Here is a 56255-nt window from a genome sequence, read left to right on the forward strand (position 1 = left end):
TCGCACGAGGCTATCTACCGGACCCTCTACATCAGCTCGCGCCTGTCGCTCCCCTTGAAGCGCCCTGGGTCTGATGGAGACTCGCGCTAATTGATTCCGACCAGCAGAGTGCGGTCGTTGGGGACAGCATAGAACGTGTTCTCGAACTCGGTCGGCGGGACGTAGCCGAGGTAGCCGTGGAGGCGCTCGGTGTTGCGCCAGTGCACCCAGCCGAGCGTCGCGGGTTCGAGGTCCTCGACCGTCTTCCACGGCCACGAGCGGGCAGGCCCGCGGACGAGTTCGGCCTTGTAGTAGCCGTTCACGGTCTCGGCGAGGGCGTTGTCACAGCTGTCACCGAGGGTCCCGATCGACGGTGTGGCGCCGATCTCCGCGAATCGTTCGCCGTAGCGAACCGACGTGAATTGACTGCCCGCGTCGCGGTGAACTCCCGCCTGACCAGATCCGGGTGCCGCGCCGACGTCGGATCCGGCCTGGTCGTCTTGACCCGCTTCGACCGACTCGCGCCCTCAATCCCTGCCGCCCGCATCAGCCTCGCGACCTGATCTCGGCTGATCATGATCCCGGTGCGGCGCGCAGCTTTCCAGAGCTTGCGGACCCCATAGACGCAGCAGTTGCTTTCCCAGAGCGCGATCAACTGCGGGATCAGCTCCTCATCCCGCCGGGCGCGGGCAGACGGAGCAGGGGTCTTGGCGGCGTAGTAGCTGCTCGGAGCCACCTGCAGCATCCTGCAGATGAGCTCGACTCCGAGCCGGCGACCGTCCACGACGTCGTCGTTGTTCGCGTCGATGAACGCGGCTACTTCCGGTAGTGGCGGTCGAGCTCCGCCCCGAAGAAAGACGCGGCCCGCTTGAGCACTTCAGTTCGCGCGACGAAGCTCACGGTTCTCCTGCTCGAGCTCTCGCACCCGCTGCGCTTCGGTGGTACTCACACCGCGGCGGCCTTCTCCTCGCTTGAGTAGCGATACGGCGTCTGCTTCCCCGACGCCAATTCCTTCGGCATAACTCCATCCTCGTTTCCAAGATCAGGAGCCTCTAAAAACTCAGGGCGATTCAAGCTGCCTTGGTTATGCCCGGGATCAGTTCGCACGCTTAGCCTGGGCTTAGATACCTATCCATTCAGGAGGTGCTTGGCCACGCCTCTCCAGCGATAACGCTCGAGACCTACACTGACCTGTTCGACGCCGAACTAGAGGCTGTTGACACTCCCTGAATCACGCTCAAAGCGCCCCCAGTAGGATTCGAACCTACGACCTTCTGCTCCGGAGGCAGACGCTCTATCCCCTGAGCTATGGGGGCTCGGGGTGGCTTTTACGCCGGACTCACTATAGCCGACGTGAGCCGACCAGCATGAGCCGGGCCAGTTCTGCCAGGCTCACGGTTGGCTGTTCATCCCCCAGCTCGACGCCAATGGCCGCTGCCTGCGACCGCTGCTGCTCAAGCTGCGTGCTGCCGAGCAACAGCAGCGCACACGCCTCGACCACTGCCTCTCGCTGTGTTTCCGGCACTTCGCCGGCGGCCCGCCGAAGACGGTCTCGCAGGCCGTGCCCACCCATCCCAAGCGCGATCGACGACGCGACCAGCTCGGCGCCGTCGCGTCTGGCCAGCAGTGCAAGCCTCAGGCTGTCGACCTGTCCAACGACGGATACGCGCTGGGGGCAGTCGGCAAGAATGCGGTCGGCAACGAGTCCGAGCAGGTGCTGCTTGCTGGCGACATGCCAGTAGAGGGCGCTCGGCTGCACTTCGAGTGCGGCGGCCACCTGTCGCATCGACAAATCGGGAAGGCCGAGACGGTCAAGTTGGGCGATCGCCGCGTCGACCACCTGCTCAATGTGCATGAGCCCATGCTAGGTCAAGTACGCTGAACAGTGTTCAATGAACACCGTTCAATGAACGCCCACCGACGATCTTCAGCCTAGAGAGGCCTTACGTGAACACACGAACAGCAGGAATCGCGCACATTGCGCTCTTTGCCGCCCTCATCGCAGTCCTGGCGCTGCCACCGGCACTTCCCCTGGGCCCCGTGCCGATCACCGCTCAGACACTCGGCGTGATGCTGGCAGGAGCAGTGCTCGGACCCTGGCGCGGCGGTGCTGCCGTGCTGCTGTTCGAAGTGATGGTCGCGGCCGGACTCCCGCTGCTGACCGGCGGCCGCGGCGGCATCGGCGCATTCTTCGGCCCCAGCGGCGGCTACCTGCTCGGCTGGATCGCAGGAGCAGTCGTCATCGGCCTCATCGTGCACACGGGGGCGAATCGTCCGACATGGCTGCGAGTCATCGTGGGGCTCATCGGCGGCGGAGTCCTGGTCGTGTATCTCTTCGGCATCCCAGTGCAGGCACTCGTGACGGGCACCACGGTCACGGAGGCTGCAGTGGCAAGCCTGGTGTTCCTGCCCGGTGACGCGCTGAAGATCGCCATCGCGACCCTCGTCACACTCGCCCTCTGGAAGGCGTACCCGCGCGCCTTCGGTCAGTTGGCGAGAACACGCGCCCCACAGAAGACTTCCGCAGAGACGCCCGCTGCATGATCCGTGTGCAGGGCGCATCCGTCTTCGCTCCGTCGCCTGACGGGCGCGGGTCTGTGACGATCCTCGATGACGCGACCTGCACCCTGGCCGCACGCCGCACCGCGGTCGTCGGCGAGAACGGCTCGGGCAAGTCGACGCTCGCACGCGTCATCGGCGGGCTCATCAAATCAGAAGGGTCAGTCGACGCCCCCGAGCGAATCGGCTTTCTCTTCTCGAACCCGGGCGCCCAGCCGGTCATGCCGACGGTGCAGGAAGACGTGGCGCTCAGTTTTCGCGGCCGCGGCCTGAGCCGAGCAGAGATTCGCGAGCGCACCGCATCCGCACTGCAGGAGCACAGGCTGACCGACCTCGCCGAGCACTCCTGCCATTCGCTCTCGAGCGGGCAGCAGCAGCGTCTGGCCCTCTGCGCGATCCTCGCAGGCGAGCCCGAGCTTGTGATTGCCGATGAGCCCACGAGCTTCCTCGACGGCCGCCACCGTCGCATCGTGCGAGACCGACTGTTCGCAGACAATGCACCCGACCTGCTGCTGGTGACCCACGATCTCGAGCTCGCGTCTCGCTGCGACGAGGCGATCCTGGTCGAAGCTGGCCGCATCACGATGCAGGGGCCAGCGGATGCGGTAGTCGCGACATACGAGAAGAGCCTCGAGTGATCAGCGCGTTCGTGACAGGCGCAGGTCCACTGCACCGACTGCCGGCGACGCTGAAGCTGCTCGCCTTCGCCGCGATCTCGCTGGCACTCGTGCTGCTGCCAGCTGGCGCCTGGAGCTTCGCAGTCGGCCTCACGGTCGCTGCGAGCGCGATCGTCGCCGCGTGGCTGCCACCGCGCATCCTGCTGGTCGACACGCTGAGAGTGCTGCCGTTCGTGCTGTTCATCGCAGCTGCCGTGTGGTGGTTTCAGGGCATCGAGCAGGGCATGACCACGGGATCGCGAGTGCTGGCGATCTTCGTGCTCGCGAGCGTTCTGACTCGCACCACTCGCGTCGAAGACGTGCTGCAGGCATGGCCGCTGCGTCTCTCCGAACGCCTTGGCCTCGCCGTCGCCCTCACACTGACCATGATTCCGGTGCTGTCAGACCTCGGCCGTCAAGTCTGGCTGGCGCAGCGCTCGCGGGGCCTTCGCCCGTCGCTTCGTCGGTGGCTCATGCCGTTCATCGTGCTGTCACTCAAGCACGCTGATGACGTTGACGATGCGCTTCGGGCGCGCGTCCGGCCACGAGAATGAGAGCAGCAGCAGACCCGATGAGCGACACGGTCGCGTTCACGACGTCGAGTCCGAACACCATGATCAGCACCGGTCCCGGAACGAACGCGGCAACGGCGAGCAGCGCGACCGGCAGTCCCGGGAACCTCGGATGCGCGAGTCCGGCAGGTGCCGCCTCGAGTCGGCCCAGCACGAGCGAGAGCAGGTAGACCGCTCCGAGTACGAGCAGGTACAGCGGAATGCGCTCAAACCACCATCTCCCGCTGCCCGGCTCTGAGAGCCAGTCGGGCACCAGAAGTTGCACGCCGATGATCGCCATGATGACCGGAAGGTGCCACAGGTAGATCGTCATGAGGCGAGTGCCAGCGACGAAGACCACGCCCTGCGCCAGGCGTGTGCGCATGAGCGCCGTGAGCGGGCGCTTGCAGAGCGCCAGCAGCGCCCCCTGTGAGAGCGCCAGCACCATGAGCGGAAGCGTCGGCGGAAACTGGTTCGCCAGCATGTTCCAGGAGTACATCGGAACAGCCGCAACTGCCCCGATCGCGAGCGCATACGAGATCATGACGAGTCCTATGAGTGCGAGCGGCGAACGCCGCTGGAACCAGCCGTCGCGGTACCAGAAGCCCAGCTGCTGAGCGAAGACCCAGACGAATGCTGTGTTGGGCAGCCCCAGCAGCGTCACGCCTGAAGCGATTCGGAGCGCGTCGGTGGCAACAGCAAGCAGAGCGATTGCGGCAAGGGTCAGCAGGGGCTTCGCCCTGTGCGCTCGGATCATCCACGGGGCCGCCGTCTGCGCGATCATGTACGCGGCGAGGAACCACATGGGTGAGCCGACGCCGCTGGCGACGGCGTCGACGAGCTCTGACGGCGCCCCGATGAATCGGGCGACAAGCAGAGCGACCGTGAAGATTGCCATGACTGCGATCGCGGGCCGTGCCAGCCGCGCGATCCGTACGCGCACGAACGCACTGGCGCTCTCGCGAAACGATTGCCCCGGATTCCTGCGGACGAGCGAGTCCCAGCCGGTCATTGCCGCGAATCCGCCCACGAGAAAGAATGCGGGCATGATCTGGAAGACGAAGCTGACCACATTGAACCAGCTCTGCTCTTCGAGCGTCTTCTCGATCCGCACGCCGTCGTCGCCCAGCGAGACTCCGGCCAGCAGCAGATGCACGACGACGACCAGCAGAACGCAGACGACTCTGACAAGGTCGAGGGTGAGGTCGCGGTCAGCTGTCGTGGCGGTGCGAACCGGCTGCTGTCGGGTCATAGACGATTATTCTCGCCCGAACTGCTGGAAATCCTGCACGACACACTTGCCCCGGCATACCCCCTAGGGGTATAGTCGCGGGAAGAAGGAGAGCACATGCACGGTTACAGCGAAGACAAGGATGCCCTGCTGAAGCGACTGCGTCGCGTCGAGGGGCAGGTGCGCGGCATCGCGCGCATGGTCGACGAAGACACATACTGCATCGACGTGCTCACGCAGGTCTCGGCAACCAAGCGTGCGCTCGAGAATGTAGCGGTCATGCTCGTCGACGACCACCTTCGCCACTGTGTCGCAGAGGCCGCGACAGAAGGCGGCACCGTTGCCGATGCGAAGCTCGAAGAGGCCTCAGCAGCGATCTCGCGGCTGCTGAAATCCTGACACGACCCAACGAACCGAGAGGAATCCCATGAAGCAGAACATCGAGATCACGACGCCCGAGCTGATAGACGACACCCAGGCAAGCGGATGCTGCGGCGGCTCGTGCTGCGGCGGCGGTGGCGAGGCATCGGCAGATGCGCGTCAGGTCACCGAACTCACCGTTGAAGGCATGACGTGCAGCCACTGCGTCGACAGCATCATCACTGAGGTCGGCGGCGTCGAAGGCGTCGGCAACGTCACCGTCTCGCTCGTTCCCGGTGGCCAGTCGACCGTCTTCGTGCAGTCCGATGCCCCCGTCGACGGCGCAGCACTCGAGGCCGCAGTCGTCGAGGCCGGCTACCGCACCGTCCTGAAGTAGGCTGCCGTGTCGCAAGTTGATCTCGACGTGCAGGGCATGACCTGCGCGTCCTGTGCCTCCAGAATCGAGCGGAAGCTCAACAAGGTCGACGGCATCAGCGCCGAGGTCAACTACGCGACCGAGTCTGCCACGCTCACCCTTGCCGACAGCCTGACTGCCGAAGACGCCATCTCGGTAATCGAGTCGACAGGCTATTCTGCCGCGCCGGCTGGGTCAGACAGACCTCCACGCAGCCGCCTGCCGTTCATCCGACTCATCGTCGCCGCATCGCTCGCAGTGCCGGTGATGGTGCTGTCGATGGTGCCGACGCTGCAGTTTCCGGCGTGGCAGTGGATCGTGTTCGCCATGACGCTTCCAGTCGTCGCATGGTGCGCCTTCCCGTTCCACAAGGCTGCGTTCGTCAGCGCCCGCCACGGCGCGACGACGATGGACACGCTGATCTCGCTCGGCACACTGAGCGCGATGCTGTGGTCAACTTGGGCGCTGCTGTTCGGCGGCGCGGGTGAGATCGGCATGAAGATGCAGATGTCGCTGTTCGGCTCCGGACACCACGAGCTGTATTTCGAGGTCGCCGCGGCCGTCACCGCATTCCTGCTGCTCGGCCGCTGGATCGAATCGCGCGCGAAGGACTCCCAGCTCGACGCACTCGACGCACTCGCTCGACTCGGCGCCAAAGAGGCCACACGGCTGACCGCAGGCGGCGACGAGCGCGTGCCTGTCGAACTGCTCGAGGTCGACGACGTAATCCGCGTCGTTCCCGGCGAGAAGATCGCGGCAGACGGCGTGGTCGCCTCTGGCGCCTCTACCATCGACGCATCCCTCGTCACGGGCGAATCCATGCCTCTCGAAGCCGTCGTCGGCAGCGAAGTCATCGGCGGCACCATCAATGGCGACGGCATGCTCACCGTCAGAGCGACTCGAGTCGGGTCAGACACCGAACTCGCGCAGATCGCTGGCATGCTGCGCACCGCTCAGAGCGGCAAGACCGGTGCCCAGAGACTCGCCGACCGCATCTCGTCATTCTTCGTGCCGGCGGTGCTGGTCATCTCGCTGCTCACACTGATCGGCTGGGTGCTCTTCACCGGCGACTGGGGCTCGGCGCTGTCGGCCGCGGTCGCGACCCTGATCATCGCCTGCCCCTGCGCGCTCGGCCTCGCGACACCGACCGCGATTCTCGTCGGCACGACCCGCGGCAGCGAGCTCGGCCTGCTGCTGCGCGATGCGACTGTGCTCGAGACAGCCCGCCGCGTCGACGTCGCGATCCTCGACAAGACCGGCACCCTGACAGCCGGGCGGATGCGCGTGGTGAGCTGGTTCGTCGAAGACTACGTCGACCGGCGCGACGTGCTGCGCATCGCCGGAGCCCTCGAATCAGGTAGCGAGCACCCGATTTCGAGGGCGATCCTCGACGCCGCAGAGCAGGCCGGTGTGCCGGTAGTCGCTGGCGATGACGTGAAGAACGTCTCGGGCAAGGGACTCACCGGAATGCTCGACGGCCACACGGTGCGCGTCGGCAAGCCCGACTGGATCGGTGTCACAGACGGCCTGGCGGCAACCGGCACCCTCGTCGCAGTCGAGTACGACGGCGCCTACCTCGGCACCCTCATGCTCGACGACCAGGTGCGACCCGAGTCGAAGCAGACAGTGGAGCGTCTTCGCGGACTCGGCATCGAGCCGATCATGATCACCGGCGACCACGCTGGCGCTGCCGACCGCATCGCCCAGGCCGTCGGCATCACCGAAGTGCACGCTGGCGCGCTGCCCGGCGACAAGCTCGAGCACGTGCGCCAGCTGCAGGCGCAGGGCCGACGAGTCGCGATGATCGGCGACGGCGTCAACGACGCGGCGGCACTCGCGGCCTCCGACCTCGGAATCGCCATGGGCTCCGGAACCGACGTTGCCCGCGCATCCGCCTCCATCACGCTCGTCTCAGGAGGTCTCGAACAGGCGACCACCGGCATCGAGCTGGCTCGCGCGACGCTGCGGGTCATTCGCCAGAACCTGTTCTGGGCGTTCGCCTACAACACGCTCGCAATCCCGCTCGCCGCCTTCGGCCTGCTATCACCGCTCATTGCGGGATTGGCGATGGCGCTCTCGAGCGTCATGGTCGTCGTGAACAGCCTGCGCCTCAACCGCTTCGGCAGGTAGCGCTCAGCGCGCCTCGTCGTGCGTGTGCCGCTCGAGGAACTCGTAGAGCTCGACGTCGTCGACCCCCGGAAAGCGGCCGCGGGGCAAGGGCGAGAGCACGTGCTGGTGCATGCGGGCGGATGCCCAGGCTGAGCCGTCCCAGCGTCCGGCGAGGTCTCGCTCGGGGCGCGTGCAGCACTTCTCGTCGGGGCACGTCGATTTGCGGCGGAACGTCGTGTTCGAGCCGCGGAAGTACTTGGCCGACTCGAACGGCACGCCGACGGTGATCGAGAACTCGCCGTCGGTTCCGGTGCCGGTCTGCGTCGAGCACCAGAACGTGCCCTCGGGAGTGTCGGTGTACTGGTAGAACTCGGTCGCCTTCGTCGTCATGTCGAAGGCGAGGCGCGCGGCGAAGTTGCGGCACACGAACTGCCCCTCGATCGCCCCGTACGCGTCGGCAGGCAGCTCGAGGCCGTCGTTGACGTAGGCCCGCACGATCGATCCGTCTTCGCTGACGCGCAGGAAGTGCAGCGTCAGGTCGAGCTCGGTTGTCGCGAGGTTCGTCAGACGCATCGCCGCGGTCTCGTGCGTCACGCCGAACGCATCGCGGAAGTCCTCGACCGCGATGTTGCGGTCGCGCTTTGCTCGCCGCAGGTAGTCGCTCGCGGCGCGCTTGGGCATGAGCGTGGCTGCTGCGAAGTAGTTGATCTCGAGCCGCTGCCTGAGGAACTCGCTGTACGTCGCCGGGTTCGTGTGCCCGAGCAGGCGGTGTGCGATCGCCTGCAGCGCCATGGAGCGCAAGCCGTGACCACCGGGGATCGACGCGGGTGGGAGGTAGATCTTGCCGTTCTCGAGGTCGGTCACCGATCTGGTCGAATGCGGGAGGTCGTTCACGTAGACCAGCTCGAAGCCGAGCCTGTTGGCCATCTGCGTGACGCCGCGGTGGGTGAGGCTGCCGTTCTCGTGCCCGATTGATTGCAGCTGCTCCTGCGCGAGGTCATCGATATGGGGCAGGGAATTGTTCGCGGCCTGCATGTCGAGGCGTTGCGTCGTCGCGTCGCGCCTGGCTTGCTCGGGCGTCGCCACCGTCTCGCGGGCTCTGCGGTCGAGCTCGCGATGCAGCCCGACGAGCGACTCGAGCACGCGGTCGTCTACGGATTTGCCTGCGCGCACACTCGGCAGTCCGAGGCGCTGGTACACCGGACCATCCTGCAGCCGGCCAAGTTCGAGCTCGAGCGAGGCCCGCTCGCTGGGCGCCTCGCGCACCAGCAGATCGCTCGACGAGATGCCGAGCGCCGCTGCGATCGAGTCGAGCTGCGACAGGCGCGGCTCTCGCCGTCCGTTCTCGAAGAGCGAGAGCTGGCTGCCAGCGAGCCCCACCTGCGACGCGACGTCGTCGAGGGTGAGTTTTGCCTTCGTTCGGAAGTGGCGGATGCGCTGGCCCAGCAGCGGAAGATCGGTCATATCCTCATTCTATGAAAGAAATGCGCTTCTTGCACACACAATTGCCACCCATTGCCGCGAAACCATGACCAGACTAGTAACCATGACCAGACTAGTAACCATGACAGATTTTGCAGCCACAGAAGTACTCGCAGCAGCCGACGTTCGCACCTGGGTCGACGAAGTCGCCGCGAAGACGAAGCCGGCCTCGGTCCGCTACCTCACGGGCAGCGACGCTGAGTACCAGGAGCTCGTCGATGTGATGCTCGAAGCCGGCACGATCGTTCCCGTTCCCAAGCGTCCGGGCAGCTACCTCGCCCGCTCGACGAAAGACGACGTGGCCCGCATGGAGGACCGCACGTTCATCTGCTCCGAGCAGGAGATCGACGCGGGCCCCACGAACAACTGGCGCGACCCCGCTGAGATGCGCGAGACCCTGGACGAGCTCTTCGAGGGCGCGATGGCAAGGCGCACCATGTACGTCATCCCGTTCTCGATGGGCGTCGTCGGCGGCCCCATCTCGCAGCTGGGCGTCGAGATCACCGACTCCCCCTACGTCGCGGCCAGCATGATGTACATGACGCGCGTCACCGACGAGGTGCACACCGCGATCGAGTCGGGCGACTTCTGGGTCAAGGCCCTGCACTCGATCGGCGTGCCGCTCGCCGAGGGCGAGGCTGACGTCGCATGGCCGAGCAACCCCAACCGCTACATCACGCAGTTCCCCGAGACGCGCGAGATCATCTCCTTCGGCTCGGCATACGGCGGCAACGCGCTGCTGGCCAAGAAGTGCTTCGCCCTGCGCATCGCGAGCGCCATGGCGCGCGACGAGGGGTGGATGGCAGAGCACATGCTCATCCTGCGCATGCGCCACGAGTCCGGTCGAACCCTGCACATCACCGGCGCCTTCCCGTCAGCATGCGGCAAGACCAACCTGGCGATGCTGCAGTCGTCGATGCCCGAGTGGACGATCGAGACCATCGGCGACGACATCGCGTGGCTGCGCCCCGGCAAGGACGGCCGCCTCTACGCGATCAACCCCGAGTACGGCTTCTTCGGCGTCGCACCCGGCACGAGCGTCAAGACGAACTCGGTCGCCATGGAGATGATGGAGCGCGACACCATCTTCACCAACGTCGCACTGACAGAAGACGGCGACGTCTGGTGGGAGGGCATGACCAAGGAGGTTCCCGAGAACCTCACCAACTGGCTCGGCGAACCGCACGACCCGTCCGGCGATGCCCCTGCCGCGCATCCGAATGCCCGCTTCACGGTGCGCGCCATGCAGTGCCCGTCGATCGCACCCGACTACGACGACCCGGCCGGCGTGCCGATCGACGCGATCATCTTCGGCGGCCGTCGCCCCAGCCTCGTGCCGCTCGTGATGCAGTCGCGCTCGTGGCAGCACGGCGTCTTCGTCGGCTCGACAGTCTCGTCGCAGCAGACCGCTGCCGCCGAGGGCCCCGTCGGCCAGATCCGCCGCGACCCGTTCGCGATGCTGCCGTTCGCCGGCTACAACATGGGCGACTACTTCGCCCACTGGCTGCGCATGGGCGAGTCGCTCGGCGACAAGGCGCCGAAGATCTTCAACGTCAACTGGTTCCGTCGCGACGAAGAGGGCGGATTCCCGTGGCCGGGATTCAGCGAGAACGCTCGCGTGCTCGACTGGGTCGCCAAGCGGGTCTCAGGCGAGGTCACGGGCGTCGAGACGCCGATCGGCATCCTGCCGGCGGCTGACGAGCTGAACCTCGACGGCCTCGAGATCGACCGCGACGTGCTCGACGAGCTCATCTCGTGCGATGTCGAGGGCTGGCGCGACGAGATGCTCGGAGTCAGCGAGTTCTACGAGATCTTCGGCCAGCGCCTTCCGGGCGAGCTCGGTCGCGAGCTGACCGACGTGAAGCGTCGCCTCAAGGAGGCGGCAGAAGCGAACTGACGCTCCACGCCGAAAGCGAAATCTGACAGCGAACGGCAACGTTCTGGCGGTAACCTCTGACTGACTGCAGGAGGTCACATGAGCCACAACGTTGCCGTTCGCCGCGTCCGACGCCGATCGCTGATCCTCACAGCCGCGCTGGCTGTGCTGCTGGTGCCGTTCGGAGCACAGGCCGCGACAGCTGCCGAGCCCGAGTCTCTCGACGGCCAGACGGTGGTCGACACGACTGGCCTCCTCGACGACGTGGCCGCGGTCGAGACCGAGGTTCGCAACGCAAGCGCCGAAGGCCCCGACAACGTCTATGTGATGATCATCGACTCGTTCGAGGGCGCAGACTCGATCACCTTCGCCAACACGGTCGCGCAGGAGTCGGGCGTCGCCTTCAACAGCATCATCGCGGTCGTCGCGACTGACGACGACGGCCGCTACGGCGTCGCCGTCGGCAGCGACGTCGAGAACTCGGACTCGACGATCCAGTCAGCCGTAGAGGACGACCTGGTGCCGGGCATCCTGAGCGGCAACTCGGGCCAGGCAGGCGACGCCATCGTCGCGTTCGCCGACCGGCTCGCAACGGCACCTGGCGAGAGCGCCCAGCAGGGCGGCATGACGATCCTCATCGCACTCATCGTGATCATCGTCATCGTGATCGTGATCGTGGTCGTCGTGAAGGTGCGCAAGCGCAACCGTGCTCGCAAGGCGCAGCAGGCCCTCGAGGCCGAGCTCGAAGAGCTGAAGAAGCGCGCCGACATCGCCCTCGTGCACCTCGACGAGACGGTCAGGCAGTCCGACCAGGAGCTGCAGTTCGCTCTGGCACAGTTCGGCCAGGAGCCCGTCGCCAAATTTCAGGAAGCACTCAATCGGGCCAAGAAGGGCACGCAGGAGGCATTCACGCTGCAGCAGCAGCTCGATGACGCCTTCCCCGACACCGAGCAGGAGCAGCGCGACTGGAATGCGCGCATCCTCGAGATCGCCGAGACCTCGCAGGCTGAGCTCGGCGAGCACGCCGACGACTTCGAGCGGCTTCGCGACCTCGAGAAGAACGCACCGCAGGTGATCGAGGGGCTGAAGAAGCGCCGCGCCAGCCTGCCGGCGATGATCGAGTCGGCGAAGGTCACGCTCGACCGCGAAGACGACACCCACTCGGGCAAGTCGATCGCCCCGATCAAAGAGAACATCGTGCACGCCGAGCGCGCGCTGCCCGAGCTCGACCGTGCGCTCAGCACTGCAGACGAGGCAGTCTCTGCCGGTCGCATGTCAGACGCACCGCTGCCGGTGTTCGCAGCCGAGACCGCGCTGGCAGAGATCGAAGAGCTGCTGGGCGAGGTCACCGCGCACGCCAAGCGCCTGTCAGAGCTCGACGCGCAATACCAGGACGAGCTCGAAGAGGCCAAGAGCCTCATCGTCAAGCTCGAGGCGGCGCAGAACCTCACGGTCAACAAGGCCCCGCTGGTCGGCATGCTGCAAGAGCACCTGAGCCGCGCATCCGCTGTTCCTCGTGACACCGTCACTGTGCTCGAGAGCATCAACCGCGCCACCGACCAGGTCGAAGGCGCACTGAAGTCGGGCCGCGAACGCGAGCAGCTGGTGCGCCAGGCCGAGATGCGCGTCGAGTTCGCACGCTCGCAGATCGACACTGCCGAGAAGTTCGTCAACACGCGCCGCTACCAGATGAGCCGCCAGCCGAGGCAGCTGCTGTCGCAGGCGAAGTCGTCGCTCGCAGAGGCGATGCGGTCGAACGATCCTCGTGAGCGCATCCGTCTGGCCAGTGCCGCGACCTCGCAGGCCCAGCAGGCCCAGTCGGCCGCGCAGAACGACACCGACGACTGGGGCAACTGGGGCGGAGGCGGTCGTCGACGCACCAGCGGCGGCGACGTCGGCGGCGTGGTCGCCGGCATGGTGCTCGGCGCGATCTTCTCTGGCGGCCGGGGCGGCGGAGGCGGCTTCTCTGGCGGAGGCGGCGGGTTCTCCGGCGGCGGAGGAGGCTTCTCAGGCTTCGGCGGAGGAGGCGGAGGCGGGTTCTCCGGCTTCGGGCGCTGATTCTCATCTGTTCAACATCGACCACAAGTCAATACACTTGAAACATCCTTCCAACGAAAGGGACCCCAATGGCTAAGCAGTCAATCTTCGGCCGCATCTCTCAGCTGGTTCGCGCGAATGTCAACTCGCTCATCGACCAGGCAGAAGACCCCGAGAAGATGCTCGACCAGCTCGTTCGCGACTACACCAACTCGATTGCTGACGCAGAGTCAGCGATCTCGCAGACGATCGGCAACCTGCGCATGCAGGAGCAGGACTACCGCGAAGACGTTCGCGCGGCAGAGGACTGGGGCCGCAAGGCCCTCGCAGCCAGCCAGCGCGCTGACCAGCTGCGCGACACGAACGCCGGCGAGGCCGACAAGTTCGACAACCTCGCGAAGGTCGCGCTCGGCAAGCAGCTCGCGTCGGAGAACGACGCCAAGTCGGCTCAGCCCTCGATCCAGTCGCAGAACGAGGTCGTCGAGAAGCTCAAGACCGGCCTCGAGCAGATGAAGGTCAAGCTCGACGAGCTGAAGACCAAGCGCTCGCAGCTCATCGCCCGCCAGAAGACCGCGAGCGCTCAGCAGCAGGTGCACGACGCCGTCAAGTCGATCGACATCATGGACCCGACGAGCGAGATCGGCCGCTTCGAAGAGAAGATCCGTCGCGAAGAGGCGAAGGTGCTCGGCCAGCAGGAGCTCGCATCGTCGAGCCTCGACGCACAGTTCGAGTCGCTCGAGAACGTCGGCGAGACGATCGAGATCGAGGCACGCCTCGCTGCCCTCAAGGGCAACGGCGGCGCACCGCAGCAGATCACCGACGGTGAAGAGACGACCGCGTAGGAAACCTCCAATCCCCTTCGCTGATGTGCCCGTCAGCGGTAGGTTGCCAGTGTGAGTAACAACAGTGTGAGCAATTACCTGACAATCGACCGTGACGGGCACATTCTGCTGATCGGGCTCAACCGCCCTGACAAGCGCAATGCGATGAACGAGGCGATGCTGCAAGAGCTCGCAGCCGCCTACCGCCAGCTGCATGACGACGCTGAGCTTCGTGTCGGCGTCGTGTACGCGCACGGCGACCACTTCTCGGCCGGGCTCGACCTGGCCGACATCGCGCCGAAGCTCGCCGCGGGGTCGCTCGACACCGTCGCAGGCGGGCTCGACCCGTGGGGCGTGCAGACCGAGCAGACCGCCAAACCGGTGGTGCTCGCGCTGCAGGGCTATGCATACACGCTGGCCATCGAGCTCGCGCTGGCATCAGACGTGGTCGTTGCGGCCGAGTCGACGCAGTTCGCCCAGCTTGAGGTCGCCCGCGGCATCATGCCCTTCGGCGGGGCGACGCTGCGATTCTCGCGGCTCGGGTGGGGCAATGCGATGCAGCACATCCTCACTGGCGACACCTTCGACGCACGCGAGGCGCACCGCATCGGCCTCGTGCAGCAGGTTGCTGCCGACGGCGAGCAGCTCGCGACCGCGATCGAGGTGGCAGCGCAGATCGCGCGCAATGCTCCGCTGGCGGTGCAGGCGTCGCTCGCCTCAGCTCGTGCTGCACTGACCGACTACGAGGGCGCTCGGGCTCAGCTCGCGCCGACAGCCGCTGGCCTCGCAGCCACCAAGGATGCCGCTCGCGCCGCCGAGTCGTATCTGCGCGGCGAGCCGATTCCGTTCGAGGGCAACTGATGAGCCTCGGGCTGTCGATCGGGCGGGCTGCACGCGATGCTGTGCGAGTGCAGGCTGGCGCTGGCTTCGCCGTTGCGACGGCAGGTGCGAAGCTGTGGGGGCGGATGCTCGGCGGCAGTTTTCGAAAGCACGGCGAGCTGACGGTGGTCAGCGATCTGCCGAAGTGGGCTTTCGGCCGCGGCGGCACCTGCGTCGGCGGGGTCGTGCTGTCGAATCGCGAGCTGAACGACACCGTGCTCGAGCACGAAGACGTGCATCGTAAGCAGTGGCGACGCTACGGGCTGCTGTTCATTCCGATGTATTTCGCGGCTGGCATCGACCCGCTGCAGAACCGCTTCGAGATCGAGGCCGATCTCGTCAAGGGCGGCTACGTCAAGGCGCGGTGAGCGTCTGCCGAAGTGCTTGCTTTCAGGTGGATTCAGCGGAAATGCTTGCCCACAGCAAGCATTTGGGCAGATCCAAGCATTTCGGCAGACCGCAGAAGCTGTCAGCGACTGATCACGCCGCGAACGCCGCCTCGACCCTCTCCCGCCACGGGATGCGCCGCTCGAGCTGGCGGCCGAGCGCCAGAATGCCAGCCTCGTCGCCCGGGCGTCCGATCAGCTGCACACTCATCGAGATGCCTTCGTCGAGAGCCAGCACCGGAACCGACAGCGCAGGCAGCCCCACGACATTCACGAACGACGTGTGAGGGGTGTACTGACACTGCCGCTCGAAGTTCACCTTCGGGTCATCCGTGTGCCAGCCGACGGGCCTCGGCGTCAACGCCGTGGTCGGCGTGAGCACCGCGTCGTACGGCGCGAATGCGCGCACGACCGTCTGCTCGTAGCCGGCGAAGGCCTGCACCGCCTGCACGACCCGGCGAGGGCCGATCGCGCGGCCGGAACGGACGAACTCCTGGGTCAGCGGCTCGAGCAGCTCGAACTGTTCGTCGGTCACCGGCAGGGCTGCCGCGTTGAAGTGCCAGAGGGCTACGAACTCGTCGGCGTAACCAGGCAGAGCAGGCATCTCGAGCTCTTCGATCTCGTGGCCCGCAGCACTGAGCCCCTCGACGGCTCGCGCAAGAGCCTCCTTGGCCTCTGGGCTGATGGGTGTGTCGACGAAATCCTGCCAGGGGGTCTCGCCCGTCAGCACCGCAATGCGAGCGCGCTTGCGTCCATCGGCGAGCTCGCCCCTGATGGCCGATGCCAGCAGCGAGCCGTCATCGAGCTCGGGGCTTCGCAGCACCGTCGCATAGTCGGTGCTGCCGTGCTCGCGCGGAATCATGCCGTCTGTCAGAAGGGCGACGTCTGCCACGGAGCGGCCAAGCGCACCGGCGACTGCCAGCTGCCCGATGCTTCCCTGCCCGCCGAGTGCGGGAATCCGCCCCCTCGACGGCTTGAGCCCCACGATGCCGCACGCCGCGGCTGGGATGCGCACCGAGCCGCCAGCATCGCTTCCCGGAGCGAAGGGCAAGAGTCCGGCAGCGACAGCAGCGGCTGCTCCCCCGCTGGAGCCGCCAGCACCGAGCTCGGGGTGCCCCGGGATCGTCGTGTGCCCGTGCGCGAGCGACGAGGTGTAGCCGGCGAACCCGAATTCAGGCGAAGCGGTCTTCCCGAGCGAGACGACACCGGCACTGTCGAGTTGCGTCGTGAGCGCATCCGTCTCTTCTGGCACATAGCCTGCGAACGCCCTCGACCCGAACGTTGTCGGAACACCCGCGCGAAGGTGCAGGTCTTTGTCAGCCATCGGCAGCCCGAACAGCACAGCTGACCGGTCGCTCGCGGCATCAAGCCGGGCGGCCCGATCGCTGGCGAGCTCTGGACTCTTGGCAACGAACGCGCCGTGTGTGTCGAGCCTGTCGATGCGGTCGCTGAAGTGCTCGGTGACCTGGCTGACGGTCACATCGCCGTCGCGGATCAGCTGCCACAGCTCAAGCGCGGTGGCACGTGTCAGCTCTGTATCGGTCGCGGCGTCAGGCACTGTAGCGGCCCGCCCTTCTGCGCAGTCTCGCGCGTTCGGCTCGCTCGCGCATGTCGTCGCGCGAGGCGTAGTTGGTCAGCTGTCTGAACGGGTCGCGGCCCTGCAGCTTCGGTGTCTCGGCGAGGATCGCGGCGACGGCCTTCTCGAGCTCCCAGTACTCCCCGATCAGCACGCCCTGCCCCGGGTTGAAATGTCGCAGGCGTGCGCTGTAGCGCTGCTCGCCGTGCACCTCGAGCTGCGTGATGGTGCCGCGGTTGGTGCCGGCGACCGAGACGAGCCACATGCCCAGGCCCAGGTCGGTCAGCGTCGCGTCGCCTGACCCTGTCGCTGCTGCCGCGGCCTGCGCATCGGCATCGGTGCGCCGCCGCTGCTCTTGCCAATCGTCGAACGTGGTCATGCATCCATCATGCCCGGTACCCCCGACACCCGCATTTGTTGCGAAAAACGCACCGGTTTGACCGTCAAACCCGTGCGTTTTTCGCAACTACCAGCGGATTGGGGCGGCACCCTGCTCGGCCAGCAGCGCGTTCACGCGCGAGAACGGTCTCGAGCCGAAGAATCCGCGCGAGGCAGACAGCGGCGACGGATGCGCGCTCTCGACCCGAGGCACGTCACCGAGTCGAGGCGCAAGCGAGCGAGCCTGCGCTCCCCACAGCACAGCCACCAGCGGCCCGCCACGAGCCACGAGCGCATCGATCGCACGCTCGGTCACCTGCTCCCAGCCGCAGCCCTTGTGCGACGCGGGCTCACCCGGCGCAACCGTCAGCACGCGGTTCAGCAGCAGCACACCCTGCTCACTCCAGTGCGAGAGGTCGCCGTGCTCAGCAGGCTGGGCACCGACGTCGTCGCGCAGCTCACGTCGGATGTTCTGCAACGACCGAGGCAGCGGCCGCACAGCTCGGTCGACTGCGAATGACAGACCGATCGCATGCCCGGGCGTCGGGTACGGATCCTGTCCGACGATCAACACCCGCACATCCGCCATCGGCTCCTGAAACGCGCGCAGCACGCGCGAGCCGTCCGGAAGATACGGTGCGCCCTCGTCGCGAAGTCGCTTTCCGATCGAGCGGATGACCGGCTCGACCGGGCGCAGGGCCTCAGCCCAGTCCGGGGCCACCAGATGCGGCAGGGGCTCGATCATGTCGGCCGTCAGCGGTCGGCGGCGAGCACCGTGACGTTCACGCCCTGCTCGCCCGGCTGCACGGCCCAGACGCTGCCGAGGCCCGCCACTTCGACGCCCGCGGGCGAGACGATGAGCGACGTGTTCTCGTCGACCGCGACGACGCGCTCGGCAAGCCCTGCGTCAACCAGCGCGATGGCACGCGAGACAGTGCCCTCCTGCGCCGCGTGCACGTCGACGACGAGGTCGACCAGCCCGAGGCCGGCATCGAGCGTGACGTCTTCGAGCCCTTCGCTGAACGCCTCGCGCGACACCTCGACGCCGCCGATTCGATAGCCGCCCACGAGTGCCTGGTCACCGGCGATCATGGCGCCGGCAGACACGCCCGCGTACGGCACGCCAGATGCCACGAGCCCGCGCACCGTGTCGGCCGCAGGCATCATCGCGCGGTGGTATCCCGGGGTGAGTCCGCCGCCGACGAAGATGCCGTCGGCATTGCCGAGGTCGGTCGGCTCGAGCTGGCGGTCTGAGGTGAGCTGCACGATCGAGACCGTGCCCGCTCCGCTCGACATCAGGTCGCGCTCGTAGTCAGCGTGCCAGGCGCGCCCCTCCTCAGCAGTCGGGGCCCAGAGCACGCACACGATGTTCGGAGCCGTGCCCGCACGCTCGCGCGCCTCGTCGATGAACCGTCCGGTCCAGGTGGTCTCGTCTTCGGCCCAGCCGCCGCCGAGCAGATGAATCGCCATGTGTTCCCTCCTAGGTCTGCTTCGAGCGTAACGGCTCAGGCAGCAGGCTCATCGGCAGCATCCGCCGCAGCAGCGCTTCTGGCCCGCGCACCCGCCGCCAGAGCTCTCTGGAGACGAGCTCTGCATCCGCCTTCGCTTCGTCTGACACGGGGTCGACGGGTGCATCCGGAGGCCCGAACGCCGCCGACTCGGCTGCCGATCGCATGCGCTGCAGCGCCTCGAGGCCGTCGTCAGAGAGCCGCGGCTGCATCGCCTGCACCACAAGCCTCGGCGTCGCATGCTGCGGCACGTCGACACCGGCATCGACACCGGTCGCGACGATCTCGCGCCACGCTCCGGCGGCTCCCCCGCGCATGTGCGCGAGCCGCTGGCCACCGCGTGCGGCCATCGGCAGCAGCAGCACGAGCAGAAGCAGCAGCGTCACGATCCACCCCGGATGCATGCGTGTGGGCTCGTCGAGTTCGCCCGCATCGTCTGTGGCGGTGGGCAGCGCCGACGACTCGTCGCCGGGCTGGTCGGGAGCGAGCGAGGGCTCGGCCGAGTCAGAAGGCGAGTCGCTCGGATCAGACGCGGATGCGCTGGGCGAGTCACTCGGAGTCGTCGAAGACTCAGAAGGGTCGAAGGGCGTCGGCTCGGTGCCGTTCGGGCCGAACGGGTTGTCGCCGAGATCCGAAGCCTGCAGCTGGCCCGCGGCAACCGGAGGGGTGACGTCGACGATCATCCAGCCGATGCCCTGAATGTAGACCTCGGTCCAGGCGTGCATGTCATTGGTCGTGACCGTGTAGATGCCGTCAGACATCATGCCGGGTAGAAAGCCCACAGAGACCCGCGACGGGATGTCGAGCGCCCGAGCGAGCGCGGCGAACGCAGTGGCATAGTGCACGCAGTAGCCGACCCGCGCCTCGAGGAACTCGAGCAGCGCACTCCACTGGCCATCGGCATCGTCGCCGAATCCGGCGAACGGAATCTCTTCCGAGTACTGCCAGGTGTTGTCAGTGAAGAACTCGATCAGCGCCATCACCATGTCGAGATCGGTGCCGTCGGAATCTGTGACGATCTCGGCCGCCATGTCACGCAGACCCGAAAGCTCATCCGGCAGATCCGTGAGCGGGAGTCCGGGCTCTGGAGCCGTCGCTGGAAACCCTGAGATCGTCACTTGGCCGGCAAGTCCCAGTCGTGCCATTCCAGAGGAGGTCCACTCCGTGCCTTCTGGAATGCGATCACGAGAAGTCGAGAGGGAATACGCCTCGGTCACCGGGTCGAAGGCGTAGTCGAGGCTCGTCGTCACGTCCTTCGGCTGACCAGGAGCAATGGGCAGGCTGTCGGAGCGCATGCCCAGGCTCGTCATCGTCACCGTCGTCTGGGAGAACCACGCGATCCCGTTCTCGATGTCGTCGCCCTCGGGAAGACGAGCATCGCTGCTGCCCTCGGGGAACGCGGTGAATCCGCCCTGTGAGGCGTCTCCCAGGGTGGTCAGCTGCAGATACGTGCCCATTCCGGTGTCCGACGTGTACTGCAGCACGTCGACGGCCTGAGGGCGCTTGAGGTTCGCAGCCAGGTCGATGTCAGTCGACAGCAGCGGAACAGCGGGCGGGAACACGCCCTGCCCCTCCTGGGTCAGCCAGTCCGGCGCCGCGATTCCGGCATCGCGAGGGTTCGGCACCAGCAGCGGCAACGCGACGACCGCGGCAGTGACCGCAGCGACGGCCACGAGACCGTGCCTGCGCATCCGCACTCCCGTCTTCGACGACAGCATCAGAGCGAGCGCGAACAGCACCGCGACGGCGATGACCGGAAGGATGCTGATCTCGACCGGCAGCTGCATCGGCAGCAGCAGCGGCAGGAAGAGCCAGACTGCCGCGAGCGCCGGCACGCGCACGACGCGCATGACGAGATCGTTCAGCAGCACGATCAGCGCGACAGCCGACAGGATCGCGGGGAGCACCGTCTCACCCACCACGATCGGCACGCTGTGGTACCAGGCGATGTTGCCGATGCCGTAGGCGAACGACTCGCCGAACGACTTCGCTGTCTCCCACGGCCCGGTCGAGAACCCCGACTTCGCGGCTTCGAGACCGAGCAGCATCGCAATCGCGACCAGGGCCTGCAGCCACCAGGCCGTCACCCTGCCGTTGAAGCTGCTGCGCGTGAGCTGCCGCACAGCGAGCCCGACAAGCACCATGACTGCAGCCATGCCCGCTGCGGGAATGATCCAGCCGCTCGTGAAGGCGCTCGAAGCCGTGAGCACACTCGAGATCGCGAGCGCGAACAGCACGCCGGCGAAGGCGAGCGCGACGGATCCGCTCTCGCGGCCGTCTGCTGCTCGCGTGCGGGTCGCTGCTCGGCGATCGGTCATGCGAACAGCTCCGAGAGGTAGTCGTCTTCTGAGCGGATGAGCGGCAGGCGTGCCGCAGTGCCGCGTTCGACGACAGCGTGGTCGGCTCCCCAGACCGTGTCGCGTCGGCCGAGCGTCGCGATGTACTCGGCGACCGGCTGCGACGGCCGGGCCCCGCAGACGACGTGAGCGCTCATGCGGCCGCGGCTCGGCATCCGTGCTTCTGCATCCTGTGTCGCGACCTCAGCGAGCGCCCTCGCCAGCTGCCGGTCGCTGAAGCGCGCCGCCTGTGCAGGCAGCTGGGCTTCAGTGGTCTCGGCATAGGTCACCTCGGTGCCCGCACGGCGCAGCAGCCCCGCGAGCGAGATGAAGGTGCGCATCGCAGCGTCGAACTCGTCGTCGTCTGCGTAGCCGGCCTTCGAGGTGTCGACGATGACGACGGCGCGGCCCGCAGCGGGCGGCTCCTCCTTGCGCACGACCAGCCGGTCGCGTTTGGCCGACTGGCGCCAGTGGATGCGACGCACGCCGTCTTCCCGCCTGTGGTCGCGGATGAGCTGGTCCATCTGGTCGGTCACGCCCGTCAGGCGAGCAGCTTCGCTCGCACCGAAGCCTGACCTCAGCGCCTCGTCGAGGGGCACCGTGACCGGACCGACTGCGATGCGATGGCTGCCGCCGACTCGCGGCTGCCAGCGCCAGGTGCCGAACACGTCGGTGACACGCACCTGCACACCCGCAAGCTCGTGCACGCCTCGGCGCAGGTCTCCTGTGAGGAATGACCCGGATCTTCCGTCAAGACGCACCCAGGCGACTCTGAATCCGCTGGCCAGCGACTTCCACCGGTACTGCGCATCCGTGAATGCTTCTGGCGCCTGCACCTCGACCCATCCGCCGTGTCCTTCGCGGAGGTCGTTCGGCACCGTGATCGAGGCCCCCTTCGAGCGGATGGCCGGGATGAGCGTGACGAGCCCGATGACCGGCACCGCGAGCATCAGCACAGCGGGCACGAGCAGCACCTGCTGCAGCGTCCAGTACGCCACGACTGCCGTGAGTGCACCCGCAACGAGAAGTGCAACGGCTCGCGGCGTGGGAAGCAGCATCAGCGCTGGCGCACCGCAGGCGGAGGAACGGATGCGACGGCCTGCTCAACGGCCTGCGCCGCCACTTCGTAGCTGGCATCAGCGTCGCGCATGACCAGCCTGTGCGAGAGCACGAGCGGCGCAAGGGCCCGCACGTCATCGGGCGAGACCCAGTCGCGGCCGTCGATGTAGGCACGGGCCTTGGCAGCCCGCATGAGCTGCAGCGTCGCCCGCGGCGATGCCCCCAGTCGCACATTCTGAAGCTCGCGCGTCGCTCGCACGATCAGCACGGCATACTTCTCGACCGCCTCGTGCTGGAAGACTTCGCGGGCCTGCTGCATGTGCTGCGCAAACGTCGGCAGGTCAGTCACGGCGCTGAGGCTGTCGATGGGCGCATCCGTCTTTCGCGACTGCACCATCGCAAGCTCTGCGCCCGGGTCGGGGTAGCCGATCTCGAGGCGGGCCATGAATCGGTCGCGCTGCGCCTCGGGCAGGGCGAATGTGCCGTCCATGTCAAAGGGGTTCTGCGTCGCGATCACCATGAAGGGCTTCGGCAGCACATGCGTCTCGCCGTCGATCGTGACCTGCGACTCCTCCATGCACTCGAGCAGCGCAGACTGCGTCTTGGGGCTCGCGCGATTGATCTCGTCGCCGATGACGATGTTCGAGAACACCGGGCCCGCATGGAAGACGAAGTGCTTGGTCTCCTGGTCGTAGACGCTCACGCCGGTGATGTCACTCGGAAGCAGGTCGGGAGTGAATTGGATGCGGTGCACGCTGCCGCCGATCGCCACGGCGAATGCGCGGGCCAGCTGTGTCTTTCCGACACCGGGCACGTCTTCGAGCAGCACGTGGCCGCCTGCCAGGAGCACGGTCAGCACCGTGCGGATCTGCTCGGGCTTGCCGTCGATGACCCGCGAGACCTCGGCTTCGATCGCCTCAGCGAACGGTGCCGTCACGGTGCACTCGTCTTGTGTCGCTGCAGGAACGTGGCGACCGCGCGCGGAACATACGGGCTGATGTCGCCGCCCAGCTGCGACACCTGGCGCACGAGCGACGACGAGACGTGCGCGTTCTCGGGCGACGTCAGCAGAAACACCGTCTCGACGTGCGCGAGGTCGCGGTTCACGATCGACATCGGCGTCTCGTAGGCGAGGTCGACGTTCGACCGCAGGCCCTTCACGATGACGCGCGAGCCGACCTGCTGCAGGTAGTCGACGAGCAGGCCGACCGACCAGTTCTTGACCTCGACACCAGACTCTATGCCGCGCTCCTCGAGCGCCTGCCGGATCAGCATCTCGCGCTCGACGACGGGCAGAAACGCGTCTTTGTCGGGGTTGTGCACGACCAGAACGTGCACTTCGTCGAAGATTCCCTTCGCACGCTCGATGACATCGAGATGCCCCAGGGTGATGGGGTCGAATGAGCCGGGCACGACAGCGATGCGAGACATATGCACGATTCTATATCGTCTGCGCCGAGGCAGAAGCGGCGCTAGGCCGACTGCAGTGCGACGCGCGCTTCAGCCGACAGCGCGGCGACTGCCTGACGCAGCGTGGGGGTGCGCTCGAGCAGTGGGTCGTCTTCTATGAGCTCGCCGGCTGCGATGCGAGCCTCGCGGATGATGTCTGCGTCTTCGCCGACCCGCAGCACCTTCAGGCTCGAGACCACACCGGACTGCCGCCTGCCGAGCACATCGCCCTCGTGCCGCTGGGCGAGGTCGAACTCGGCGATCGCGAATCCGTCGGTGGTCGCCGCGAGCGCAGCCACCCGCTCGCCCGCAGTGCTGGTCGGCGGCGCCGAAGTGACCAGCAGGCAGAGGCCGGGATGCTCGCCTCGGCCGACGCGGCCCCGCAGCTGGTGCAGCTGCGAGAGCCCGAACCGATCGGCGTCGAGCACGACCATGACCGTGGCGTTCGGCACGTTGACCCCGACCTCGATCACCGTCGTCGCCACGAGCAGGTCGATGTCGCCAGCCGCGTAGGCGCGCATCACCGCATCTTTCTCGTCGGCCGACATGGCTCCGGTGAGCGCGGCCATGCGCACCCCACGCAGCGCGTCGACGTGCCGGAGCCGCTCGAGTGTCGTCGCGACGTCTGCCATGGTCGGCTGCGCTCCGGCACCGGGCAGCTCGGCGCCGGCCGGATCAGCGCTGAGCAGGTCGGCGCCGCGCTCGGCCTCGCCCGGCTCGATCGCGGGGCAGACGACGAAGGCCTGGCGGCCGTCTGCTATCTCTTCTCCGACTCGCTGCCATGCTCTGGCCATCAGCCCTGGGCTCTGCCGCTCGCTCACGACATGCGTACCGATGGGCGTGCGGCCGGCAGGCATCGTGCGCAGCTCTGAGACATCGAGATCGCCGAACACCGTCATCGCCACCGTTCGCGGAATGGGCGTGGCAGTGAGCAGCAGCGTGTGCGGCTCGACGCCCTTGCTGCGCAGCGCCTCGCGCTGCCCGACGCCGAAGCGATGCTGCTCGTCGATGACGACAAGGCCGACATCGGCGAATGTCGTCTTCTTGCTGATGAGCGCGTGGGTCCCGACCGCAATGAGCGACTGGCCGCTCGCGGCTGCGAGGGCACTGCGCTTGCGCTCAGCCGCTGGCTGCTGCCCCGTGATGAGCACGGGGTTGAGCTTGGCAGCGAGCTCTGGCCCGAGGGAGTCGACGATCGACCTGAAGTGCTGCGACGCAAGCACCTCGGTGGGCGCCAGCATGATCGACTGGCCGCCGGTCTCGGCGACCTGCAGCATGGCGCGCAGGGCCACCATCGTCTTGCCGCTGCCGACCTCGCCCTGCACGAGCCGGTGCATGGGGTGCTGCCGGTCGAGGTCTGCTGCGATCTGGTCGCCGATCTGATGCTGGTCGGGAGTGAGATCGAAGGGCAGCCGTGAGTCGAACTCGGCCAGCAGCGCACCGACCGGCCGTGCCGTCGAAGCGAGCCGCCTCGTGAACTCTCGCATCACAACGAGCGACGCCTGCAGCTGCAGCGCCTCGTGCCACTTGAGGGCACGCTTGGCCTCTTCGAGCCGCTCGTCGCTCTCAGCCACGTGGTAGGCGCCAAGCGCCTCGCCGAACCGCATCAGACCGTGGGATTCGCGCACGTGCTGCGGCACGGCATCCGTCACCTCTGCGAGGTCGACCCGCTCGAGCAAGGTGCGCACCGCCTTGCGGATCGACAGCGACGAGACCTTCTTCGTCGCCGGGTACACCGGCACGAGCCCGCTCACCCAAGCGTTCTGCTGGCTGTCGTCGAGGTCATCGAAGAGCTCCCACTCGGGATGCTGCAGCTGCAGCTTCGAGTTGAAGCGGTTGACCGTGCCCGAGAACATGCCCGACTCGCCTTTGACGAGCTTCGCCAGCTGAAACCGCTTGAGATTGAAGAACACCAGGTCGAGGCTGCGGCGGCCGTCGGAGATCGTCACGATGGTGCGCTGCAGGGCCTTGCCGCGCGGGTACGAGGTGTGCGAGGCGACATTCGTGATGCGGGCCGCCAGCGTGACGAACTCGCCCACCTCGATGTCGGCGAAGTCGGTGAGGTCGCCGCGGCGATAGTGCCTGCGCGGCAGGTGCCAGAGCAGATCGCCAATGGTCTGCATGCCGAGATGCTCGATGAACGGCTTCGCCGCTTCTTTCGACAGCACGGTGGTGAGTTCGCGTTCGAGCACGCAAACAGCGTAGCGAGCACGTGTGACACGGTGCTCGTCGGGTGTGCTGAAATGGACGACATGACGCGCATCATCGCCGGAGTCGCCTCGGGCACCTCACTGAAAGTGCCAGCCTCAGGAACCCGCCCCACGAGCGAGCGCGTTCGCGAAGCGCTCTTCGGCGCACTCGACGCCCGCGGCGAGATCGACGGCGCCCGCACCCTCGACCTGTTCGCCGGCACCGGAGCCCTCGGCCTCGAAGCGGCAAGCCGCGGAGCCTCGAGCGTCGTGCTCGTCGAGCTCGCCCGTCAGGCCGTGCAGATCGCCAAGCAGAACGCGAGCGCCGTCGCGAAGCGCGGCGCCTGCGAAGCGACGGTCGTGGCGGCGAAGGCGCAGAAATTCCTCGCCGAGAGCGGAGCCGAGTTCGACCTCGTCTTCATCGACCCTCCATACGACCTGGCGCGCGACGTGCTCACAGAGGTGCTCGAGCTGCTCGCGCCGAGGCTCTCCGACGATGCCGTCGTCGCCCTCGAGCAGGCGAAGCGGGCGGGCGAGCCGCCCATTCCCGAGACCCTCGAGGTGCTACGCGAGAAGTCCTACGGCGACACCATGGTCTACACGCTCATGCGTGCGCAGGCTCCGACGATCAGCGAGTGAACGGGTCCCAGCCGCGCTCCTCGAGCGGCTGACCGCCCGTCGTGACCTGCGGCTCGCCGGCTTCGACGCTGCCGACGACCCGGGCATCCGACCCGAGCTCGCTCAGCACGCGCTCGACCGCATCGGCCGGCACCGTCGCCAGCAGCGCGTGATCCTCGCCGCCATAGAGCACCGACTCGAGCGGCGCGTCGTACGAGTCGAGGGCGGCACGATCGAAGTCGAGCCGGACGGCGGATGCGCGGGCCACGCGGAATCCGTCGAGCACGAGTCCGTCAGACACGTCGAGCATCGACGTCGCGCCGAGCCTCGCCAGCTGCGCACCGGCCGCAACCGGAGCGATCGGCGCCAGGTGCGCCTGCATCTCGCGAGGGTGCGTGCGGCGCAGGTCATCCGGCGGCGTGCCCTCGAGCAGCAGCCGGAGTCCCTCGCCGGCAAGCCCGAGCTCGCCGCAGACGACGATCGCGTCACCCGGCCGGGCGCCGCTGCGCAGCACCGGCGAGCGGCCCTCCAAGTCGCCGAGGGCCGTCACCGCGATGGTTGTGGTGGGGCTGACCGAGAGGTCACCGCCGACCACCCCGACTCCGGGAGCCTGCTTCGCGAGCGCCGCGCTCGCCGCATCCGCGAACTGCTCGAGCTGCTCGACGGTCGTGTCGGCGAGCACGCCGAGCGCGATGACGAGTGCCGTGGGCCGCGCCCCCATGGCCGCGACATCGGTGAGGTTCGTGGTGACGCACTTGGTGCCGAGGTCTGCGAAGGTCGACCAGTCGAGCCTGAAGTCGCCGCCCTCGAACATCGTGTCGGTCGTGATGGCGGTCTGGCCGCCGGCTGCGAGCACCGCACTGTCGTCGCCCGGTCCGACCACTGCCGCGTCTGCGGGCGTGAGGCGGGCGATGATGCGGGCCAGTGCGGCCTGTTCGCCGACGGTTCGGATGCGGTCGTCTGCTGTCACGGTACGACTCTAGCGAGCGGGCGGGCAGGGGCCTGTGCCGCGATACCCTTGGAGGCATGAAGCGTCGCCCCGTTGCCCTCCTCGCACTGGCTGCGGCCGTCGGACTTCTGCTGAGCGGGTGCTCGAACGGCGGCACCGTCGCGGTCGACCCCGCCGAGAACGCGAGCGACCCGGGATGCGCGTCGATCGTGCTGAATCTTCCCGATGCGATCAGCGAGGGCGAGGTGCAGCTCGACAAGCGTCAGACGTCCGCTCAGGCGACCGGCGCCTGGGGCTCCCCCACGGCCGTCATCATGCGGTGCGGGGTTGCTGAGCCGGCACCCTCATCGGCTGCGTGCACCACGGTCGACGACGTCGACTGGGTGAACGTGGCGGTCGAGGGATCGACGTACACCTTCGTCTCGTACGGACGCACTCCGGCCGTCGAGGTCACGCTCGACAATACGAAGGCATCGGCGGTAGCCGCCCTGTCGGCCATCAGCCCGACGATGCAGCGCACCGAGCAGTACTCGCAGTGCACCTGACCCGCGCGTGAGCGCGTTCACTACGCCGTGATCACCTCGTTGAGGAACAGCCGCGAATCGGGCTGACCGAGGTTGAGGCCGATCGCTGCGCCCTCGGGAACTCCGGCGGCGAGCTGCTCGCCTGTGGTCTTGAACGCCCGCTTCGTCTGGGTGCGGAATCCCCCGACCTTCTTCTGCGACGTGAACGCCAGCACCACCGTGAGGTCGCCGTGCTGAATCGTCAGATAGCGGCCCGACGCGGGGTTCTTCGGGTCTGCGACCACGGCCGGAACCACCAGTTCTGCTTCGCGGACGAGCGCCCACGCGGCGTCGTGCTCGGTCGCGTCAATGGCTTGCAGTGCTGTCTCGAGTGCTGTCGGCATGCATCCATCTTGGCGCATCAGCCGAGCGACCAGCGGCTCGTGTCAGCGGCAGGTGCGAGGATGGACGCATGCCGCTCAGCTTCACCGCAATCGACTTCGAGACCGCCAACGGCTCCGCCGCCTCCGCCTGCTCGGTGGGTCTGGTCAAAGTCGTCGACTCCAAGATCGTCGACCGCGACAGCTGGTTCATCCGCCCGCCGTCCGGCCACGACTCCTTCCTCGAATGGAACATCCGCATCCACGGCATCACCCCCGCAATGATCGTCGACGCCCCTGACTGGGCAGACCAGCAGCAGCGCATCCTCGAGTTCGCAGGCGACGACGTCTTCGTCGCGCACAACGCGGGCTTCGACATGGGCGTCATGAAGGCAGCGGCCAAGGCCAGCGGCATGCCGGTTCCCGAGTCGCGCTGGGCCGACTCCCTGCGCATCGCCCGCAAGACGTACTCTCTCGACTCATACCGACTGCCGGTGGCGGCAATGGCGGCGGGCTTCGAAGACTTCAAGCACCACGACGCCGCGGCTGACGCAGAGGCCTGCGCCGCAATCGTGGTGCACGCCGCAGCACGGCACGAGGCATCGAGCCTCGACCACCTGCTGAAGATCTGCGCGGCGAGATACCTGCAGATCGGCCCCGAGGCCGACGCCGAGAAGGCGCTCGAGGCCTGGTGGCGCTGACGCCCCGCTCACTCGTGTCAGAGGCTCCTGCAAGGCTGTCATCATGATCGAAATCGCAGTCTGGCTCTTCATCACCTCCCTCGTGGCAGCCGCAGCGCTCGCGGGGCTTGCCGCTTGGGTGATCGCCTCGTCTCGTGCCCGACAGCGCGTGAACGCACTCGACCGCGAGAACGCCGCGCTTGAGGCGACCGTGCGCGGCTACGAGTCGCAGCTCGACCAGGCACAGTCGAACTCCCTGCTGGCGCAGCAGCTCGTTCCGATGGCGGCGCAGCTGCGAACCCTCGGCGATCGCGTCCACACCGCCGAGACGCAGCGCGAGCAGCAGCACGGGGCCCTCGCCCAGCAGCTTCGGGCATCCCTCGAGAGCGAAGAGCGGCTCCGCGCATCCGCCGACTCCCTCTCGCAGGCGCTGTCGTCGTCGCAGTCCCGCGGCATGTGGGGCGAAGTCCAGCTGCAGCGAGTGGTCGAGGCTGCGGGCATGATCGAGCGAGTCGATTTCGACACCCAGACGAGCACCGCCGACGGCAGCTCGAGGCCCGACATGGTCGTGCACCTGCCCGGCGACCGACACCTCGCGCTCGACGCCAAGGCTCCGTTCGACGCCTACCTCCGAGCCTCCGCCCTGCCGAGCGGCAGCGAGCACGCAGCCGAGCGGTCACGACTGCTCGCCGAGCACGCACGCGTGCTCAGGGGGCACGTGGATGCGCTGGCCAAGCGCGAGTACGCGCGCAAGATCGCGGGCGCTCCAGAGGTCGTCGTGCTGTTCGTCCCGAGCGAGGCCTTGCTCTCGTCAGCGCTCGATGCCGACCCCGGCCTGCTCGAGCACGCCTTCTCAAAGTCGATCGCGCTGGCCAGCCCGGTCACGCTGTTCAGCCTGCTGCGGGCGATCGCCACGACGTGGTCGCAGACCGAGGCGACCGACGAGGCGCACGAGATCCTGCGCCTCACCACCGAGCTGTATGAGCGCCTCGCGACCATGGCCGGCCACATCAGCAGCCTGCGCAAGTCGATCGAATCGACCGTGAAGCACTTCAACTCGTTCAACTCGACACTCGAGACGCGCGTGCTGGTGAGCGCTCGCAAGCTCGAGAAGCTCAGTCGGGCGAAGACGATCGAGGGCGCTGCCGATCTCGACAGCGCCCCCGCATCCCTCACCGCCGCTGAATTCGCAGACGGCGACGACTGACTACTCGTGCACCTCGGGCTCGGTCTTCTCTCGCACCTCTTCGAGCGTGACGCCAGGAGCCAGCTCGACGAGCTTCAGCCCCTGCTCAGTCACGTCGAGCACACAGAGGTCGGTGATGATCCTGTGCACGACGGCCTTGCCCGTGAGGGGCAGCGAGCACTCGTTGACGATCTTCGCCGAGCCGTCCTTCGCGACGTGCTCCATGAGCACGATGACCTTGCCGGCGCCGTGCACGAGGTCCATCGCGCCGCCGGGGCCCTTGACCATCTTGCCGGGAATCATCCAGTTGGCGATGTCGCCTGCGACCGAGACCTGCATGGCCCCGAGGATGGCGGCGTCGATCTTGCCGCCGCGGATCATCGCGAACGATGTCGCAGAGTCGAAGAACGCGGTGCCCGGCAGCGTCGTCACGGTCTCTTTGCCCGCGTTGATCAGGTCGGGGTCGACATTCGCCTCGGTCGGGTACGGGCCGACGCCCAGGATGCCGTTCTCGCTCTGCAGCACGAGCTCGCGGTCTGCCGGCACGTAGTTCGGCACGAGCGTCGGCAGCCCGATGCCCAGGTTGACGTATGCGCCGTCCCACAGCTCCTGTGCGGCGCGCTCTGCCATCTCATTGCGTGTCAGCGCCATGGCTACTGCTCCTCTCGGACGGTGCGGCGCTCGATGCGCTTCTCGATGTCTTTGCCGACCACGACGACGCGGTGCACGAACACGCCAGGAAGATGCACGTCATCGGGCTCGATGTCGCCCGCGTCGACGAGCTCTTCGACCTGCGCGATGCAGACCTTGCCGCTCATGGCGGCGAGCGGATTGAAGTTGCGAGCAGCCTTGTTGAACACGAGGTTGCCGTAGCGGTCGGCCTTTGCTGCATGCACGAGCGAGAAGTCTGCGCGAATCGACTCTTCGAGCACGAACTCGTGCTTCTCGCCGTCGACCTCGAAGACCTGTGTCGGCTTCGGCTCGCTGCCCTTGACCACATTGCCTTCGGCATCGTGGCGCTGTGGGAGTCCACCAGTCTGCACCTGCGTGCCGACACCGGTGCGGGTGTAGAAGGCTGCGATGCCAGAACCGCCGGCTCGCATCTTCTCAGCGAGTGTGCCCTGGGGTGTCAGTTCGAGCTCGAGCTCGCCCGTGAGGTAACGGCGCTCGAATTCCTTGTTCTCGCCGACGTACGACGAGATCATCTTGTCGATCTGGCCTCCGCCGAGCAGGATGCCCAGCCCCCAGTCGTCGACGCCGCAGTTGTTGCTCGCGACTGTGAGTCCCTTGGTGCCCCGCTCGTGCAGCGCTTCGATGAGCTGCATCGGGTTACCCGACAGGCCGAAGCCGCCGACTGACAGCAGAGCCCCGTCTGGAATGTCGGCCACCGCTTCTGCGGCGCTCCCGACCTCTTTGTTGATCGCCATCAACTGCCTCCTTGAAGTGTGTCCCTCCAGAGTATCGGTCGCCTGACAAGGATCGTGCGGCAGTTCTCGCACCACTCCTGTTCAGCCGACAGTCAGAAAAACCGCGCATCATGAGAATATGACCAACCCACAGCAGCCCTATTCTCAGCAGCCGGGCCAGCAGCCTGCACCGCAGTACGGCGCAGCTCCCGGTCAGCAGCCTTACAGCAGCCAGCCCGGAGTCCAGAACCCCTATGGCGCACCAGGCCAGAACACAGGTCAACCGAATGGGCCCGGCAAGGGCCTCGCCATCACGGCACTTGTGCTCGGCATTTTGGCATTCTTCAACGGATGGCTCCCCGTCGTCGGCATGCTGTTCGGCGCCGCGGCCATCATCATCGGCATCATCGCCCTGAAGAAGCGCCAGAACAAGGTCATGTCGCTCATCGGCATCATCGGCGGTGCCATCGGGTTCATCTTCTCGCTGATCTGGCTCATTATGCTGATCGCAGGCGGCGGCAGCTACGACTTCAGCTGGAGCGTCTGAGACCCTCCGCACAGAACACCGCCCGGTGCCGTCTCTGAGACGGGACCGGGCGGTTCAGCATTCGGGCGGCGTCAGCACTATGCGTGCGCGGCGTCGGCCTCGAGCCACTTCGCAGCCTGGTGCTCTGCGATGACGCGTCGAGCAGTGCCGGTCTTCGAGCGCAGCACGAGCGACTCCGTGCGAATGAATGGCCCCTTGCGGCGTACGCCGTCGAGCAGTTCGCCATCGGTGACGCCGGTAGCGACGAAGAAGGTGTTGTCGCTCGAGACGAGGTCGTCGAGGCGCAGGATACGGTCGAGATCGTGGCCCGCGGCGAGCACGTTCTTGTTCTCGAGGTCGGACTGCGGGTTGAGCCGCCCCTCCATGACTCCGCCGAGCGTCTTGATGGCGCAGGCAGTGATGACGCCTTCGGGGGTGCCGCCTGTTCCGGCGCACATGTCGACTCGCGACTCCCATCTGGCTGCGTTGATGCCGCCTGCGACATCACCGTCGCGCATGAGACGGGTGCCGGCACCCGCTGCGCGCACCTGCTCGATCAGCTCTTCGTGGCGGGGCCGGTCGAGGATCGCGACGACCATCTCAGAGATGTGCTTGCCTTTGGCCTGAGCCAGCTCCTTGATGTTGTCGCCGATCGACTGGTCGAGCGAGACGACCCCCACGCCCTCGGGGCCGGCGACGATCTTGTCCATGTAGAACGCGTCGACGGGGTTGAACATGGTGCCGCGATCCGACACTGCGATGACGCTGATCGCATTCGGACGACCGGATGCGGTGAGCGTGGTGCCGTCGATCGGGTCGACTGCGATGTCGCACTGGGGTCCGCGCCCGTTGCCGACTGCCTCACCGTTGAACAGCATGGGCGCTTCGTCCTTCTCGCCCTCGCCGATGACGATCGTGCCGTCCAGCGAGACGGTGCCCAGGAACGTGCGCATCGCATCGACGGCAGCCTTGTCAGCACCGTTCTTGTCTCCGCGTCCGATCCAAGGCACAGCGCGGATCGCGGCGGCTTCTGTAGCGCGCACCAGCTCCATTGCTATGTTGCGGTCGGGGTGCTCGTAGGCTGTCGGCTCTTCACTCATTGCAGGGGGCTCCTTGTCGGATAGGCGGCAGCGCTGATGTTTCCGATGCCAGCTTACGGAACTTTGGATGACGGAACGGCAGGGATCCTCGCAAGTTGTGTTCTGCCGAACTAGACTCAAGCCGAACGGAACCCGTCGAGCGGAGGACACCCATGCCTGTCGTAACTCAAGAACAGTACGTCGAGATGATCGAGAAGGCGAAGCAGAACGCGTTCGCATACCCTGCCATCAACGTCTCGTCGTCGTCGACGATCAACGCTGCGCTACAGGGTCTGGCTGAGGCCGGCTCTGACGGAATCATCCAGGTCACGACGGGCGGAGCAGACTTCTTCGCCGGTCAGAGCGTAAAGAACCGCGCAGGCGGTGCAATCGCTGCGGCTCAGTTCATCACCGAGGTGGCGAAGGCATACCCCGTGAACGTGGCGGTGCACACTGACCACTGCCCCAAGGACGCCCTTGAGAGCTTCCTCATGCCGCTCATCGAAGAGAGCGAGCGTCGGGTCGCAGACGGCGGCGTGCCGCTGTTCCAGTCGCACATGTGGGACGGCTCGGCTGTTCCGCTCGAGGAGAACCTCGAGATCGCGAAGCAGATCCTGCCGCGCACTGCAGCGCTCGGGCAGATCCTCGAAGTTGAGATCGGTGTCGTCGGCGGTGAAGAAGACGGCGTCAGCCACGAGATCAACGATCAGCTCTACACAACGCTCGAAGACGCGATCGCCACGGTCGAGGCACTAGGCCTCGGCGACCAGGGCCGCTACTTGACAGCCCTCACATTCGGCAACGTGCACGGCGTCTACAAGCCAGGCAACGTCAAGCTGCGTCCTGAGCTGCTCAAAGAGATCCAAGACGGGCTGGCCGCCAAGTACGGCACCGGCGAGAAGCCGCTCGACCTGGTGTTCCACGGTGGCTCGGGCTCGAGCCTCGAGGAGATCGAGACCGCGGTCGCGAACGGCGTCATCAAGATGAACATCGACACCGACACGCAGTACGTGTACTCACGCTCGATCGCCGACAGCGTGCTGAAGAACTACGACGGCTTCCTGAAGGTAGACGGTGAAGTCGGCAATAAGAAGGTCTACGACCCCCGCGCCTGGAGCAAGACCGCCGAGCGCGCCATGGCGGCCCGCGTCAAGCTGGCAGCCGAAGAGCTCGGCTCAGCAGGCTGGTCAGGCAAGTAGTCTGACGCCCGCCTCCGGGCGGGTCAGTACTCGTCGATGACGATGTCGGTGCCTTCGGGCATCACAGTGTCGTCGACGCCGTTGTCGTCAGTGTCGCGCGCGGTGCTCTCGCCTCCGTGCTCGACGTCGACGTCAGCTGGGTCGTCATCGGCCCATTCCTCGTCGCGCAGCTCGTAGCCGTCGGGAGTGTCTTCGCTGTCGACCCGGCGATCCTCGCCGCCGTACATGCCCAGCTGCTCGCTTGCGCGTGGCTCGGCGCCGTTGCCGATCGAACCGTCAGACTCTTCGCCCTCGGCCATCTGCTCTGCCCAGTCGTTCGTGTCGTTGGAGCTCATGCCCCGATCATACGACTGACCGGAGCTTTCAGCGAGGCTCGTCGTTCGAGCGGTCGGTGTGCGACTCAGCGGTGCCGAATGCGTTGGGGTTGGCCGGGTGCACGCCGGTTCCCTGCGAGAACTCGGTGCCCGGGTGGTTCGTCGTGCCCGATCCCTGCTCGACGCCGGCGACGGGCGTGCCGTCGCGGTAGCGGTCCTTGGGCTTCGAGCGGCCGATCAGCCACACGATGAGCCCTGCTGGCAGCAGCACGAGCGGCGCCCACACCATGAACATCATGATCGGGCTGCCGCCGGTGTAGACGAACACCTGCATGAACAGTCCAAAGTCGAAGCCTGCCGCGTCGGAGTCGAAGTAGGTGCGCGTCGTCTGGATGATGTTCCAGACCAGCGCGATGGCGCCGAGTCCGAGCAGGATGTGCGAGAACTGCAGCCAGTTGTTGGTGGGCTTCTGGGCGGCCATGGGTGCTCCTTGGGGAGAATCTGGGGACCTGTGCAGGATATGCCTGCGCACTGTGAGTTCCCTGACGGCCTTCGGCCCCTCTTCTACTTGCGCGAGGGACGCAGCTCCTTGGGCAGACTGAACACCAGGTCTTCCTCAGCGGTGGTCACGGTCTCGATCTCGCCGAACCCTGCGTCGCGGAGCTCGTCGAGCACCTCCTGCACGAGCACGTCGGGAACGGATGCGCCGCTCGATACGCCGACAGTCGCGACTCCGTCCAGCCACTCCTGCTGGATCTCGCTCGAATAGTCGACCCGGTACGCCGCCTTGGCGCCGTACTCGAGGGCGACCTCGACCATGCGCACGGTGTTCGACGAGTTCGCCGAGCCGACCACGATCACGAGATCGGCCTCGGGCGCGACCTTCTTGATGGCGACCTGGCGGTTCTGCGTGGCGTAGCAGATGTCGTCGCTGGGCGGATCCTGGAGATTGGGGAAGCGCTCGCGCAGGCGGTGCACCGTCTCCATGGTCTCGTCGACCGAGAGCGTCGTCTGCGACAGCCAGACCAGCTTGTCGGGGTCTCTGACCTCGACGGTCATGGCCTCTTCGGGGTTGTTGACGACCGTGACGCGGTCGGGTGCCTCGCCTGCTGTGCCCTCGACCTCTTCGTGGCCGTCGTGGCCGATCAGCAGGATCTCGAAGTCGTCGCGGGCGAACCGGATCGCCTCGCGGTGCACCTTCGTGACCAGGGGGCAGGTCGCATCGATCGCGTTGAGCCCGCGTGCATCAGCCTGCTCGCGAACAGCGGGGCTGACACCGTGCGCCGAGAACACGACGAGCTTGCCCTCTGGCACTTCGTCGACTTCCTCGACGAAGATCGCGCCCTGCTCTTCGAGCTCGCGGACGACGTGCCTGTTGTGCACGATCTGCTTGCGCACGTACACGGGAGCACCGTGCTTCTCGAGCGCCTTCTCCACCGTGATGACCGCTCGGTCGACCCCTGCGCAATAGCCGCGAGGGTTCGCCAGCAGCACTCGCCTGGGCGATGTGTCACCGGTGTCCACTAGCCTGTTTCGAACCAGCGGAGGCCGCGGCATCGAAAGAGGAACTTTGCCATTGGTAACTGTCACGCCTCCATTGTAGATGCCCCGATTCCCGGCCGAGGAGGCCCCATGAGCAAGGTGACCGGAACCCCCGATGAACCGCGCAGCGTGCACTGGCTTGCAATGACGATGAAGGACTACATCGGCAGGCTGGGCAGCGTGTGGGTCGAGGGCGAGGTCACGCAGTGGTCGAACTCCCGCGGCAACGTGTTCGGCAAGCTGCGCGACGCTGAAGCCGACGCCACGGTCTCGTTCAACCTCTGGAGCAGCACCGCCTCCCGCCTGACCGAGAAGTTCGAGCAGGGCGACCGAGTCGTCACGCTGGTCAAGCCCGACTACTGGGTCAAGGGCGGCACACTCTCGATGGTCGCCTCCGACATGCGGCATGTGGGGCTCGGCGAGCTGCTCGCACGGCTCGAGCGGCTGCGGCAGCAGCTGCAGCAGGAGGGCCTGTTCGCCGCAGAGCGCAAGCGACGGCTGCCGTTCCTTCCCAACACGATCGGCCTCATCACAGGCAAGGACTCCGACGCCGAGAAGGACGTCATCCGCAACGCGACGCTGCGCTGGCCCGACGTCAGGTTCCGCGTCGCGCACGCGGCAGTGCAGGGCGACCGCGCCGTGCCCACCGTGCTCGACGCGCTCGCGACGCTCGAGGCAGACCCTGAGGTCGATGTCATCGTGATCGCACGCGGCGGAGGCGACTTCCAGAACCTCCTGCCGTTCAGCGACGAGGCCATCGTTCGAGCTGTCGCAGCCGCCACGACACCTGTGGTCTCGGCGATCGGGCACGAAGCCGACCGCCCGCTGCTCGACGAGGTGGCCGACCTGCGTGCCTCCACCCCCACCGACGCAGCGAAGCGGATCGTTCCCGACGTCGCCGAAGAGCGCATCCGCATCGACCAGTCCCGCGTGCAGCTGCGCGCCCGGCTCACGCAGTTCGTGCAGCGTGAGATCGAACGCGTCGAATCGATTCGCAGCCGCCCCTCGCTGCAGCGCCCCGAGTCGCTGATCGACGCGCACACCGACGACCTCGCACGGCTCGTGCAGCGGGCCGACGAGCTCATGGAGCGCACGCTCGAGCGCAGCTCCACCTCGCTCGAGCGCCTCACCGGCAGCCTCCGCGCGCTGAGTCCGCAGTCGACCCTCGACCGCGGGTATGCGGTCGTCCAGACCGCGGGCGGCGGAGTGGTTCGCAGTGCCTCTGACGCAGCTCCCGGCGACGCCCTGCTCGTCACCGTCGCAAACGGCACCCTCGACGCCGACGTGACATCCGTTCACCGCTGACAAGAAGGTAGGATCGAAGCATGACTGAACCGCACGCCACCGCGCCCGAAGAGCGCCCCGTCGGCGAGCTCAGCTACGAAGAGGCGCGAGAAGAGCTGGTCGCCGTCGTGCAGGCCCTCGAATCGGGCCAGACGACCCTCGAGCGCTCGCTCTCGCTCTGGGAGCGCGGCACCGCTCTGGCCGATCGCTGCGAGGAATGGCTGGCCGGCGCCAAGGCCCGGCTCGACGCTGTTCGGGCGACCGCGCCATCCGATGAGACTGACTCAGAGGCATCGCAGCAGCAGTGAGCAAGCAGCCCCGCATCGTCGCCGAGCTCGGGCGTCCCGAGACTCCTCAAGAGACTGCCGACCGCAAGGCCGCCTCTCGGAGCAGGCACTTCAAGAACCAGAACTTCACGAACCTCGTGCTGGCGCTTGCCGCATCGCTCGTGCTGGTGCTCGTCATCTTCCTCGTGGTGCTCAGGCCCGATCCCCCGGCCGACCCGAAGATCGATGTGACTGCGAGCGCCTCAGAGGCAGCGGTCGTGCTCGGCGCCGAGCCGGTCGTCCCCGCGGTTCCTGAGACCTGGGCCGCCAATGCGGCAGAGGTGCGAGTCTCAGAAGACGACGTCGCCGCCTGGTACGTCGGGTACGTCACCGAGGGCAACGAGTTCGTCGCCATGACGCAGGGCGTCGACGCGAATGCCACCTGGCAGGCGAATCAGCTGCGCAATGCCTCCGCCTCCGGCGAAGTCACCGTCGAGGGCGTCGACTGGCAGATCTACGACCAGCGTGACGCCGACGACGTCGGCAACATCGAGTTCGCCATGACGACACAGACCGAAGACTCGTGGATCGTGCTGTTCGGCACTGCTGACAGCCCCGAGTTCACCCAGTTCGCCGAGGCTGTCTCGGCTGCACTCTGAAGCAAACACCTCCCAACGAAGAAAGGCAGACTGCTGTGACTGAGACCGAATACCGGATCGAACACGACACCATGGGCGAGGTTCGCGTGCCCAAGAACGCGCTCTACGCCGCACAGACGCAGCGCGCAGTAGAGAACTTCCCGATCTCGGGCCAGGGCCTCGAGCCCGCGCACATCGTGGCACTCGCACGCATCAAGCGCGCGGCCGCGATCGCCAACCGCGAGCTCGGCACCGTCGAGGCCGACATCGCCGACGCCATCGTGGCAGCAGCCGACGAAGTCATCGGCGGCGCACACCACGACCAGTTCCCGATCGACATCTACCAGACGGGCTCCGGCACGTCGTCGAACATGAACATGAACGAGGTGCTCGCGCACATCGCGACCGAGCACCGCGGTGCAGAAGTGCACCCCAACGACCACGTCAACGCATCGCAGTCGTCGAACGACGTGTTCCCGACCTCGGTGCACGTCGCCGTCACCGGCGCGCTGATCAACGACCTCAAGCCCGCACTCGCGCACCTCGCCGAGGCCTTCGAAGAGAAGGCAGAGCTCTGGGCAGACGCAGTCAAGCCCGGCCGCACGCACATGATGGACGCAACGCCCGTGACGCTCGGCCAGGAGTTCGGCGGTTTCGCCGCACAGATGCGCTACGGCATCGAGCGCATCGACGCGGCACTCCCCCGCGTCGCTGAGGTTCCGCAGGGCGGCACCGCAGTCGGCACCGGCATCAACACCCCCGTCGGCTTCCCCGAGAAGGTCATCGCCGAGCTCGCAGAGTCGAGCGGCCTCCCGATCACCGAGGCGCGCAACCACTTCGAGGCACAGGCCAACCGCGACGGCCTGGTCGAGGCATCGGGCGCGCTGCGCACCATTGCCGTCTCGCTGACGAAGATCAACAACGACCTTCGTTGGATGGGCTCCGGCCCCAACACCGGCCTCGGCGAGATCCAGCTGCCCGACCTGCAGCCCGGCTCGTCGATCATGCCCGGCAAGGTCAACCCGGTCATCCCCGAGGCAGTCCTCATGGTCTGCTCGCGTGTCATCGGCAACGACGCTGCGATCGCATGGGCCGGCGCAACCGGCACGTTCGAGCTCAACGTGCAGATCCCGATCATGGGCACCGCACTGCTCGAGTCGATCCGTCTGCTGTCGAACGCATCCGTCGTGCTCGCCGACAAGACCGTCAAGGGCATCGAGGCCAACCTCGAGCGCGCTGCGACGCTGGCCGGCATGAGCCCGTCGACCGTCACCCCGCTCAACCGCCTCATCGGCTACGAGGCTGCTGCGAAGATCGCGAAGCACTCGGTCGCCAAGGGCATCACGGTGCGCGAGGCAGTCATCGACCTCGGCTACGTCGAGCGCGGCGACATCACCGAGGCCGACCTCGACAAGGGGCTCGACCTGCTTTCGATGACCCACCCGGGCGTCGCCAAGTAGCACTGCATTTCAGCAACGGGGTCGGCCGCACGGCGGCTGGCCCCGTTGCTGCATTCGGCCAGCTCTCGACCTCCTGCAGGAGTCACGCGCGCATGTAGGTTGGAGGCATGAACCCCTACCCCGCGGCACGCCGAAGCGACGAGAACCCCGACGACCCGTACCGCTGGATGGAAGACGCCGATTCAGCCGAGACCAAGGCCTTCATCGAGGCCCAGAACGAGGCGTCGCAGCCTGTGCTCGCGGGCCTCTCGACGCTCGAGGCGTTCAGCACGAGCGTCGCGAAGCTGCTCTCGGCCAAGGTGCTCCGCGGCGTGACCGAGGCGGGCGACTGGGTGTACGCATGGCGCAGCGACAGCCGCGATCAGCCCGAGCTCGTGCGCGCGAAGACGTTCGCCGGGCTCGCCGACGCCGAGAGCGTGCTCGACCCGAACAGGCTCTCCGACGACGGCACCGTGGCCGTCAATGCCAACAGCTTCAACCAGGACGGCACCCTCATGGCGTACACCGTCGCCGATGCCGGCTCTGACTGGTTCACCATCCGCGTGCTCGACCTCGAGACGCTCGAGACCCTCGACGACGCCATCGAGTGGTGCAAGTGGAACCGCCCGCAGTGGATGCCCGATGGCAGCTCGTTCACGTACTGGGCCTACGACGCTCCCGACGGCAACGCCCTGACCGACTCGATGGGCCACGGCCGTCTCAAGGTGCACCAGGTGGGCGCCGACACCGACCCCACGACAGAAGACGACAGCGTGACCGTGCTGTGGGAGTCAGAAGACCCACGTATGTTCGCACGCCACCATCCGCCGAGCGATGACTGGTTCGTGCTCTCGACCGACACCGGATCGTCGAGCGGCAACGACCTGCAGGTGCGGGCTCACGACGACTATCTGGCGCTGCAGCTGGTCGACGGGCACGAGCACGAGTGGACGCCCATCGGCATCCTCGACGACCGCCTCTTCGTCATCACCGACTCAGGCGCCGCTCGCTACCGCCTCGACTCGTTCGACCTGGTCTCAGGCGAGCGCTCGGTGATCGTGCCCGAGCACGCCACCGACGTGCTGCTCGACGCCACGCTCGTGCGCGGTGCCATCGCGGTCGTGTTCTCGCACGACGCCAGTCACCGCCTCGACCTCTTCTCGCTCGACGGTGAGCAGAGCGCCCCCGTGCCGCTTCCCGAGGGCATCGCGATCACCGGCATCAGCGGCGACAGCGACTCCCCCAGCCTCTTCGTCGACGCCCAGACGTTCGTCGACCCGGGCACCGCGTACATGGTCGAGACGGATGGGCCGCACACGGTTCGCGTCGACGCGCACACGGCGCAGGGCGCGTCGGCGGTCCAGACCGAGCGCATTCGCGCCACGAGCAAGGACGGCACCGTCGTGCCCGCATTCGTGGTGCGCGGGAGCGCAGCCGACGCACCGGCCCCGACGCTGCTCTGGGGCTACGGCGGCTTCAACATCCCCCTCAACCCCGGCTTCCGTGCGCTGTTTGCTGCGTGGGTCGACGCCGGTGGCACGCTCGTGATTCCGAATCTGCGCGGCGGCGGGGAGTTCGGATCAGAATGGCACAAGGCCGGCACGAAGCAGCAGAAGCAGAACGTCTTCGACGACCTCTATGCAGTCGCCGAGCACATTCGCGAGGCCGGCATCTCCGACCGCATTGCCCTGCACGGCCGGTCGAACGGCGGGCTGCTCTCCGGCGCTGCCCTGACGCAGCGCCCCGAGCTCTGGGATGCCGTGATGCCGGCTGTCGGCGTGCTCGACATGCTGCGCTTTCACCTCTTCACGATCGGATGGGCGTGGATCAGCGACTACGGCGACCCCGACGACGAGGCGGTCGCCGAGTATCTTCGCGCGTACTCGCCCCTGCACAACACCGTTGAGCGCGAGTACCCGCCGACGCTCATCACGACGGGCGATCACGACGACCGAGTGGTGCCTGCACACTCCCTGAAGTTCGCAGCCACCCTGCAGCGCGCTCAGCGAGGCGACGCCCCCATCCTGCTCGCTGTCGACACTCGTGCCGGTCACGGCATGGGAAAGCCGAAGAGCGCACAGGTCGACGAGTACGCACAGCAGCTGGCGTTCGCGGCTGAGTACACGGGGCTCACCCTGCGCTGAGCCTCGCCTTCATGCCGTCGAGCAGCAGCTCGAGCCCGAACGCAAATTGGTCTTCGCCGTACGTGTCGGTCACGCTGAGACCGATTCGCTGCAGGTGCGGAAAGTCCTCCGCGGCAGGAGCCGCTCGCTGGAGGCCAGTGCGCAGCATCTCGATGCGTCGCATCTGCTCACCGCTTCTGTCGCCTACGACGTCGCGTGAGTGGCTGAAGCAGAAGTTCGTCAGCAGCACCATCGACCGCTTGGCGGTCACATCATCGAAGCCCGCTTCGTGCAGGCGGGCGAATAGCGCTTCGGTCACTTCGAGAAACCACGTCGACGTGCCGTCGTCGACCTCGATGTAGTCGATGAGCGGCCCTGCTTGGATGGTCGCGCTGACGAAGCTGCGTGCGAACGACCTGCAGGCTTCGCTCCAGTCCTTGCTCTCGGTCAGCTCTTCGATCGAAAACGAACCGCGAAACGAGTCGAGTGCGAGCACCTTCAGCAGACTGTCGCGGCCGCCGATGTGGTGGTTGAGAGCCTTGCGGTCGACGCCCAGCCTGTCGGCCACTGCCTGCATCGAGAGCTGCTCGACAGGAATTGTGCGCGCGACAGCGACGATGCGACCCAGCGTGAGCCCTGCCCGCTGTCCACGACCCCGGCGCACCCGTGCGTGCTCGACCTGCTCGTCGCTCTCATCGATCACTGCTGCCACCCCTGCTTGCGCCCTCTGTGCTGGCGATAACCGTACACGACTGCGCGAGCGTCACGATCGCGTCAGACGAGCAGACCGACCGGACGCTCGACACGGATGACGAACGCAGCGAGCCACTCGGCCGCGAGCGCACCGTCGAGCACGCGATGGTCGGCCGAAAGTGTCACCGTCATGACTGTGGCCACGCCCAGCTCTCCGTCGGCGTCGACGACTGCCCGCTTGCTCGCGGCTCCGACTGCCAGAATGCCCGACTGCGGCGGGTTGATGATGGCTGAAAACTCGCGGGTGCCGTACATGCCGAGGTTCGACACTGAGAACGACCCTCCAACAAGTTCGTCTTGCTTCAATGAGCCCTCACGCGCACGCAACGCATAATCCTTCATCTCGACGCTGATCGTGCTGAGCGATTTCGAATGCACTGACCGAAGCACCGGTGTGACCAGGCCACCAGGAACCGACACCGCAACGGAGATATCGACGCCCGAAAACTTCCTCACCGCGTCGTCAGTCCAGATCGAATTCGCCTCGGGAACGTCCTGCAGGGACGCGGCGACAGCCTTGATCACGAAGTCGTTCACCGAGATCTTGACCGGACTCGTCTCATTCGCCTGCTTGCGCAACTCGAGCAGCGCATCCATTCGCACGTCCGCTGACAAGTAGTAGTGGGGCACCGTGCCCTTGCTCTCGGTCAACCTGCGAGCGATCGCCTTGCGCATTCTCGTGTGCGGCACGTCTTCGAAGGCGGCGCCTGCAGAAGCCGGGGCCGAAGCGACGGATGCGGCAGCCTCGGCAGTCGACGCGGGCTTCGGTTCCGCAGACTCGTGCGCGTCGACGTCGCGCCTGACTATCCGGCCGCCGGGGCCTGAGCCGACGAGGTCGTCGAGCTCGAGCCCGCGCTCCTTCGCGAGCTTGCGGGCCAGGGGGCTCGCGAACCGGCGGGCGCCCTCGACGGGACGGCTCTCCTCGGGCTCAGCTTCTTCCTGCTCGGCGTCAGCCTCGGGCTCAGCCTCGGCAGCCTCTGTCTCAGCCTCGGCTGCTGCCGTTCCGCCATGCTCGGCGAGCGCAGCCTCGAGATCCTCGCCCTCGGCTGCGATCACAGCGATCGGCGTGCCGACGTCGACTGTCTCGCCGGCCTCCACGAGGTGCCCCGCGAACACGCCTTCGCTCTCGGCTTCGAAGTCGACGACTGCCTTCTCGGTCTCGATCTCGGCGATGCCCTGCCCCTCGGCGACTGTGTCGCCTGCTGCGACCAGCCATGCCTGGACTGTCGCTGTCTCTTCTCCGGCCGCCAGCTGCGGCATCTTGACGACGGCACTCATGCTCGGCCTCCCCAGTTCTTGCGAGTCTCTTCGAATCCTGCGACGACCTCTTCGGTCTTCGCGATGGCGGCGCGCTCGAGCACCTTCGAGATCGACGGCGATGCGACACCGCCGGTGACGCGCTGCACGGGCTGGTCGAGCCAGTCGAAGAAGCGGCGCTGGATCTCGTCGGCGAGCCAGGCGCCGTAGCCGGTGTCGCGGGCTCCCTGCTCGACGATCACGACATTGCCCGTCTTGCGGATGCTCTCTCCGACCGTGTCCCAGTCGAGCGAGGCACGATCGAGCCAGCGCAGGTCGATCACCTCAGCGTCGACGCCGGTCTCTTCGGCAGCCTCCAGCGAGTGGTGCACCATCGAGAGGTACGTGAGCACCGTCATCTCGGACCCCTCCCGCTTGACGGCGGCTGACCCTGGCGCGATCACGTAGTCGAGGTCGACTTCAGGCAGCCTGTCCTCTCGCCCGTACAGGTCGACATGCTCGATGACGAGCACGGGATCCTCGAGCGCAAGCGCCGCGTTCATGAGGCCCACGTAGTCAGCTGCGCTCGAAGCGGCCACGATGCGCCAGCCCGGCTGCGTCGCGAAGATGCCCGCCGGGTCCATGAGGTGCTGCGACCCGTAGCCGATGCCCATGGCGACTTTCGTGCGCAGCACGAGCGGAACCGTGTTGTTGTCGCCGAACATGTGCCGCACCTTGCCGGCCTGGTTGAAGACCTGGTCGGCCGCGACCCACATGAAGTCGGGGTACATGAACTCGACCACTGGGCGGTAGCGTCCGTCGAGGGCGAGCCCTGTGCCGAAGCCGAAGAACGCGTTCTCGCTGATCGGTGTGCCGATCACACGGTCTGCTCCGTGCTTGTCGACCAGCCCCTTGGTGGCTCCGTTGGTGCCGCCGCCGAGACGGTGCACGTCTTCTCCCATGACCAGGATGCGATCGTCTGCACCCATGCGACGGTCCATCACCTCGGCCACGGCATCGACGAACTTCACATCGCGCCATTCGCCTTCGATGTCGGACGGCTCGAGGGCTTCGAGCTCGCTGAGCTCAGAAGCATCGCCGCGAATGCCGTCGTCGACGGTCGCCGGGTCTGGCCACAGGTCGGGCACGATGCGCTGCTTGCCGTCGTGCTCGGGGTCGTCTTCGACGAACTCGTCCGAGATCTCCTGCATGGCCTCCCTGGCCTGAGCGCGCACAGCCTTGATGCCGGCTTCATCGATCAGGTCGAGCGCGAGCAGCTCGGTCGCCATGCGATCCAGCGGATCGCGCGCCTTCCACTCCGACTCCTCCTGCTTCGTGCGGTAGCCGAATGCGCTGCCCGGGAACGGGCCGTTCTGGTGAAAGAACCGGTAGACGTCTGCTTCGACGATGGCGGGGCCGTCGCCTGCTCGCATGCGCTCCGAGGCCTCCTGCATCGCGAGGTGGACGGCGAGCGGGTTCATGCCGTCGACGCGCCAAGACGGGATGCCGAAGCCCTGTCCGCGCACAGAGAATCGCGAGTCGGCAGTCACCTCGTCGGCATTGGTCGACACTGCGTAGCGGTTGTTCTCGATGAACAGGCCGAACGGCAGTTTCCATGCGGCCGCCAGGTTCATGGTCTCGAGCACGGATCCGATCTGTGCGGCGCCGTCGCCGAGATAGTTGAGTGTCAGCCGATCGGTGCCCGCGCGCTGCTGGGCCATGGCGTTGCCTGCTGCCATGGGCGCGCCTCCGCCGACGATTGCATTCGTGCCGAGTGCGCCTGCCTCGAGCCACTGCAGGTGCATCGAACCGCCTCGGCCGCCTGAGAAGCCCTGCTTGAGTCCGAGGATCTCGGCCATGGTGCGCTTGAGCACCGCCCGCAGCTCGGTGTCGACGAGGGCGTCGAGATCCAGCGAGCCCTGCGAGACATGGCCGATGGCCTTCGCGAGAAACTGGTGGTGTCCGCGGTGCGAGCCGCTGACCGCGTCGTCGCTCGAGAGCCCGATGATCGAGCCGACCGCTCCGCCCTCCTGCCCGATGCTCGAGTGCACGGGACCGTGCACGAGCGCCTGGCTCGAGAGCTGCAGCAGCCGCTCTTCGAATGCGCGGATGAGATGCAGCTGTCCCAGCATCGTGCGAAGCAGCTGAGGGTCCTGCGCCTTCCAGTCCTCGGGAGTCGTGTCGAACTGAATCCAGTCGACACCAGTGGTCAATCGGCGGCGTTCGGGCATCGTTGCCCCTCCTTGTCTCAACGTCTCTGCTGTACGGCTTGGGCAAGCATATCGCATGATTGGATCCAATAGATAGGGAACTGCGGCAATCCATGTGGCAGAATCAAGGAATCACGCTTGCAATGAATCCATTGCTGACAGAGAGGTTGCGCAATGATCCCAGGGCTCCGCGGCTCAGACCACATCGGCATCACTGTTCCCGACATGGATGCCGCACATGACTTCTTCGTCAGGGTGCTCGGCGCAGACCACGTCTACTCGCTGCCCGGCAAGGACGGCGACGACGACTGGATGCAGCGGCAGCTTGATGTGCACCCGCGGACGAAGATCACCGAGATCCGGTTCTACCGACTCGGCAACGGCTCGAACTTCGAGGTCTTCACCTATGGCGCTGCTGACGGCCAGGCTGACATGCCCCGCAACAGCGACATCGGCGGCCACCATGTCGCCCTGTACGTCGACGACATGGATGCGGCGGTCGCGCACCTTCGCCGAGAGGGCGTGGCCGTGCTCGGCGAGCCCATCGATTCGGCCGGCCCTGCGGCAGGCCAGCGCTGGGTCTACTTCACGGCACCCTGGGGCATGTACTTCGAGCTCGTCAGCTTCCCGACCGGCAAGTCCTACGAGACCGAAGCCCCTGTGAAGCTCTGGCACCCCGCGCATCCGGCAGAATAGCCGTGTGACAACACCCGCAGCGAGAACCCCAGAACACGAGCCAGCCCATGGCCAGTCAGGTGCGCGAGTCGCACAGGGCATCCGCGACGCCATCCTGAAAGGCGACCTCGCCCCCGGTGAGCGCCTGCGCCAGGAAGAGCTCGCTGCGCGGTTCGGCGCCAGCCGCGTGCCTGTTCGCGAGGCGCTGCGCACGCTTGCGGCAGAAGGGCTCGTCACCCTCGTGGCGAACTCCGGCGCGTGGGTTGCCAAGCTGAGCGCGGCAGAAGTCACTGAGCTGTACGGGATCAGGGAGCGCATTGAGCCGCTGCTGCTGCAGTACAGCATCGCGGGCCTCGCGTCCGAGACGGTCGACAGGCTCGAAGAGCTCGCAGAGCAGATGGAGCAGACGACGGATGCAGACGCCTTCATCCTGCTCGACAGGCAGTTTCACCTGCTCTCGTATTCCGGCGCCGACACGCTCGTGCTCGAGGTGATGGCAACAGAGCTGTGGAACCGCACGCAGCACTACCGGCGCCAGTTCGTCGCCGCCTCGCGCAACGCCGGCGACCGGCGTGCAGACCTCGACCACCGGCTGATGATCGCGGCCATCCGCTCAAACGACGCCCAGGAGGCCTCGAGCGTGCTCGCGATGCACATCCGACGCACCCTGCGAGAGCTCGACCGTCTGCCCGGCGTCTTCGAGTGATGACGTTATATGAGGCCGGCAGCGGATGCATTTCCGCTGCCGGCCTCTTTCGTGATCACTGCATCAGGGCATGACCCAGGCATAGACCAGCATCGACACCGAGAAGATGATTCCCGTGTAGAAGAGCATCATGATCGTGTAGCCGAGCACGTCGGTCAGCTTCAGCTTCGAGAGCGCCAGCACCGGGAGGAGGAAGAACGGCTGCAGCATGTTCGTCCACTGGTCACCGACTGACACGGCCATCGCTGTTGCCGCAACGTTCGCGTCGATCGCGTGTGCGGCTTCGACTACAACAGGGCCCTGCACCGCGAACTGGCCACCGCCCGAAGGCACCAGAAGATTGATGGCACCCGCTGACAGGAACGAGAACAGCGGCAGCGTGAGCGGCGACGAGATCGCTGCGAACATCTCCGAGAACGTCACCACCAGTCCCGATCCGACGAGGATCGCCATGATGCCGGCATAGAACGGGTACTGCACGATGACGCCACCGACCGTCTTCACCCCTTCGGCCACAGCCGTGATGAAGCTCGAGGGTCGTCCGAACAGCAGGAACGCAAGCATCAGGAACAGGAAGTTCACTGAGTCGAGGTCGATCGACCCCCCGCCGACGAAGTAGATGACCGAGTACGTCAGCCCGAGCAGGCCCGCCGCGATGCCCAGCACAGGCGACTCGTTCACGCGCTGACCGAACGACTTGTCACCGGCATTGGCGTTCGCCGGCTTCTTGATCTCGAGCACCTTCGGGTCGATCAGGATGACCTTCTTCGGATCCTTCGGATGCATCAGCGCAAGCACGAAGGGCATCGAGACCAGGGTGAAGACCGTCGTCAGGATGATAACCGGGTGGAACACCGTCTGGTCAAGACCCACGACTCCCATCTGATCCTGCAGGAAGTGACCTTCTGTGTTGATCAACAACGGGATAGTCGCCGAGATCCCCATGCCATAGACGACGAATCCTGAGTACGCGGATGCGATCGCAAGCGGATAGTGAAGCGTGCGCACGTTCGCGGCGACCTTCTGCGCGATGATCGTTCCGATGATGAGGCCGAAGCCCCACTGCAGCCAGCTGGCGATTCCCGTAAGGACCACGATCAGCACGATCGCGCTCAGATTCCCCTTCGGCAACCGTGCCAGACGCGTCAGCAGCTTGTCGACCACCGGGGTCTTCGCCAGCAGGAAGCCAGTCAGGATGATGAGCACCACCTGCATGCCGAATGCCAGCAGATCCCAGAACCCGCCGCCCCAGTACGAGATGACGTCAAGCGGGTTCGAGCGGCCGACGGTCAGAGCCAGCACCACTGAGAGGATCGTCAGGATGATCGCGATGGCCAGCGGGTCGGGCAGATAGCGCCGCACCAGCTTGCTGAAGAATTCTGCCAGCGTGAGCAAGACACCGCGCTTCTCGGGCTGCTCTCGCACCTTCGTGCTGCTTGTCTGAGACACTCCACGACCTCCTTGTGTGGATCCAATTCTGCCCGCCCAAGACGGATATCTGCCGAAATCGTAACACGGAAGATCAGCTTTGGACACAATTCGCGAGAATCGTAACCAACACGACGCCTGAACTACGGCCAGAAAGCAAGAAGGGGCTCCGCTCGGGATCCAATCCCGGCGAAGCCCCTCGGTGCGCTGCTGCAGCTACCGCCGCATCACCTTGCGCGACCACGCGTTGCCGAGCGCCTGCACGATCGACACGATGATGACGATGATGAGCACGGCTGCCCATGTGGCCCAGTCGTTGTACTGGCGGTAGCCGTACACGATCGCGAAGTTGCCGAGGCCGCCGGAGCCGATGAAGCCGGCGACAGCCGACATGTCGATCACGGCGATGGTCGCGAACGTGTAGCCGAGGATCAGCGGACCGAACGCCTCGGGCAGGATCACCGTGCGGATGATGCGCCACGGCCCTGCTCCCATGGCCCGCGCAGCCTCGATCACACCCGGGTCGACAGACACGAGGTTCTGCTCGACGATGCGTCCGATGCCGAACGACGCGGCCACCGAGATCGCCACGATCGCCGCCTCGTCGCCGATGCCTGTGCCGACGATCGCGCGAGCGAGCGGCTGGGCGACTGCGATGAAGATCAGGAAGGGAATGGGCCTGAAGAAGTTCACGACGAACCCGGCAATGGCCTGCACCGCGCGGTTCGCGAGCACGCCTCCGCTGCGGGTCACGTAGAGGGTCGTGCCGATGATCAGACCGCCGATGCCGCCGAAGATCATGCTGAGGCCGACGATGTAGAAGGTCTTGCCGGTGTCCGACAGGAACTGCGGCATCAGGTCGATGAGTTTCTCGAGTCCGTCCATGGTCACTCCACCTCCGTGATCCGAATGGTCTTGGCAACCGCGGCGAACGCTCGCGCGATCGCGTCGTCGTCGCCGTGCACCGCGATCAGCAGGCGCCCGTAGATGCGGCCCCTGATGTCGTCGATGCCGCCGTGGATGAGCTGAAACTCAGCTCCTTCGCGGTTCAGCGCCCTGAACACGCGCGCCTCGCTTGCGCTGTCGTCGCTGAACTCGATCGTGAAGAAGCGGCCGCCGTGGGCCTCGCGCAGGCGCGCCAGGTCGTCACCAGAAGGCAGCGCCCGCACGACGGTCGCCACGAACCGCTTGGTCACGGGCGACTGCGGGTTCGTGAACACGTCGTACGTCTCGCCCGCTTCGACGATGCCGCCTCGCTCCATCACGACGACGCGGTCGGCGATCTTCGCGATCACTTCCATCTCGTGCGTGATGAGCACGATCGTGATGCCGAGCTCGCGGTTGACCCGCTGCAGCAGTGACAGCACCTCGTCGGTCGTCTCGGGGTCGAGTGCGCTTGTGGCCTCGTCGGCGAGCAGGATGCCCGGCTCGGCAGCGAGCGCGCGTGCGATTCCGACGCGCTGCTGCTGTCCGCCTGAGAGCTGCTCCGGGTGATTGTCGGCCTTGTCTCCCAGGCCGACGAAGTCGAGTAGCTCCTTGACTCGAGCCGCACGCTGAGCCTTCGGCGTGCCCGCCACTTCGAGCGCGTACGAGACGTTGCCCGCGACGGTGCGCGAGCGCAGGAGGTTGAACCTCTGGAAGATCATGCCGATCCCCCGTCGCATCTCGCGCTGCTGCCTGGACTTCAGCGACGTGATGTCGACGCCGTCGATCTCGATGTAGCCGCTCGACACGGGCTCGAGCGCATTGATGAGGCGAACGAGCGTCGACTTGCCCGCGCCGGAGTAGCCGACGACACCGAGGATCTCGCCCTTGGCAACATCGACTGAGACACTTCGAACGGCTTCAACGGCGCTCCCCCCGCGCTTGGCGGGGGGATACGTCTTGCTCACTTCGCGAATGCTGATGTGGGCTGTCATGTGGATGCCTTCCGGCTCCTCTCGCGCTACTGCGCTTCGGTGTATGCGGTCTGCACGTCGGCGAGCGTCGTGTTGAGGTCTGCCGCGGGCAGGTCGACGATCTCAGCGGTGTTGCCCGATGACTCGAGCACGCCGTCGATGACCTCCTGGTTGCCGTGGTAGATCTCGATGATCTGCGCGAACACGGGGTTGTCGACCTGGTCAGCCGACGTGGCCCAGATGTTGACGTAGGGCTGCGTCGACGGGTCGGACGGGTCGTCCTGCGCGATGGCGTCTTCTGCCGTGAGCCCTGCATCCGTCACGAAGTCGTTGTTGATGATGGCTGCGGCAACATCGACGAGGCTGCTCGCCGTGAGCGCTGCGTCAACGGCTTCGACCTTGACTCTCGACGAGTCCTCGATGTCGTTGAGCGTCGAGTAGGGGCTGCCGCCGTCTGCCAGCTCGATGAGGCCGACCGACTGCAGCACGAGCAGCGCACGTGCCTGGTTGGTCTCGTCGTTCGGCACGATCACGGTCTCGCCGTCGGGAATCGCCTCGGGGCTGTCGAACTCGTTCGAGTAGAGCGCGAGCGGGTACGTGGCGGTCGAGCCGACTGCCTGCAGGTCTTCGCCCGAAGCCTCGTTGTACTGCGCCAGGAAGATGATGTGCTGGAACTGGTTCAGGTGGATCTCGCCCTCCGACAGCGCCGGGTTCGGCTGGCTGTAGTCGGTGAAGTTGACCAGCTCGACGCTGATGCCCTCTGCCTCGACCGCTGACTTGAAGGTCTCCCAGTAGGGCTCGCCGGCGCTGACGGTGCCGATGCGCACGGGGTTCTCGGGGGTGCCGAGCTCTGCTTCAGCGTCTCCGCCTCCGCTGCCGCACGCGGTCAGTCCGAGTGCGAGTGTCGCGGCGACGGCCGCGAGCTTCAGTGAACGCTTCATGGGGTGCTCCTTCATGCTGGTGCCTGCTGGTGCAGGTGACGACTGCTCTCACAGTAGGAGCGCATCCGGAGCCTCCGTGAATCGGTGCGTAACCTACCGAAACAATTGCAGTGCGAGGGCCGCCGCGAACCCTGCAACCAGGAACGGCCCGAACGGCAGCCGACGCCTTCCGCGGATGAGCGCGACGATGCCGACGAGCCCGGCCGACACGAACGACGCCACGAGCCCGGTCAGCGGCATCCAGGCGATTTCGGCCACCGCAAGCGCCAGCGCACCGGTCAGCTTCACGTCGCCCATGCCCATGCCGCCTGCGAGCGACATGACGAACAGCAGCAGCGTGATCGCGAGCGCCGCGACCGGCCCGGCCCAGTTGCCGACGGCCAGCTGCCAGAGTGCAGAGGCGAGCCCCAGCACGAGCAGCGGAAGGGTGATCGGATTCGGCAGCCGCCGCACAGAGACATCGATGCGGGTCAGCGCGGGGGCGGCGAGTGCGCATGCGGCCACCGCGATCGTGCTGACGGGCCCGTAGCCGGCGGCCAGCGCTGCGAGCACCGCAGCCGCCGCCAGCGCCGTGCCGAGCACCCCGTCGAGCATCGTCAGCTGCCAGTCTCGAGGGACGAGCGTCGGGGCCTCATCTTGGTGCACGGTCACACGGGCACTGTAGGCAGTACGCGAACGGCCCTGCAGAATCTCTCCACAGGGCCGTCCGTCTGATGCGGTCTTTCGGGGTTGCCCTTCCGGCAGTCAGCAGACTTCGCCGGCGGGCGCGACTTCCAATGCGTACGCGGTCTGCATCGTTCTGGTGCCTGAGCCACCGGCCGCTTGGTAGGTCAGCTCGACACCCTTGGCGCTGCCGAGCTCGTCACCCAGGTTGCTGAGACCGACAACGACGACGAGCTCCCCGCCTGCGTCGACTGCAATCGGCTCTGAGAAGGCACCGGGGCCGAAGTCGTCGTACGAAGCGCCGACCATGTGGGCGTCTGGATCGTCTGGCTGCCTCAGCTCGAACCCTATGAGCTCAAGCCCTTGTGCGTCGATGAGTTCGGCGCCAACGATGCTGAGACTGCGCCCTGATTCATTGGCCACATGGCTGAAGCCAATCATGGCGCGGCCCTCGGCGTCTGCGGGCGTGCAGTTCAGACCTGTGCCATCTTCGAGGCTCACCAGAGGCCCGCCTCCAGATAGCTGTGAACACCCGCTGAGCATCGCGGCAAGCACTATTGCCAACGACAGCCGCGTGCTGCGTCGGAGCATCACGCCTTCACGACGTTGCCCATCCTCCACGGCTACCCCTCCAGCAGGCTTGTCACGAGTGCTGCGATCTCGCTGCGCTCGGACCGCGTCAGCGTCACGTGACCGAACAGCTTGTGTCCCTTCAGCGTCTCGATCACGCTCGCGACACCGTCGTGGCGACCGACGCGCAGGTTGTCGCGCTGCGCGACGTCGTGCGTCAGCACCACTCGCGAGTTCTGGCCGATGCGGCTGAGCACCGTCAGCAGGACGTTGCGCTCGAGCGACTGCGCCTCGTCGACGATCACGAACGCGTCGTGCAGGCTGCGTCCGCGGATGTGCGTCAGCGGCAGCACTTCGAGCATTCCGCGCTCAGCGACCTCGTCGAGCACGTTCTCGCTGACGAATGCGCCGAGCGTGTCATAGATCGCCTGGCCCCACGGGTTCATCTTCTCTGACTGGTCGCCCGGAAGGTAGCCGAGCTCCTGGCCGCCGACCGCGTAGAGCGGACGGAAGACGATGATCTTCTTGTGCAGACGACGCTCGAGCACGGCTTCGAGCCCGGCTGCCAGGGCGAGTGCGCTCTTGCCTGTTCCTGCTGAGCCGCCCATCGAGACGATGCCGACCGTGGGGTCGAGCAGCAGGTCGATCGCGAGGCGCTGCTCGGCAGAGCGGCCGTGCAGGCCGAACAGGTCGCGGTCGCCGCGCACGAGTCCGATGCGGCCCGGCTGCGTCACTCGGCCGAGTGCGCTGCCCCGCTCCGACGAGATCACGAGACCGGTGTTGACGGGCACGTCGCTGACGACGTCGCTCAGGATCTCGTCCTGCTCGTACAGCTCGTTCACGTCGGCCCCCGAGAGCGTGATCTGCTCGGTGCCGGTCCAGCCCGACTCGATGGCCTGCTCAGCGAGATACTCTTCAGCCGCCAATCCGATCGACGACGCCTTGACGCGCATCGGCATGTCCTTCGACACGACGCAGACGTCGAAGCCGTCGCCCGCGAGGTTCATGGCGACGGCGAGGATGCGCGAGTCGTTGTCGCCCATCTGCAGCCCGCTCGGCAGCACCTGCTGGCTCGAGTGGTTGAGCTCGACCCGCAGTGTTCCGCCGTTCTCGGTGGGCACCGGAAAGTCGAGACGCTCGTGCACATCGCGAAGCTCGTCGAGATTGCGCAGCGCCTTGCGGGCGAAGTAGCCGATCTCGGGGTCGTGGCGCTTCTTCTCGAGTTCGGCGATCACGACGACCGGGATGACGACCTCGTGCTCTGCGAACCGGTGCAGTGCACCCGGATCAGAGAGAAGGACGCTCGTGTCAAGCACGAACGTCCTCAGGTCTGTGTCGGTGGTCTCAGTCGAATCTTGCCGAAGCTGCTCTTGTGTCATTTTGGGCTGCCTAACGCTGGATTTCCACTTGCAGTAAGCCCCGACCCAAGCGCCGCGGCTTCCGTCACTGATGACGCTACCCAGGCTCTGAGTTCTGCGACGTGCCAGACACACCGCTCCAGCCATTGTTCACCTGAAAGTCTCTTCAAGTGCAGCTTCAGGGTTGGCAGCAGCGCGCGGCGACTGCCAGTGCGTCACTTGCCGAAGCGTCGCGAGCGGAGGCCGTAGTCGCGCACGGCGCGAAGCAGATCGACCTCGCGCAGGTCGGGTCCGAGGGCGTCCATGAAGTAGAACTCGGAGTGCGCGCTCTGCCAGAGCATGAAGTCGCTGAGCCGCTGCTCGCCCGACGTGCGGATCACGAGGTCGGGGTCGGGCTGGCCCTTCGTGTAGAGGTTTGCGCCGATCATGTCGGGCGTGAGCTTGTCGGCCAGCTCCTTGGTGCTGCCCTCGTGGCTCGTGAGGATCTCGCGCACGGCATCGACGACCTCGCTGCGTCCGCCGTAGCCGACTGCGAGGTTCACCTGCATGCCGTCTTTCACCTCGGATGAGGTGCGAGCGCTCGTGAGCGAGTCGCAGACCAGGTCGGGCAGGTTCTTCGAGCTGCCCACGTGGCGGATGCGCCAGTCTTCTGTTCCGGCGAGCTGCTGCGCGAGATCGGCGATGATCTGAAACAGGTCGGTCAGCTCACTCGCTTCGCGTCCGGTCAGGTTGTCGTTCGAGAGCAGGAACAGCGTGACGACCTCGACACCGAGCTCATCGCACCATTCGAGAAACTCGACCATCTTCGCGGCGCCTGCGCGGTGGCCGTGGCCAACCGTCCGCAGCTCGTTCTGCCTCGCCCACCGGCGGTTGCCGTCGAGGATCATGGCGATGTGCCGCGGAACGGGGCGTGTCTGCAGCTCGCGCCTGAGCCGCCGCTGATACAGGCGGTAGGCGAGTGAAGGTCGACTGCTGGGTTCCACGTTCTTACGGTATCCCAAGAGAAGACACCTCTCAGCACAGGATTCCCCGACCGAACATGCTCGACAGCGCATGGGTATACGCCATAAACTGTTTGCGTGATGCCAGACCTCAGCGAACAGCCCTCCGAACACGGCCAAACGCCTGCCGAGGCTGCCAAGGCTGCAGCTGCGGCCGACCACAAGCCAAGCGCGCGCGGCTGGATCCATGCGATCACCCTGCCGGTCGCTCTGTTCGCAGGCCTCGTGCTCGTCGCAATTTCCGAGACACCCGCTGCACGCTGGTCAACTGCGGTGTTCGCCGCATCCGGCGTCATCCTGTTCGGAATGTCGGCGCTTTATCACCGCTTCAACTGGACCCCGAAGTCGAAGGCCGCGCTGCGCAGGCTCGACCACGCCAACATCTTCATCCTCATCGCGGGCACGTACACGCCCATGGCCATGCTCGCGCTGCCGTTTCCGAAGTCGGTGATCCTGCTCTCACTCGTCTGGGGCGGCGCCGTGATCGGCATCCTGCTTCGGGTCTTCATTCTCAACACCCCACGGTGGCTCTACGTCGCCCTCTATCTGCTGCTCGGATGGGCGGCCGTCATGTACATGGTCGACCTGTTCACGTTCAGCCCTGCGATGGCGATCCTGATCATCGTCGGTGGCCTTGCATACTCGGTCGGTGCCGTCGCCTACGCGCTCAAGCGTCCGAACCCGTCGCCGAAGCATTTCGGATTCCACGAGATATTCCACACCCTCACGGTCGTCGCATGGGGCTGCCACTGGGCCTCCGTGCTGGTCGCGACCCTCACGGTCTCGCAGCAGTAGGCCTCAGCCCCTCACCAGGATCCGCTCAGCCCATGCCTCTAGCATCCTGAACG

Annotated in this window: 57 protein-coding genes, 1 tRNA gene, 1 pseudogene and 1 other annotated feature (1 of these 60 running past the window's edge); of the genes and pseudogenes, 26 read left to right on the plus strand and 33 right to left on the minus strand. The window is 66.4% G+C overall.

What is annotated here, in order from left to right; translation table 11 throughout:
• Positions 1–86 precede the first annotated feature (86 nt).
• The 3 genes and pseudogenes from CZ674_RS08320 to CZ674_RS08330 form a co-directional block, all read right to left on the minus strand.
• Positions 87–931: pseudogene (locus tag CZ674_RS08320) on the minus strand (IS3 family transposase); the annotation flags it as partial.
• Positions 707–841, minus strand: a sequence feature (AL1L pseudoknot). (Overlaps the previous pseudogene by 135 nt.)
• Before the next feature lie 291 nt (positions 932–1222).
• Positions 1223–1295: transfer RNA gene (locus CZ674_RS08325), tRNA-Arg, on the minus strand.
• A 26-nt stretch (positions 1296–1321) separates the two neighbouring features.
• Complete coding sequence (locus CZ674_RS08330) at positions 1322–1834, minus strand: TetR family transcriptional regulator (RefSeq protein ID WP_086992060.1); 513 nt, start codon at positions 1832–1834, stop codon at positions 1322–1324.
• A 92-nt stretch (positions 1835–1926) separates the two neighbouring features.
• On the opposite strand from CZ674_RS08330, the gene CZ674_RS08335 reads away from it, so the two are divergent.
• From CZ674_RS08335 to CZ674_RS08345, 3 genes are read left to right on the plus strand one after another with little or no spacing between them, the layout of a single operon-like run.
• A complete protein-coding gene (locus tag CZ674_RS08335) occupies positions 1927–2523 on the plus strand; it encodes a biotin transporter BioY (protein WP_234988515.1) in 597 nt (198 codons plus the stop codon).
• Positions 2520–3176, plus strand: a complete 657-nt coding sequence (locus CZ674_RS08340) for an energy-coupling factor ABC transporter ATP-binding protein (RefSeq protein ID WP_086992062.1) — start codon at positions 2520–2522, stop codon at positions 3174–3176. The genes CZ674_RS08335 and CZ674_RS08340 overlap by 4 nt, the downstream gene beginning before the upstream one ends.
• On the plus strand, positions 3173–3748 hold the full coding sequence (locus CZ674_RS08345) for an energy-coupling factor transporter transmembrane component T family protein (protein WP_159456942.1): 576 nt from the start codon (positions 3173–3175) through the stop codon (positions 3746–3748). The genes CZ674_RS08340 and CZ674_RS08345 overlap by 4 nt, the downstream gene beginning before the upstream one ends.
• Here CZ674_RS08345 and CZ674_RS08350 read toward each other — a convergent pair.
• The gene (locus tag CZ674_RS08350; protein ID WP_086992064.1) at positions 3690–4997 is read right to left on the minus strand and encodes an acyltransferase family protein; all 1308 of its coding nucleotides are present in this window, start codon (positions 4995–4997) and stop codon (positions 3690–3692) included. The genes CZ674_RS08345 and CZ674_RS08350 overlap by 59 nt on opposite strands.
• 96 nt (positions 4998–5093) lie before the next feature.
• Here CZ674_RS08350 and CZ674_RS08355 point away from each other — a divergent pair, with 96 nt between their 5' ends.
• From CZ674_RS08355 to CZ674_RS08365, 3 genes are read left to right on the plus strand one after another with little or no spacing between them, the layout of a single operon-like run.
• Positions 5094–5375, plus strand: a complete 282-nt coding sequence (locus CZ674_RS08355) for a metal-sensitive transcriptional regulator (RefSeq protein WP_086992065.1) — start codon at positions 5094–5096, stop codon at positions 5373–5375.
• A gap of 28 nt (positions 5376–5403) precedes the next feature.
• On the plus strand, positions 5404–5733 hold the full coding sequence (locus tag CZ674_RS14260; protein WP_200810071.1) for a cation transporter: 330 nt from the start codon (positions 5404–5406) through the stop codon (positions 5731–5733).
• Positions 5734–5739: 6 nt separating this feature from the next.
• A complete protein-coding gene (locus CZ674_RS08365; protein WP_234988516.1) occupies positions 5740–7881 on the plus strand; it encodes a heavy metal translocating P-type ATPase in 2142 nt (713 codons plus the stop codon).
• Positions 7882–7884: 3 nt separating this feature from the next.
• Here the strand turns inward: CZ674_RS08365 and CZ674_RS08370 are convergent, their stop codons facing one another.
• Entirely contained in the window at positions 7885–9324 is a 1440-nt protein-coding gene (locus CZ674_RS08370; RefSeq protein WP_086992066.1) for a helix-turn-helix domain-containing protein, read from the minus strand.
• Positions 9325–9424: 100 nt separating this feature from the next.
• Between CZ674_RS08370 and CZ674_RS08375 the strand changes: the two genes are divergently transcribed.
• The 5 genes from CZ674_RS08375 to CZ674_RS08395 all read left to right on the plus strand — a co-directional run bounded on the left by CZ674_RS08375 (position 9425) and on the right by CZ674_RS08395 (position 15323).
• Positions 9425–11239, plus strand: coding sequence for a phosphoenolpyruvate carboxykinase (GTP) (locus CZ674_RS08375; protein WP_234988517.1), 1815 nt, complete (start codon positions 9425–9427; stop codon positions 11237–11239).
• A 78-nt stretch (positions 11240–11317) separates the two neighbouring features.
• The gene (locus CZ674_RS14265; RefSeq protein ID WP_086992068.1) at positions 11318–13276 is read left to right on the plus strand and encodes a TPM domain-containing protein; all 1959 of its coding nucleotides are present in this window, start codon (positions 11318–11320) and stop codon (positions 13274–13276) included.
• A gap of 68 nt (positions 13277–13344) precedes the next feature.
• Positions 13345–14097 carry a PspA/IM30 family protein gene (locus CZ674_RS08385; protein WP_086992069.1) on the plus strand — a complete coding sequence of 251 codons (753 nt, stop codon included), beginning with the start codon at positions 13345–13347 and terminating at the stop codon, positions 14095–14097.
• A 66-nt stretch (positions 14098–14163) separates the two neighbouring features.
• On the plus strand, positions 14164–14937 hold the full coding sequence (locus CZ674_RS08390) for a crotonase/enoyl-CoA hydratase family protein (protein WP_234988518.1): 774 nt from the start codon (positions 14164–14166) through the stop codon (positions 14935–14937).
• Complete coding sequence (locus tag CZ674_RS08395) at positions 14937–15323, plus strand: hypothetical protein (protein WP_086992070.1); 387 nt, start codon at positions 14937–14939, stop codon at positions 15321–15323. Before CZ674_RS08390 ends, CZ674_RS08395 begins: the two co-directional genes overlap by 1 nt.
• A gap of 112 nt (positions 15324–15435) precedes the next feature.
• Here the strand turns inward: CZ674_RS08395 and CZ674_RS08400 are convergent, their stop codons facing one another.
• The 9 genes from CZ674_RS08400 to CZ674_RS08440 form a co-directional block, all read right to left on the minus strand.
• Positions 15436–16899: an amidase gene (locus CZ674_RS08400; protein ID WP_234988519.1), complete on the minus strand. Its 1464-nt coding sequence runs from the start codon at positions 16897–16899 to the stop codon at positions 15436–15438.
• Positions 16892–17296 carry a hypothetical protein gene (locus CZ674_RS08405; RefSeq protein ID WP_086992071.1) on the minus strand — a complete coding sequence of 135 codons (405 nt, stop codon included), beginning with the start codon at positions 17294–17296 and terminating at the stop codon, positions 16892–16894. The genes CZ674_RS08400 and CZ674_RS08405 overlap by 8 nt, the downstream gene beginning before the upstream one ends.
• An 87-nt stretch (positions 17297–17383) precedes the next feature.
• Complete coding sequence (locus CZ674_RS08410) at positions 17384–18040, minus strand: uracil-DNA glycosylase (RefSeq protein ID WP_086992072.1); 657 nt, start codon at positions 18038–18040, stop codon at positions 17384–17386.
• A gap of 8 nt (positions 18041–18048) precedes the next feature.
• Positions 18049–18765 (minus strand): Type 1 glutamine amidotransferase-like domain-containing protein, encoded by a 717-nt coding sequence (locus tag CZ674_RS08415; RefSeq protein ID WP_086992073.1) that lies wholly within the window; start codon positions 18763–18765, stop codon positions 18049–18051.
• Between the two features lie 10 nt (positions 18766–18775).
• A complete protein-coding gene (locus CZ674_RS08420; protein ID WP_086992074.1) occupies positions 18776–21121 on the minus strand; it encodes a DUF3488 and transglutaminase-like domain-containing protein in 2346 nt (781 codons plus the stop codon).
• Entirely contained in the window at positions 21118–22197 is a 1080-nt protein-coding gene (locus tag CZ674_RS08425) for a DUF58 domain-containing protein (protein WP_086992075.1), read from the minus strand. The genes CZ674_RS08420 and CZ674_RS08425 overlap by 4 nt, the downstream gene beginning before the upstream one ends.
• Positions 22197–23135: an AAA family ATPase gene (locus CZ674_RS08430; protein WP_086992076.1), complete on the minus strand. Its 939-nt coding sequence runs from the start codon at positions 23133–23135 to the stop codon at positions 22197–22199. The genes CZ674_RS08425 and CZ674_RS08430 overlap by 1 nt, the downstream gene beginning before the upstream one ends.
• Positions 23132–23629, minus strand: a complete 498-nt coding sequence (gene coaD / locus CZ674_RS08435) for a pantetheine-phosphate adenylyltransferase (protein ID WP_086992077.1) — start codon at positions 23627–23629, stop codon at positions 23132–23134. Before coaD ends, CZ674_RS08430 begins: the two co-directional genes overlap by 4 nt.
• A 41-nt stretch (positions 23630–23670) precedes the next feature.
• The gene (locus CZ674_RS08440; RefSeq protein WP_086992078.1) at positions 23671–25839 is read right to left on the minus strand and encodes an ATP-dependent DNA helicase RecG; all 2169 of its coding nucleotides are present in this window, start codon (positions 25837–25839) and stop codon (positions 23671–23673) included.
• A 60-nt stretch (positions 25840–25899) separates the two neighbouring features.
• On the opposite strand from CZ674_RS08440, the gene rsmD reads away from it, so the two are divergent.
• Complete coding sequence (gene rsmD, locus CZ674_RS08445) at positions 25900–26475, plus strand: 16S rRNA (guanine(966)-N(2))-methyltransferase RsmD (RefSeq protein WP_086992136.1); 576 nt, start codon at positions 25900–25902, stop codon at positions 26473–26475.
• Here the strand turns inward: rsmD and thiL are convergent.
• The gene (thiL, locus tag CZ674_RS08450; RefSeq protein WP_086992079.1) at positions 26465–27424 is read right to left on the minus strand and encodes a thiamine-phosphate kinase; all 960 of its coding nucleotides are present in this window, start codon (positions 27422–27424) and stop codon (positions 26465–26467) included. The two genes, rsmD and thiL, sit on opposite strands and share 11 nt — an antisense overlap.
• A gap of 56 nt (positions 27425–27480) precedes the next feature.
• Between thiL and CZ674_RS08455 the strand changes: the two genes are divergently transcribed.
• Entirely contained in the window at positions 27481–27948 is a 468-nt protein-coding gene (locus tag CZ674_RS08455) for a DUF3515 family protein (protein WP_086992080.1), read from the plus strand.
• 20 nt (positions 27949–27968) lie between these two features.
• On the opposite strand, the gene CZ674_RS08460 is transcribed toward CZ674_RS08455, so the two are convergent.
• Positions 27969–28310, minus strand: a complete 342-nt coding sequence (locus CZ674_RS08460; RefSeq protein ID WP_086992081.1) for an SseB family protein — start codon at positions 28308–28310, stop codon at positions 27969–27971.
• Positions 28311–28378: 68 nt separating this feature from the next.
• On the opposite strand from CZ674_RS08460, the gene CZ674_RS08465 reads away from it, so the two are divergent.
• Both CZ674_RS08465 and CZ674_RS08470 read left to right on the plus strand, forming a co-directional pair.
• Positions 28379–28987: an exonuclease domain-containing protein gene (locus CZ674_RS08465; RefSeq protein ID WP_086992082.1), complete on the plus strand. Its 609-nt coding sequence runs from the start codon at positions 28379–28381 to the stop codon at positions 28985–28987.
• A gap of 43 nt (positions 28988–29030) precedes the next feature.
• Positions 29031–30173: a DNA recombination protein RmuC gene (locus CZ674_RS08470; RefSeq protein ID WP_086992083.1), complete on the plus strand. Its 1143-nt coding sequence runs from the start codon at positions 29031–29033 to the stop codon at positions 30171–30173.
• Here the strand turns inward: CZ674_RS08470 and CZ674_RS08475 are convergent, their stop codons facing one another.
• Both CZ674_RS08475 and CZ674_RS08480 read right to left on the minus strand, forming a co-directional pair.
• Complete coding sequence (locus CZ674_RS08475) at positions 30174–30803, minus strand: CoA transferase subunit B (RefSeq protein ID WP_086992084.1); 630 nt, start codon at positions 30801–30803, stop codon at positions 30174–30176.
• A 2-nt stretch (positions 30804–30805) separates the two neighbouring features.
• Complete coding sequence (locus tag CZ674_RS08480; RefSeq protein WP_086992085.1) at positions 30806–31579, minus strand: CoA transferase subunit A; 774 nt, start codon at positions 31577–31579, stop codon at positions 30806–30808.
• A 118-nt stretch (positions 31580–31697) separates the two neighbouring features.
• On the opposite strand from CZ674_RS08480, the gene CZ674_RS08485 reads away from it, so the two are divergent.
• Positions 31698–32105, plus strand: a complete 408-nt coding sequence (locus CZ674_RS08485; RefSeq protein WP_086992086.1) for a hypothetical protein — start codon at positions 31698–31700, stop codon at positions 32103–32105.
• A 77-nt stretch (positions 32106–32182) separates the two neighbouring features.
• Here the strand turns inward: CZ674_RS08485 and glpX are convergent, their stop codons facing one another.
• Entirely contained in the window at positions 32183–33184 is a 1002-nt protein-coding gene (gene glpX / locus CZ674_RS08490; RefSeq protein ID WP_086992087.1) for a class II fructose-bisphosphatase, read from the minus strand.
• 152 nt (positions 33185–33336) lie between these two features.
• Between glpX and fbaA the strand changes: the two genes are divergently transcribed.
• Entirely contained in the window at positions 33337–34362 is a 1026-nt protein-coding gene (fbaA, locus tag CZ674_RS08495; RefSeq protein ID WP_086992088.1) for a class II fructose-bisphosphate aldolase, read from the plus strand.
• Between the two features lie 23 nt (positions 34363–34385).
• On the opposite strand, the gene CZ674_RS08500 is transcribed toward fbaA, so the two are convergent.
• The 3 genes from CZ674_RS08500 to CZ674_RS08510 form a co-directional block, all read right to left on the minus strand.
• Entirely contained in the window at positions 34386–34697 is a 312-nt protein-coding gene (locus CZ674_RS08500; RefSeq protein WP_086992089.1) for a hypothetical protein, read from the minus strand.
• Between the two features lie 28 nt (positions 34698–34725).
• A complete protein-coding gene (locus CZ674_RS08505) occupies positions 34726–35157 on the minus strand; it encodes a hypothetical protein (RefSeq protein WP_086992090.1) in 432 nt (143 codons plus the stop codon).
• A gap of 83 nt (positions 35158–35240) precedes the next feature.
• The gene (locus tag CZ674_RS08510) at positions 35241–36233 is read right to left on the minus strand and encodes a 4-hydroxy-3-methylbut-2-enyl diphosphate reductase (protein ID WP_086992091.1); all 993 of its coding nucleotides are present in this window, start codon (positions 36231–36233) and stop codon (positions 35241–35243) included.
• Between the two features lie 75 nt (positions 36234–36308).
• Between CZ674_RS08510 and xseA the strand changes: the two genes are divergently transcribed.
• From xseA to CZ674_RS08535, 5 genes are all read left to right on the plus strand, one after another.
• The gene (gene xseA, locus CZ674_RS08515; protein WP_086992092.1) at positions 36309–37523 is read left to right on the plus strand and encodes an exodeoxyribonuclease VII large subunit; all 1215 of its coding nucleotides are present in this window, start codon (positions 36309–36311) and stop codon (positions 37521–37523) included.
• Positions 37524–37543: 20 nt separating this feature from the next.
• A complete protein-coding gene (locus CZ674_RS08520; RefSeq protein ID WP_086992093.1) occupies positions 37544–37810 on the plus strand; it encodes an exodeoxyribonuclease VII small subunit in 267 nt (88 codons plus the stop codon).
• Complete coding sequence (locus CZ674_RS08525) at positions 37807–38427, plus strand: DUF4245 family protein (protein ID WP_159456943.1); 621 nt, start codon at positions 37807–37809, stop codon at positions 38425–38427. The genes CZ674_RS08520 and CZ674_RS08525 overlap by 4 nt, the downstream gene beginning before the upstream one ends.
• A 35-nt stretch (positions 38428–38462) precedes the next feature.
• Positions 38463–39866, plus strand: a complete 1404-nt coding sequence (locus CZ674_RS08530) for a class II fumarate hydratase (protein ID WP_086992095.1) — start codon at positions 38463–38465, stop codon at positions 39864–39866.
• 107 nt (positions 39867–39973) lie between these two features.
• Positions 39974–41989 carry a prolyl oligopeptidase family serine peptidase gene (locus CZ674_RS08535; protein WP_086992096.1) on the plus strand — a complete coding sequence of 672 codons (2016 nt, stop codon included), beginning with the start codon at positions 39974–39976 and terminating at the stop codon, positions 41987–41989.
• Here the strand turns inward: CZ674_RS08535 and CZ674_RS08540 are convergent.
• From CZ674_RS08540 to CZ674_RS08550, 3 genes are all read right to left on the minus strand, one after another.
• The gene (locus tag CZ674_RS08540; protein ID WP_086992097.1) at positions 41976–42680 is read right to left on the minus strand and encodes a TetR/AcrR family transcriptional regulator C-terminal domain-containing protein; all 705 of its coding nucleotides are present in this window, start codon (positions 42678–42680) and stop codon (positions 41976–41978) included. The two genes, CZ674_RS08535 and CZ674_RS08540, sit on opposite strands and share 14 nt — an antisense overlap.
• 62 nt (positions 42681–42742) lie before the next feature.
• The gene (locus tag CZ674_RS08545) at positions 42743–43999 is read right to left on the minus strand and encodes a pyruvate dehydrogenase complex dihydrolipoamide acetyltransferase (RefSeq protein ID WP_086992098.1); all 1257 of its coding nucleotides are present in this window, start codon (positions 43997–43999) and stop codon (positions 42743–42745) included.
• Positions 43996–46188, minus strand: a complete 2193-nt coding sequence (locus CZ674_RS08550; RefSeq protein WP_086992099.1) for an alpha-ketoacid dehydrogenase subunit alpha/beta — start codon at positions 46186–46188, stop codon at positions 43996–43998. Before CZ674_RS08550 ends, CZ674_RS08545 begins: the two co-directional genes overlap by 4 nt.
• 153 nt (positions 46189–46341) lie before the next feature.
• On the opposite strand from CZ674_RS08550, the gene CZ674_RS08555 reads away from it, so the two are divergent.
• Together CZ674_RS08555 and CZ674_RS08560 are read left to right on the plus strand one after the other, a co-directional pair.
• Positions 46342–46863 carry a VOC family protein gene (locus CZ674_RS08555; RefSeq protein ID WP_086992100.1) on the plus strand — a complete coding sequence of 174 codons (522 nt, stop codon included), beginning with the start codon at positions 46342–46344 and terminating at the stop codon, positions 46861–46863.
• Between the two features lie 4 nt (positions 46864–46867).
• Positions 46868–47548: a GntR family transcriptional regulator gene (locus CZ674_RS08560; RefSeq protein ID WP_086992101.1), complete on the plus strand. Its 681-nt coding sequence runs from the start codon at positions 46868–46870 to the stop codon at positions 47546–47548.
• 63 nt (positions 47549–47611) lie between these two features.
• On the opposite strand, the gene CZ674_RS08565 is transcribed toward CZ674_RS08560, so the two are convergent.
• The 8 genes from CZ674_RS08565 to CZ674_RS08600 all read right to left on the minus strand — a co-directional run bounded on the left by CZ674_RS08565 (position 47612) and on the right by CZ674_RS08600 (position 55389).
• A complete protein-coding gene (locus CZ674_RS08565; protein ID WP_200810072.1) occupies positions 47612–48997 on the minus strand; it encodes a short-chain fatty acid transporter in 1386 nt (461 codons plus the stop codon).
• Between the two features lie 195 nt (positions 48998–49192).
• On the minus strand, positions 49193–49861 hold the full coding sequence (locus CZ674_RS08570) for a methionine ABC transporter permease (protein ID WP_086992102.1): 669 nt from the start codon (positions 49859–49861) through the stop codon (positions 49193–49195).
• Between the two features lie 2 nt (positions 49862–49863).
• Entirely contained in the window at positions 49864–50895 is a 1032-nt protein-coding gene (locus CZ674_RS08575) for a methionine ABC transporter ATP-binding protein (protein WP_086992103.1), read from the minus strand.
• Between the two features lie 26 nt (positions 50896–50921).
• Positions 50922–51815: a MetQ/NlpA family ABC transporter substrate-binding protein gene (locus CZ674_RS08580; protein ID WP_086992104.1), complete on the minus strand. Its 894-nt coding sequence runs from the start codon at positions 51813–51815 to the stop codon at positions 50922–50924.
• Between the two features lie 93 nt (positions 51816–51908).
• Complete coding sequence (locus tag CZ674_RS08585) at positions 51909–52466, minus strand: prepilin peptidase (RefSeq protein ID WP_086992105.1); 558 nt, start codon at positions 52464–52466, stop codon at positions 51909–51911.
• Positions 52467–52559: 93 nt separating this feature from the next.
• Positions 52560–52979, minus strand: a complete 420-nt coding sequence (locus CZ674_RS08590) for a hypothetical protein (RefSeq protein WP_086992106.1) — start codon at positions 52977–52979, stop codon at positions 52560–52562.
• A 122-nt stretch (positions 52980–53101) separates the two neighbouring features.
• Positions 53102–54427: a PhoH family protein gene (locus CZ674_RS08595; RefSeq protein ID WP_086992107.1), complete on the minus strand. Its 1326-nt coding sequence runs from the start codon at positions 54425–54427 to the stop codon at positions 53102–53104.
• Between the two features lie 194 nt (positions 54428–54621).
• Positions 54622–55389 carry an isoprenyl transferase gene (locus CZ674_RS08600; RefSeq protein WP_234988520.1) on the minus strand — a complete coding sequence of 256 codons (768 nt, stop codon included), beginning with the start codon at positions 55387–55389 and terminating at the stop codon, positions 54622–54624.
• A 99-nt stretch (positions 55390–55488) separates the two neighbouring features.
• Here CZ674_RS08600 and trhA point away from each other — a divergent pair, with 99 nt between their 5' ends.
• Both trhA and CZ674_RS08610 read left to right on the plus strand, forming a co-directional pair.
• Entirely contained in the window at positions 55489–56202 is a 714-nt protein-coding gene (gene trhA / locus CZ674_RS08605; protein ID WP_086992109.1) for a PAQR family membrane homeostasis protein TrhA, read from the plus strand.
• Between the two features lie 52 nt (positions 56203–56254).
• A protein-coding gene (locus tag CZ674_RS08610) for a trypsin-like serine peptidase (RefSeq protein WP_086992110.1) crosses the window boundary here: on the plus strand, position 56255 shows a 1-nt sliver of it. 1145 nt of this gene lie beyond the right edge of the window; a 1-nt sliver of its 1146-nt coding sequence is all that appears in the window; only part of the start codon is in view: it crosses the right edge, with 1 base visible at position 56255; its stop codon lies off the right edge, out of view.

Source organism: Agrococcus casei LMG 22410, assembly GCF_900163565.1.
GTDB classification, from domain to species: Bacteria; Actinomycetota; Actinomycetes; order Actinomycetales; family Microbacteriaceae; genus Agrococcus; species Agrococcus casei.

Coding starts and splice junctions, on each gene's coding strand:
- CZ674_RS08330 (WP_086992060.1), bottom strand. CDS start 1,834: ATGCACATTGAGCAGGTGGTCGACGCGGCGATCGCCCAACTTGACCGT.
- CZ674_RS08340 (WP_086992062.1), top strand. CDS start 2,520: ATGATCCGTGTGCAGGGCGCATCCGTCTTCGCTCCGTCGCCTGACGGG.
- CZ674_RS08350 (WP_086992064.1), bottom strand. CDS start 4,997: ATGACCCGACAGCAGCCGGTTCGCACCGCCACGACAGCTGACCGCGAC.
- CZ674_RS08355 (WP_086992065.1), top strand. CDS start 5,094: ATGCACGGTTACAGCGAAGACAAGGATGCCCTGCTGAAGCGACTGCGT.
- CZ674_RS14260 (WP_200810071.1), top strand. CDS start 5,404: ATGAAGCAGAACATCGAGATCACGACGCCCGAGCTGATAGACGACACC.
- CZ674_RS08370 (WP_086992066.1), bottom strand. CDS start 9,324: ATGACCGATCTTCCGCTGCTGGGCCAGCGCATCCGCCACTTCCGAACG.
- CZ674_RS08375 (WP_234988517.1), top strand. CDS start 9,425: ATGACAGATTTTGCAGCCACAGAAGTACTCGCAGCAGCCGACGTTCGC.
- CZ674_RS14265 (WP_086992068.1), top strand. CDS start 11,318: ATGAGCCACAACGTTGCCGTTCGCCGCGTCCGACGCCGATCGCTGATC.
- CZ674_RS08385 (WP_086992069.1), top strand. CDS start 13,345: ATGGCTAAGCAGTCAATCTTCGGCCGCATCTCTCAGCTGGTTCGCGCG.
- CZ674_RS08395 (WP_086992070.1), top strand. CDS start 14,937: ATGAGCCTCGGGCTGTCGATCGGGCGGGCTGCACGCGATGCTGTGCGA.
- CZ674_RS08405 (WP_086992071.1), bottom strand. CDS start 17,296: ATGACCACGTTCGACGATTGGCAAGAGCAGCGGCGGCGCACCGATGCC.
- CZ674_RS08410 (WP_086992072.1), bottom strand. CDS start 18,040: ATGATCGAGCCCCTGCCGCATCTGGTGGCCCCGGACTGGGCTGAGGCC.
- CZ674_RS08415 (WP_086992073.1), bottom strand. CDS start 18,765: ATGGCGATTCATCTGCTCGGCGGCGGCTGGGCCGAAGACGAGACCACC.
- CZ674_RS08420 (WP_086992074.1), bottom strand. CDS start 21,121: ATGACCGATCGCCGAGCAGCGACCCGCACGCGAGCAGCAGACGGCCGC.
- CZ674_RS08425 (WP_086992075.1), bottom strand. CDS start 22,197: ATGCTGCTTCCCACGCCGCGAGCCGTTGCACTTCTCGTTGCGGGTGCA.
- coaD (WP_086992077.1), bottom strand. CDS start 23,629: ATGTCTCGCATCGCTGTCGTGCCCGGCTCATTCGACCCCATCACCCTG.
- rsmD (WP_086992136.1), top strand. CDS start 25,900: ATGACGCGCATCATCGCCGGAGTCGCCTCGGGCACCTCACTGAAAGTG.
- CZ674_RS08455 (WP_086992080.1), top strand. CDS start 27,481: ATGAAGCGTCGCCCCGTTGCCCTCCTCGCACTGGCTGCGGCCGTCGGA.
- CZ674_RS08460 (WP_086992081.1), bottom strand. CDS start 28,310: ATGCCGACAGCACTCGAGACAGCACTGCAAGCCATTGACGCGACCGAG.
- CZ674_RS08465 (WP_086992082.1), top strand. CDS start 28,379: ATGCCGCTCAGCTTCACCGCAATCGACTTCGAGACCGCCAACGGCTCC.
- CZ674_RS08470 (WP_086992083.1), top strand. CDS start 29,031: ATGATCGAAATCGCAGTCTGGCTCTTCATCACCTCCCTCGTGGCAGCC.
- CZ674_RS08475 (WP_086992084.1), bottom strand. CDS start 30,803: ATGGCGCTGACACGCAATGAGATGGCAGAGCGCGCCGCACAGGAGCTG.
- CZ674_RS08480 (WP_086992085.1), bottom strand. CDS start 31,579: ATGGCGATCAACAAAGAGGTCGGGAGCGCCGCAGAAGCGGTGGCCGAC.
- CZ674_RS08485 (WP_086992086.1), top strand. CDS start 31,698: ATGACCAACCCACAGCAGCCCTATTCTCAGCAGCCGGGCCAGCAGCCT.
- glpX (WP_086992087.1), bottom strand. CDS start 33,184: ATGAGTGAAGAGCCGACAGCCTACGAGCACCCCGACCGCAACATAGCA.
- fbaA (WP_086992088.1), top strand. CDS start 33,337: ATGCCTGTCGTAACTCAAGAACAGTACGTCGAGATGATCGAGAAGGCG.
- CZ674_RS08500 (WP_086992089.1), bottom strand. CDS start 34,697: ATGAGCTCCAACGACACGAACGACTGGGCAGAGCAGATGGCCGAGGGC.
- CZ674_RS08505 (WP_086992090.1), bottom strand. CDS start 35,157: ATGGCCGCCCAGAAGCCCACCAACAACTGGCTGCAGTTCTCGCACATC.
- CZ674_RS08510 (WP_086992091.1), bottom strand. CDS start 36,233: ATGCCGCGGCCTCCGCTGGTTCGAAACAGGCTAGTGGACACCGGTGAC.
- xseA (WP_086992092.1), top strand. CDS start 36,309: ATGAGCAAGGTGACCGGAACCCCCGATGAACCGCGCAGCGTGCACTGG.
- CZ674_RS08520 (WP_086992093.1), top strand. CDS start 37,544: ATGACTGAACCGCACGCCACCGCGCCCGAAGAGCGCCCCGTCGGCGAG.
- CZ674_RS08535 (WP_086992096.1), top strand. CDS start 39,974: ATGAACCCCTACCCCGCGGCACGCCGAAGCGACGAGAACCCCGACGAC.
- CZ674_RS08545 (WP_086992098.1), bottom strand. CDS start 43,999: ATGAGTGCCGTCGTCAAGATGCCGCAGCTGGCGGCCGGAGAAGAGACA.
- CZ674_RS08550 (WP_086992099.1), bottom strand. CDS start 46,188: ATGCCCGAACGCCGCCGATTGACCACTGGTGTCGACTGGATTCAGTTC.
- CZ674_RS08555 (WP_086992100.1), top strand. CDS start 46,342: ATGATCCCAGGGCTCCGCGGCTCAGACCACATCGGCATCACTGTTCCC.
- CZ674_RS08570 (WP_086992102.1), bottom strand. CDS start 49,861: ATGGACGGACTCGAGAAACTCATCGACCTGATGCCGCAGTTCCTGTCG.
- CZ674_RS08575 (WP_086992103.1), bottom strand. CDS start 50,895: ATGACAGCCCACATCAGCATTCGCGAAGTGAGCAAGACGTATCCCCCC.
- CZ674_RS08580 (WP_086992104.1), bottom strand. CDS start 51,815: ATGAAGCGTTCACTGAAGCTCGCGGCCGTCGCCGCGACACTCGCACTC.
- CZ674_RS08595 (WP_086992107.1), bottom strand. CDS start 54,427: ATGACACAAGAGCAGCTTCGGCAAGATTCGACTGAGACCACCGACACA.
- trhA (WP_086992109.1), top strand. CDS start 55,489: ATGCCAGACCTCAGCGAACAGCCCTCCGAACACGGCCAAACGCCTGCC.